The 43,128-nt window shown below is 72.0% G+C and carries 39 protein-coding genes, 1 tRNA gene, 1 pseudogene and 1 CRISPR repeat array; of the genes and pseudogenes, 25 read left to right on the top strand and 16 right to left on the bottom strand.

Going from position 1 to position 43,128, the window contains the following annotated elements; all coding sequences use genetic code 11:
* The first annotated feature begins 97 nt into the window (after positions 1-97).
* Entirely contained in the window at positions 98-1,612 is a 1,515-nt protein-coding gene (locus tag ACFQ11_RS24690; protein ID WP_378302608.1) for a hypothetical protein, read from the top strand.
* A gap of 11 nt (positions 1,613-1,623) precedes the next feature.
* On the opposite strand, the gene ACFQ11_RS24685 is transcribed toward ACFQ11_RS24690, so the two are convergent.
* A complete protein-coding gene (locus ACFQ11_RS24685) occupies positions 1,624-2,247 on the bottom strand; it encodes a DUF6000 family protein (RefSeq protein ID WP_378302606.1) in 624 nt (207 codons plus the stop codon).
* A gap of 110 nt (positions 2,248-2,357) precedes the next feature.
* Here ACFQ11_RS24685 and ACFQ11_RS37855 point away from each other — a divergent pair, with 110 nt between their 5' ends.
* Positions 2,358-3,587: a type IV secretory system conjugative DNA transfer family protein gene (locus tag ACFQ11_RS37855; RefSeq protein ID WP_449193601.1), complete on the top strand. Its 1,230-nt coding sequence runs from the start codon at positions 2,358-2,360 to the stop codon at positions 3,585-3,587.
* A gap of 454 nt (positions 3,588-4,041) precedes the next feature.
* A CRISPR array of direct repeats spans positions 4,042-4,401; the repeat unit is 30 nt; unit sequence GTCCTCATCGCCCCTACGAGGGTTCGCAAC.
* A 542-nt stretch (positions 4,402-4,943) separates the two neighbouring features.
* Here ACFQ11_RS37855 and ACFQ11_RS24675 read toward each other — a convergent pair.
* Positions 4,944-5,017 (bottom strand) — tRNA-Gly (locus tag ACFQ11_RS24675).
* Positions 5,018-5,095: 78 nt separating this feature from the next.
* Here ACFQ11_RS24675 and dcd point away from each other — a divergent pair.
* From dcd to ACFQ11_RS24655, 4 genes and pseudogenes are all read left to right on the top strand, one after another.
* A complete protein-coding gene (dcd, locus tag ACFQ11_RS24670) occupies positions 5,096-5,671 on the top strand; it encodes a dCTP deaminase (RefSeq protein WP_378302604.1) in 576 nt (191 codons plus the stop codon).
* A 199-nt stretch (positions 5,672-5,870) separates the two neighbouring features.
* On the top strand, positions 5,871-7,136 hold the full coding sequence (locus tag ACFQ11_RS24665) for a quaternary amine ABC transporter ATP-binding protein (RefSeq protein ID WP_378302602.1): 1,266 nt from the start codon (positions 5,871-5,873) through the stop codon (positions 7,134-7,136).
* A 73-nt stretch (positions 7,137-7,209) separates the two neighbouring features.
* Positions 7,210-7,995, top strand: a pseudogene (locus ACFQ11_RS24660) (ABC transporter permease); the annotation flags it as partial.
* A 79-nt stretch (positions 7,996-8,074) separates the two neighbouring features.
* Positions 8,075-8,923: a glycine betaine ABC transporter substrate-binding protein gene (locus ACFQ11_RS24655; protein WP_378302600.1), complete on the top strand. Its 849-nt coding sequence runs from the start codon at positions 8,075-8,077 to the stop codon at positions 8,921-8,923.
* A 98-nt stretch (positions 8,924-9,021) separates the two neighbouring features.
* Here ACFQ11_RS24655 and ACFQ11_RS24650 read toward each other — a convergent pair whose 3' ends face one another.
* Together ACFQ11_RS24650 and ACFQ11_RS24645 are read right to left on the bottom strand one after the other, a co-directional pair.
* Positions 9,022-9,804: a ZIP family metal transporter gene (locus ACFQ11_RS24650; RefSeq protein WP_378302598.1), complete on the bottom strand. Its 783-nt coding sequence runs from the start codon at positions 9,802-9,804 to the stop codon at positions 9,022-9,024.
* Positions 9,805-9,934: 130 nt separating this feature from the next.
* Positions 9,935-12,082: a (Fe-S)-binding protein gene (locus tag ACFQ11_RS24645; protein ID WP_378302596.1), complete on the bottom strand. Its 2,148-nt coding sequence runs from the start codon at positions 12,080-12,082 to the stop codon at positions 9,935-9,937.
* Between the two features lie 328 nt (positions 12,083-12,410).
* Here ACFQ11_RS24645 and ACFQ11_RS24640 point away from each other — a divergent pair, with 328 nt between their 5' ends.
* Positions 12,411-13,037: a TIGR03086 family metal-binding protein gene (locus tag ACFQ11_RS24640; protein ID WP_378302594.1), complete on the top strand. Its 627-nt coding sequence runs from the start codon at positions 12,411-12,413 to the stop codon at positions 13,035-13,037.
* 32 nt (positions 13,038-13,069) lie between these two features.
* Here the strand turns inward: ACFQ11_RS24640 and ACFQ11_RS24635 are convergent, their stop codons facing one another.
* The gene (locus ACFQ11_RS24635; RefSeq protein WP_378302592.1) at positions 13,070-14,278 is read right to left on the bottom strand and encodes an acetyl-CoA C-acetyltransferase; all 1,209 of its coding nucleotides are present in this window, start codon (positions 14,276-14,278) and stop codon (positions 13,070-13,072) included.
* A 200-nt stretch (positions 14,279-14,478) separates the two neighbouring features.
* On the opposite strand from ACFQ11_RS24635, the gene ACFQ11_RS24630 reads away from it, so the two are divergent.
* Both ACFQ11_RS24630 and ACFQ11_RS24625 read left to right on the top strand, forming a co-directional pair.
* Entirely contained in the window at positions 14,479-14,706 is a 228-nt protein-coding gene (locus tag ACFQ11_RS24630; protein ID WP_378302590.1) for a hypothetical protein, read from the top strand.
* A gap of 122 nt (positions 14,707-14,828) precedes the next feature.
* Positions 14,829-16,475, top strand: coding sequence for a 3-hydroxyacyl-CoA dehydrogenase (locus tag ACFQ11_RS24625; protein WP_378302588.1), 1,647 nt, complete (start codon positions 14,829-14,831; stop codon positions 16,473-16,475).
* 22 nt (positions 16,476-16,497) lie between these two features.
* On the opposite strand, the gene ACFQ11_RS24620 is transcribed toward ACFQ11_RS24625, so the two are convergent.
* The 3 genes from ACFQ11_RS24620 to ACFQ11_RS24610 all read right to left on the bottom strand — a co-directional run bounded on the left by ACFQ11_RS24620 (position 16,498) and on the right by ACFQ11_RS24610 (position 18,975).
* A complete protein-coding gene (locus ACFQ11_RS24620) occupies positions 16,498-17,691 on the bottom strand; it encodes a hypothetical protein (protein WP_378302586.1) in 1,194 nt (397 codons plus the stop codon).
* A 2-nt stretch (positions 17,692-17,693) separates the two neighbouring features.
* The gene (locus ACFQ11_RS24615; protein WP_378302584.1) at positions 17,694-18,257 is read right to left on the bottom strand and encodes an RNA polymerase sigma factor; all 564 of its coding nucleotides are present in this window, start codon (positions 18,255-18,257) and stop codon (positions 17,694-17,696) included.
* 277 nt (positions 18,258-18,534) lie between these two features.
* A complete protein-coding gene (locus ACFQ11_RS24610) occupies positions 18,535-18,975 on the bottom strand; it encodes a hypothetical protein (RefSeq protein ID WP_378302582.1) in 441 nt (146 codons plus the stop codon).
* A gap of 295 nt (positions 18,976-19,270) precedes the next feature.
* Here ACFQ11_RS24610 and ACFQ11_RS24605 point away from each other — a divergent pair, with 295 nt between their 5' ends.
* Positions 19,271-19,960, top strand: coding sequence for a GNAT family N-acetyltransferase (locus tag ACFQ11_RS24605; protein WP_378302580.1), 690 nt, complete (start codon positions 19,271-19,273; stop codon positions 19,958-19,960).
* A 4-nt stretch (positions 19,961-19,964) separates the two neighbouring features.
* Here the strand turns inward: ACFQ11_RS24605 and ACFQ11_RS24600 are convergent, their stop codons facing one another.
* Positions 19,965-20,378 (bottom strand): VOC family protein, encoded by a 414-nt coding sequence (locus ACFQ11_RS24600; RefSeq protein ID WP_378302578.1) that lies wholly within the window; start codon positions 20,376-20,378, stop codon positions 19,965-19,967.
* A 218-nt stretch (positions 20,379-20,596) separates the two neighbouring features.
* Here ACFQ11_RS24600 and ACFQ11_RS24595 point away from each other — a divergent pair, with 218 nt between their 5' ends.
* Genes ACFQ11_RS24595 through ACFQ11_RS24585 form a run of 3 tightly spaced genes read left to right on the top strand, consistent with a single transcriptional unit; the run spans position 20,597 to position 24,876 of the window.
* Positions 20,597-22,279 carry an AMP-binding protein gene (locus tag ACFQ11_RS24595; protein ID WP_378302576.1) on the top strand — a complete coding sequence of 561 codons (1,683 nt, stop codon included), beginning with the start codon at positions 20,597-20,599 and terminating at the stop codon, positions 22,277-22,279.
* Complete coding sequence (locus ACFQ11_RS24590) at positions 22,276-23,919, top strand: AMP-binding protein (protein ID WP_378302574.1); 1,644 nt, start codon at positions 22,276-22,278, stop codon at positions 23,917-23,919. Before ACFQ11_RS24595 ends, ACFQ11_RS24590 begins: the two co-directional genes overlap by 4 nt.
* Before the next feature lie 54 nt (positions 23,920-23,973).
* Complete coding sequence (locus tag ACFQ11_RS24585; RefSeq protein ID WP_378302572.1) at positions 23,974-24,876, top strand: helix-turn-helix transcriptional regulator; 903 nt, start codon at positions 23,974-23,976, stop codon at positions 24,874-24,876.
* 243 nt (positions 24,877-25,119) lie between these two features.
* On the opposite strand, the gene ACFQ11_RS24580 is transcribed toward ACFQ11_RS24585, so the two are convergent.
* Genes ACFQ11_RS24580 through ACFQ11_RS24570 form a run of 3 tightly spaced genes read right to left on the bottom strand, consistent with a single transcriptional unit; the run spans position 25,120 to position 29,433 of the window.
* Positions 25,120-26,535, bottom strand: coding sequence for a GntP family permease (locus tag ACFQ11_RS24580; RefSeq protein ID WP_378302570.1), 1,416 nt, complete (start codon positions 26,533-26,535; stop codon positions 25,120-25,122).
* A gap of 34 nt (positions 26,536-26,569) precedes the next feature.
* Positions 26,570-28,177, bottom strand: a complete 1,608-nt coding sequence (locus ACFQ11_RS24575; RefSeq protein ID WP_378302568.1) for an N-acyl-D-amino-acid deacylase family protein — start codon at positions 28,175-28,177, stop codon at positions 26,570-26,572.
* On the bottom strand, positions 28,177-29,433 hold the full coding sequence (locus ACFQ11_RS24570; protein WP_378302566.1) for an amino acid deaminase: 1,257 nt from the start codon (positions 29,431-29,433) through the stop codon (positions 28,177-28,179). Before ACFQ11_RS24570 ends, ACFQ11_RS24575 begins: the two co-directional genes overlap by 1 nt.
* A gap of 101 nt (positions 29,434-29,534) precedes the next feature.
* On the opposite strand from ACFQ11_RS24570, the gene ACFQ11_RS24565 reads away from it, so the two are divergent.
* The 4 genes from ACFQ11_RS24565 to ACFQ11_RS24550 all read left to right on the top strand — a co-directional run bounded on the left by ACFQ11_RS24565 (position 29,535) and on the right by ACFQ11_RS24550 (position 32,527).
* Positions 29,535-30,551, top strand: a complete 1,017-nt coding sequence (locus ACFQ11_RS24565) for a sugar kinase (RefSeq protein ID WP_378302564.1) — start codon at positions 29,535-29,537, stop codon at positions 30,549-30,551.
* Positions 30,548-31,318, top strand: coding sequence for an IclR family transcriptional regulator (locus tag ACFQ11_RS24560; RefSeq protein WP_378302562.1), 771 nt, complete (start codon positions 30,548-30,550; stop codon positions 31,316-31,318). Before ACFQ11_RS24565 ends, ACFQ11_RS24560 begins: the two co-directional genes overlap by 4 nt.
* On the top strand, positions 31,315-31,719 hold the full coding sequence (locus tag ACFQ11_RS24555) for a RidA family protein (RefSeq protein WP_378302560.1): 405 nt from the start codon (positions 31,315-31,317) through the stop codon (positions 31,717-31,719). Before ACFQ11_RS24560 ends, ACFQ11_RS24555 begins: the two co-directional genes overlap by 4 nt.
* Before the next feature lie 232 nt (positions 31,720-31,951).
* On the top strand, positions 31,952-32,527 hold the full coding sequence (locus ACFQ11_RS24550; RefSeq protein ID WP_378302558.1) for an NUDIX hydrolase: 576 nt from the start codon (positions 31,952-31,954) through the stop codon (positions 32,525-32,527).
* Here the strand turns inward: ACFQ11_RS24550 and ACFQ11_RS24545 are convergent.
* Positions 32,469-33,860 (bottom strand): hypothetical protein, encoded by a 1,392-nt coding sequence (locus tag ACFQ11_RS24545; RefSeq protein WP_378302556.1) that lies wholly within the window; start codon positions 33,858-33,860, stop codon positions 32,469-32,471. The genes ACFQ11_RS24550 and ACFQ11_RS24545 overlap by 59 nt on opposite strands.
* Positions 33,861-33,992: 132 nt before the next feature.
* On the opposite strand from ACFQ11_RS24545, the gene ACFQ11_RS24540 reads away from it, so the two are divergent.
* From ACFQ11_RS24540 to ACFQ11_RS24525, 4 genes are all read left to right on the top strand, one after another.
* Positions 33,993-34,229 carry a hypothetical protein gene (locus tag ACFQ11_RS24540; RefSeq protein ID WP_378302554.1) on the top strand — a complete coding sequence of 79 codons (237 nt, stop codon included), beginning with the start codon at positions 33,993-33,995 and terminating at the stop codon, positions 34,227-34,229.
* Between the two features lie 55 nt (positions 34,230-34,284).
* Positions 34,285-35,034 (top strand): hypothetical protein, encoded by a 750-nt coding sequence (locus ACFQ11_RS24535; protein WP_378302552.1) that lies wholly within the window; start codon positions 34,285-34,287, stop codon positions 35,032-35,034.
* A 124-nt stretch (positions 35,035-35,158) separates the two neighbouring features.
* Positions 35,159-35,977 carry a phosphotransferase gene (locus tag ACFQ11_RS24530; protein ID WP_378302550.1) on the top strand — a complete coding sequence of 273 codons (819 nt, stop codon included), beginning with the start codon at positions 35,159-35,161 and terminating at the stop codon, positions 35,975-35,977.
* Positions 35,965-36,420: a hypothetical protein gene (locus ACFQ11_RS24525; RefSeq protein WP_378302548.1), complete on the top strand. Its 456-nt coding sequence runs from the start codon at positions 35,965-35,967 to the stop codon at positions 36,418-36,420. The genes ACFQ11_RS24530 and ACFQ11_RS24525 overlap by 13 nt, the downstream gene beginning before the upstream one ends.
* Before the next feature lie 166 nt (positions 36,421-36,586).
* On the opposite strand, the gene ACFQ11_RS24520 is transcribed toward ACFQ11_RS24525, so the two are convergent.
* The gene (locus ACFQ11_RS24520; RefSeq protein WP_378302546.1) at positions 36,587-37,342 is read right to left on the bottom strand and encodes an ABC transporter permease; all 756 of its coding nucleotides are present in this window, start codon (positions 37,340-37,342) and stop codon (positions 36,587-36,589) included.
* A gap of 68 nt (positions 37,343-37,410) precedes the next feature.
* Between ACFQ11_RS24520 and ACFQ11_RS24515 the strand changes: the two genes are divergently transcribed.
* Positions 37,411-38,238, top strand: coding sequence for a polysaccharide deacetylase family protein (locus tag ACFQ11_RS24515; RefSeq protein ID WP_378302544.1), 828 nt, complete (start codon positions 37,411-37,413; stop codon positions 38,236-38,238).
* A gap of 3 nt (positions 38,239-38,241) precedes the next feature.
* On the opposite strand, the gene ACFQ11_RS24510 is transcribed toward ACFQ11_RS24515, so the two are convergent.
* The gene (locus ACFQ11_RS24510) at positions 38,242-39,039 is read right to left on the bottom strand and encodes an aminotransferase class IV family protein (RefSeq protein ID WP_378302542.1); all 798 of its coding nucleotides are present in this window, start codon (positions 39,037-39,039) and stop codon (positions 38,242-38,244) included.
* Between the two features lie 256 nt (positions 39,040-39,295).
* On the opposite strand from ACFQ11_RS24510, the gene ACFQ11_RS24505 reads away from it, so the two are divergent.
* Both ACFQ11_RS24505 and ACFQ11_RS24500 read left to right on the top strand, forming a co-directional pair.
* Positions 39,296-40,612 (top strand): sensor histidine kinase, encoded by a 1,317-nt coding sequence (locus tag ACFQ11_RS24505; RefSeq protein ID WP_378302540.1) that lies wholly within the window; start codon positions 39,296-39,298, stop codon positions 40,610-40,612.
* Positions 40,576-41,220 (top strand): LuxR C-terminal-related transcriptional regulator, encoded by a 645-nt coding sequence (locus tag ACFQ11_RS24500; protein WP_378302538.1) that lies wholly within the window; start codon positions 40,576-40,578, stop codon positions 41,218-41,220. Before ACFQ11_RS24505 ends, ACFQ11_RS24500 begins: the two co-directional genes overlap by 37 nt.
* Here the strand turns inward: ACFQ11_RS24500 and ACFQ11_RS24495 are convergent.
* Positions 41,205-41,966, bottom strand: a complete 762-nt coding sequence (locus ACFQ11_RS24495; RefSeq protein ID WP_378302536.1) for an enoyl-CoA hydratase/isomerase family protein — start codon at positions 41,964-41,966, stop codon at positions 41,205-41,207. The two genes, ACFQ11_RS24500 and ACFQ11_RS24495, sit on opposite strands and share 16 nt — an antisense overlap.
* Positions 41,967-42,152: 186 nt before the next feature.
* Between ACFQ11_RS24495 and ACFQ11_RS24490 the strand changes: the two genes are divergently transcribed.
* Positions 42,153-43,128: PEP/pyruvate-binding domain-containing protein (locus ACFQ11_RS24490; protein WP_378302534.1), on the top strand; the 976-nt coding region annotated here is incomplete at its 3' end.

The raw sequence follows: 43,128 nt of genomic DNA, 5'->3' as shown, positions 1-43,128 counted from the left end.
GCGCGGTCGCGCACGTGGAGACCGCGGCGGACTCGGCCAAGATCCGCCTGCGCCGCATGTGGGGCAGCCAGGCCGCCGGATTCGCCACCACCCTGCCATGCGGCATCTGCCCTCCCACCCTCGCCCGCCGCCTCATCCACTGAACCTGGAGCACCAGTTCCCGATGACTCACCACGTCGAACAGCACGCGATGGCCGAGCCACTCGCCCCCGCCTGGGGCTGGCGCGGGCATGGCGCCGGACGCGCCGCGCACATCCAGGCGGCACCGGAGTACCAAGCCACCACCAGCCAAGCCTGCGGCCTCTACCCCTTCACCGCCGGCTCCGGCACGCCGACCGCCGGCACCCCCGTCGGACGCCACCAACTCTGGGGCGAAGTCGTCTGCCTCGACCCCCTCGCGTGGCTACGCGAAGGGCTCGTCACCAACCCCGGCATGTTCGTCCTCGGCCAACCCGGTACCGGCAAGTCCACGCTGGTGAAACGGCTCGTCACCGGCGCCGTCGCCACCGGAACCACACCGATCGTCCTGGGCGACACCAAGCCCGACTACACGCGCCTCGTCGAATACCTCGGCGGCCAGGTCATCCGAGTCGGACGCGGCGCCGACCGCATCAACCCCCTCGACGCCGGACCGCTGGACGAAGCCCGGCGACGCCTCACCGGCGCCGACGCCGAAACGCTCCGATGGGAAGTGCGATCCCGGCGGCTGTCGCTGCTGCTAGCGCTGGCGACGCTCGTGCGCGAAGCACGCATCACCAACGCCGAGGAAGTCGTGCTCGGGCAGGCCATCGACCTGCTCGACGACCGCCTCGACCACGAACCCACCATCGTCGACGTCCTGCGCATCGTCGAAGAAGGCCCCGCGGAGCTGCGGGCCGCAGCCCGCACCGACACCGACACGTCCTACCGCGCCCAGACTCGCGACCTGGTGTTCACCCTCGATCTACTCATCACCGGCTCCCTCGCCGGAGTGTTTGACTCACCCACCACCCGCCCCCTGAATCTGGATGCGCCCGCCATCAGCGTCGACATCTCCCGCGTCGGAGCCGCAGGCGACAAACTCCTCACCGCCGCGATGCTGTGCACCTGGGCGTACGCGTTCGGCATGGTCGACGCCGCCACCGCCCTGGCCGAACTCGGCGCCGCCCCACGCCGCTCCTACCTCGGCGTCATGGACGAACTCTGGCGCGCCCTACGCGGCGCACCCGGCCTCGTCGAACACGCCGACGCCCTCACCCGCCTCAACCGAGCCAAGGGCATGGCCTCCATCATGATCACGCACTCACTCGCCGACCTCGACGCCCTCGCCACCGAAGAAGACCGCGCGAAGGTCAAAGGATTCGCCGACCGTTCCGCCATCATCGTCCTGGCCGGACTCCCACCCCGCGAGCTGGCCCGCGTCCACGAGATCACCCCGCTCACCGGCCCCGAACAGCATCTCGTCAGCTCCTGGTCGGCGCCCGATTCGTGGCAGCCGGGAGCCCGTCACCCGGGACGCGGCAAGTACCTCATCAAGACCGGCGAGCGGCTCGGCATCCCCGTCGAACTGTCCCTCGTCGGCGCCGAAACCGACCTCTACGACACCGACCAGGCCATCCGAGGAACCGCATGAGCCGCGCAGTATCAAGCGTCCAGGGGGTCCAGCCGTTCCACGTAGCCACAGACCTCGGCCATCCGGCGCCCGTATTCATGCGGATCGAACTTGCCGAAGGCGGACCGGCTCCAAAGCCCGTCGGCTTTGAGGAAACGGCCGCTGTGGTCGGTCCCGAGCCGGTCATCGACATGAAGCAGCGCGCCGATCGCCCAATGCTGGTCGTAGTGGCAATCGGTTCTGGGCAGGTAATGGTCCAGGTAGGCGGTCAGGACGTCGGCGTCCTTGGGTTCTGCGAAACGGGCGAGGGCGAAGCAATAGCCCTGGCCCGCGTACGTGAGCTCGCTGTCCATCAGCAGCCGAGCCAGCGATTCTCGGAACTGGACACGCCGGCTGATGCCGATGAGCCATGCGGCTGTGAGCCGTTCACGCCAGCCGGCAAGCTCGCCCGAATGCAGCAGGAACTCGAGCTCGTCATTGGTTATCTGCCGTGCGTCGCGCCTCAGATCCTGCAGGAAACGACTGCGCTCGTGGTCGGAGAGTCCGGTGAAGTTGCCGTGAAGGAGGTCCAGGTAGCGGCCTACTCCCGGCCTCGGGTTCGCGATGACGTAATGGCGAACAAGTTCTCTGGGATAATCCGGCAGACTGCTGGTCACAGCGGCATTCTCCTCTCCAGTCACTGCCACGCACAACGCTCGCGATCTTCGCGCTCGGTCGCTTCCTTGGTAGGCGCCGCGTGAGCCGGGCGCTCGGGCCACGGGCGTCCATGTTCCATTCCAGTGCGGCCGGTGGATGGCTCGTGCTGGTCGCCTGCTGGGCGCCGATCGTCGGGCTGTGGATCGCGTGGGCTGCGGCCAAGGTCGCCGCGCTGCTCGCCGGTGGACGGGTCATACCGTTCGGTGCCGACTTCGCGTTCGCCATCGCCGAGGGCGACACCGAGATCGCGTGGCCCGGCACGCCGACGCCGCTGGTCCTGCTCGTCCTCGCGCTGTTCGTCACCGCCATCGCGACCGGGATCTGGGTCGGGTGGGGACGTATCTCCGCGCGTTATCCACACCCTGGGGACGCGGTGGCGGCGCTCGCCGACAACCCCGGCCTCGCCGCGCTGCAACCGGACGCGACGGCGAACAAGGCCGTCAGCCTGCGCCGCTCTCTGCGCGACACTGCCCCGGGCGACGTCGCACCCGAAGACGTCGGCCTAGTTCTCGGGGACGTCCTTCTGCCCGGTGACCGTAGCGGCCCGACGTTGTTCACGTCGTGGGAGGACACCGTCGTGGCTTTCATGGCGCCGCGATCGGGCAAGACGACCACGCAGTCGATCCCGCACGTGCTGTCGGCGCCCGGTGCGGTCATCGCCACCAGCAACAAGGCCGACCTGTGGTCGGCGATCGCCGCCGTCCGCGCCGAACGCACCGGCGGGCGCAGCTGGCTGTTCGACCCGCAGCACATCACCTACCAGCCGCAGACCTGGTGGTGGAACCCCCTCAACGGCCTGACCACCGTCGAGGACGCCCACCGGCTCGCCGGGCACTTCGTCCTCACCGTCGACGACGGCCAGAAGAAAGACCTGTGGGGACCCGCCGCCCAAGACCTCCTCTGCGCGCTGTTCCTCGCCGCCGCCACCTCCGGACGATCCCTGCACCACGTCGCGCAATGGCTCGACGAACCCGCCGTCCCCACCCCCATCGAGCTGCTGCAGAAAGCCGGGTTCCAGCTCATGGCGTCCTCGCTCAAAGGAACCCAGAACGGCGCCGTCGAGACCCGCGACGGGATCTACCAGACCGCCCGCACCGCCGCCAAAGCTCCTCATCGCCCCTACGAGGGTTCGCAACTATCGCGTCCGCTGACGATCGGGTCCCGGATCCGCGCGTCCTCATCGCCCCTACGAGGGTTCGCAACAGCCCGCCGGGTGACAGCGGGTCGGGGTAGCCATCCAGTCCTCATCGCCCCTACGAGGGTTCGCAACGCGTTCCGGGGTTCTGAGGCTCCGGGATAAAGGAAGTCCTCATCGCCCCTACGAGGGTTCGCAACACTTGTCCGGCCGGATCGGGCCCGGGTGGGCGCGTCCTCATCGCCCCTACGAGGGTTCGCAACTTGCGGTGCCGGTGGCCGCAGCCGCGCAGGCAGTCGTCCTCATCGCCCCTACGAGGGTTCGCAACGCGTTCCGGGGTTCTGAGGCTCCGGGATAAAGGAAGTCCTCATCGCCCCTACGAGGGTTCGCAACACTTGTCCGGCCGGATCGGGCCCGGGTGGGCGCGTCCTCATCGCCCCTACGAGGGTTCGCAACTTGCGGTGCCGGTGGCCGCAGCCGCGCAGGCAGTCGTCCTCATCGCCCCTACGAGGGTTCGCAACGTGAACGGGGGGCGTTCGCTGTCGTGGGGATCGGGTCCTCATCGCCCCTACGAGGTTCGCAACGTCATCACTGCGGCTGATGGGCTCCCGGACGCCGGGGTCCTCATCGGCCCTACGAGGATTCGCAACCTTACGGACCTCGAAAACGAGGGCCGATGGCCGAAGTCCTCATCGGCCCTACGAGGGTTCGCAACCCCGAGGGCGGGCAGGTCCCGGCCGGGGCCCGGCCGTCCTCATCGCCCCTACGAGGGTTCGCAACGCTTGCTCGACGATCAGGCCCATCTGGTGATCGCGTCCTCATCGGCCCTACGAGGGTTCGCAACTAGTTGACCTCCAGGGTGACTTCCCCGCCGTCCTTGAGTCCTCATCGCCCCTACAAGGGTTCGCAACACGGCCAGGGCGACGGCGTGGACGCTCAATCGGTCTCCGTCCTCATCGCCCCTACGAGCGTTCGCAACTAGAGGACCCGGTCCGCCGTGCCGTCGTACCCGGGTCCTCATCGCCTACGAGGGTTCGCAACATCGCGGCGTCCTCGGTTTTCGGTTTCCGGAAGCAGGTCGTCCTCATCCGCCCGTACGAGGGTTCGCAATGCCTTGATCACCGGTTCCACCGCGGGCTTGAACTCCAGCTGTCATCGTCCCTGAGGGGGTTCGCAACGTGACGTCGAAGCGCCGCTGGTAGGCCGTCGTCTTGTATCCTCGTCGCCCATACAAGAGATCACAACGCGTCGAGCGGGGACGGGTGCACGCGCCGTTTGTGCCTCAGCGGCCCTGTGATGTGCCGCGTTCATTTGGGATCCGGCTGGGCTCGAGACCTCGTTGAGAAGGCTTGTGGGGCCTGCGCCGCTGTTCAGCGCCGGGTCGCTGCACATGTCGCGAGGTGGTGTGGCGTGGGTCACAGTCTCGCGTGGTCACACGGAGACTGATTGACATCTGGTTGACATACGATCTTGAAGGCGCGATCGCTGCGCGTGCTGCAGGGCTCTGACCTGCGGAGACTGTGGAGCGGGTGACGGGAATCGAACCCGCGCTGTCAGCTTGGGAAGCTGAAGTTCTACCATTGAACTACACCCGCGTGGGACGGGGTCGCCGTCCGCGCTTGCGCCATCGTACCGGATCGGCGGGGGGCGTGTGGACCGGGTAGCGTTTCCGCGTGCTGCTCTCCGATCGCGATATCAGGTCCGAGCTCGAGTCCGGGCGGGTCAAGATCGACCCGTACGAGCCGAGCATGGTCCAGCCGTCCAGTGTGGACGTGCGGCTGGACCGGTACTTCCGGGTGTTCGAGAACCACAAGTACCCGCACATCGACCCCTCGATGGAGCAACCGGACCTGACGCGGCCGGTGGACGTGGAGGCGGACGAGGCGTTCGTGCTCCACCCGGGGGAGTTCGTGCTCGCGTCGACGTTCGAGGTGTTCGGGCTGCCGGACGATCTGGCGGCGCGGCTGGAGGGCAAGAGCTCGCTCGGACGGCTGGGGCTGCTGACGCACTCGACGGCGGGGTGGATCGACCCGGGGTTCAACGGTCATGTGACGTTGGAGCTGTCGAACGTGGCGACGTTGCCGATCAAGCTGTGGCCGGGCATGAAGATCGGGCAGATGTGCCTGTTCCGGACGAGCTCGCCGGCCGAGCACCCGTACGGGTCGCGCGAGTACGGGTCGCGCTACCAGGGGCAACGGGGGCCGACGCCGTCGCGGTCGTACCTGAACTTCCACCGGACAAAGGTGTGAACGTGTCTGATTTGTGACCTTAACGTGACGGAACTCACCAAAAGATGAAACATGTTCCCTCAGCAGGTAGTTTCGAGCGACGCAGAGTGTTGGCGTTCGCTTGACAGTCTCTTTACGTGAGTCTCGTCGAGTCCGGGCGCCTGGACGTGTAGGCGACCCGTTTCCGCGCCGTTTGGACGTGGGAACCCGGAAGGAGATCGTGTCCATACTCCGCGCGGAAGGCGTCACAAAGCTGTTCGGCCGTAAGACGACCGAGGCACAACGGAGGATCAAAAACGGCGCGGACCTTGAGGAGATCCGCAAGATCGGCGTCACGCCCGCCGTGGTGGACGCCACGTTCGAGGTGAAGCAGGGCGAGATCTTCGTGGTCATGGGGCTGTCGGGCTCCGGGAAGTCCACGTTGATCCGGATGCTGAACGGGCTCCTGCCGGCGACGGCGGGCAGCATCGAGATCGAAGGCCAGGACATCGCCAAACTGCCGCCGAAGGCCCTGCGGGCCGCGCGGCAGAACAAGGTCAGCATGGTCTTCCAGCACTTCGCGCTCTTCCCTCACCGAACGGTTCTGGCTAACGCCGCGTACGGGCTCGAAGTACGCGGTGTCACGAAAGAAGAACGAGAGAAGACCGCCCGTGAGTTCCTCAAGTTGGTGGGACTCGAGGGGTGGGAGAGCAAGCTTCCCGGGCAGTTGTCGGGCGGCATGAAGCAGCGTGTCGGGCTCGCCCGGGCGCTGGCTTCGGGCACCGACATCATTCTGATGGACGAGGCGTTCAGCGCCCTCGACCCCCTGATCCGCCGGGAAGTGCAGGATCTGCTGCTGGACCTGCAGGCCAGGTTCGGCAAGACGATCGTGTTCATCACGCACGACCTGAACGAGGCCATGCGCATCGGCGACCGGATCGCCGTGATGCGCGAGGGGCGGATCGTCCAGATCGGCACCGCCGAGGAGATCCTGACCGATCCGGCGAACGACTACGTCGCGCAGTTCGTCGCGGACGTGGACCGTACCAGGGTGCTGACCGCGTCGTCGGTCATGGAGAAGCCGCTGGTCACGGTGCTCGCGACGACGGGCCCGCGGACGGCGTTGCGGACGATGCGCGAGCATCAGACGTCCGCGGCGTTCGTGGTGTCGCGGGACCGCAAGCTGCGGGGCCGGGTGCGGGCGACGAAGGTCGCCGACGCGGTGCAGGACGGCGTGGACAAGCTCGACGGGCTGATCGACGCGGAGGATCCCGAGCCGGTGGCCCCGGACACCCCGGTGGCGGAGCTGTTCGCGCGGTGCGCGGAGAGCGACCTGCCGGTCCCGGTGACCGACGAGGACGGGACGCTGCTCGGCGTGATCCCGCGGGTGACGCTGCTGGCCGCGCTGGGCGCGATCAACACGCAGGTGGACGACGCCGTGGTGCAGGACGTCGTGGCCCCGGAGCTGGCGCTGACGAAGGAGGGCGGCAAGAGTGACACCGACTAGGGCGGTGGAACTGCCGCGCATCGAGGTCGGCGAGTGGTTCTCCACGATGGTGGGCTGGTGCAACGACCACCTGGGGTGGTTGTTCGACGCGATCGTGACGGCCGGCGAGACGACCGTGGACGGTCTCGCGGAGGGGCTGCTGTCGGTGCCGCCGCTGGTGCTGGTGGCGATTCTCGCGCTGCTCGGCCTGCTCGTGGCGGGCTGGAAGGTGGGCCTGTTCGCGCTGCTCGGGTTCGGGCTGATCGACAGCATCGAGCTGTGGGAGCCGGCGATGGACACCCTGGCGCTGGTGCTGGTGTCGGCGGTGGTCGCGGTGGTGATCTCGATCCCGCTGGGCATCGCGGCGGCGCGCAACGAGATGGTGAGCCGGGGGCTGCGGCCGGTGCTGGACCTGATGCAGACGATGCCGGCGTTCGTCTACCTGATCCCGGCGATCTTCTTCTTCAGCATCGGGCCGGTGCCGGGCATGGTGGCCACGGTGGTCTTCGCGATGCCGCCGGGGGTCCGGCTCACCGAGCTCGGCATCCGCGGCGTCGACCCGGAGATGGTCGAGGCCGGTGAGGCGTTCGGGACGCCGCCGGGCAGGATCCTCACCCGCATCCAGATTCCGCTCGCGATGCCGTCGATCATGGCGGGCGTCAACCAGTTGATCATGCTTTCGCTGTCCATGGTCGTGATCGCGGGCATGGTCGGCGCGGGCGGCCTCGGCGAGGTGGTGCTCGGTGGCATCCAGCGCGTCGACGTCGCCGCCGGGTTCGAGGGCGGCATCGCCGTCGTCGTGCTCGCCATTTTCCTGGACCGGCTCACCGGAGCCCTGGGCGACCGCTCGAGCGTCTCGCGCGCGACCGCGGTCGGCTGACCAGGGCCGTCGGCCAGGTACGCAACACAAGGAAAGGACGGGCATGCGCCTGAAATTCAAGGGTCTTGCGATCGGGGCCATGGCTCTGACGCTGGCGTTCGGCACCGCGGCGTGCGGGTCGGAGGACTCCGGCGGCGACGCCGACAAGAGCATCACGATCGGCATGGTCTCGGGCTGGGCCGAGGGTGAGGCGGCCACGCACCTGTGGGACAAGCTGCTCACCGACAAGGGCTACGACGTCGAGATCAAGACGCTCGACACGGGGCCGCTGTACACCGGCATGGCGCAGGGCGACGTGGACCTGTTCCTCGACGCCTGGCTGCCGGGCACGCACGAGGACTACTGGAAGCAGTTCGGCGACAAGCTGGAGAAGGTCGGGTCCTGGTACGACTCGGCGCCGCTGACGATCGCCGTGCCGGAGTACTCGCCGCTGCAGTCCCTCGAGGACCTGAAGGGCAAGCACGGGGAGTACGACGGGACGATCGTCGGCATCGAGCAGAGCTCGGGCCTGTACCGGGTGTCCTCGAAGGAGATGCTCCCGGCGTACGGGCTGGACGACGAGTGGAAGGTGAAGACGTCGTCGACGCCGGCGATGCTCACCGAGCTGCAGAAGGCCATCGAGGCCAAGGAGGACATCGTCGTCACGCTGTGGCGTCCGCACTGGGCCTACGCGAAGTTCCCCATCCGTGACCTGAAGGACCCGAAGGGCGCCATGGGCAAGCCCGACACGATCTTCACGGTCGCGCGTGAGGGCTTCAGCGAGGAGCAGGCGGAGGTCGCCGGCTGGCTGAAGAAGTTCAAGATGGACGACAAGCAGCTGGGGACCCTCGAGGACCTCATGGAGAACAAGTACAAGGGCAAGCCCGAGCAGGCCGTGGACGAGTGGCTGAAGGCGAACCCGAACTTCGCGACGTCCATGACGGGCTGATCGCGCGCCGCTGAACGTCCCGCCCGACCTGGGACGTTACGCAGGGTGTCAGAGGGCCGTCCGGTGCGAACCGGACGGCCCTCTGCCGTTGCCGGGGGTCAGTGCGCGAGTCCGACGGCGACCAGGACGGCGAGGAGGCCGAGGCCGGTCGCGCAGAGGGTGAGGACGCGGGGGTGGCGGCTGTGGGCCTCGGGGAGGATCTCGGCGGCGGCGAGGTAGAGCAGGACCCCGGCGAACATCCCGAGGTAGGGGCCGAGGACGGCGTCGGGGACGCTGACGAGGGTGGTGAGGGCGGCGCCCGCGACGGGGGCGAGGGCGGCGGCGAACAGCAGGGCGAGGGCGGGCCGGCGGTCGGTGCGGTCGAGGGACGCGGCGGTGAAGGTGTTGAAGCCGTCGGCGAAGCCGTGCGTGACGACGGCGAGGGTGACGACGACGCCGACGTCGGTCCCGGACTGGAAGCCGAGCCCGATGCTGATGCCGTCGACGAGGCTGTGCAGGACGAGCGCTAGCGCGGCGAGGAGGCCCGCCTGGGAGCCGCCGGGGTGACCGTGGCCGTGCCCGGTGCGGTGCCCGCCGGGTTCGCCGTGGGCGTGGACGTGCGGGGCGTACTCGTCCTCGTGGGCGCGGTGGATCGCGACGGCCTGCTCGACGACGTGCAGCAGCAGGAACCCGGCGGCGAACGTGATCATGGGGAGGGGGACGCCGAGGACGTGCGTGCCCGCGAGTTCGAGGGACTCGGGGATGAGGTCGAACGCGACGACGCCGAGCATCAGGCCGCCGGCGAAGCCGAGGACGAGGTGCCGGCGGTCGCGGACGCGCATGGCGGCGAAGCCGCCCGCGAGCGTCATGAAGAACGCGAGCGCGGACACGAGGACGGCCATGAGCCGATCCCTACCCGCGTGGATCTTCCTACCCGTCCTTGGCGGGCTACAGAACGCTTGACCGTCCGGCACATGCGAACGGCCCCGCCCCCGGACGAACCGGGGACGGGGCCGCGCGCGCGTGCGTCGGTTACTCGGCCGCGACGGGCTCCTTCTCGGGGGTGGTGCCTTCGCCCTTGATGGAGCGGATCAGGAGCTGGGAGACGTCCACGACTTCCAGGGACTCCTTGGCCGCGCCCTCGTTCTTCTTCTCGTTGATCGCGTCGCCCAGCATGACCAGGCAGAACGGGCACGCGGTGGAGACGGTGTCGGGGTTCGTCTCCAGCGCCTCGTCGACGCGCTCGGTGTTGATGCGCTTGCCGATGCGCTCTTCCATCCACATCCGGGCGCCGCCGGCGCCGCAGCAGAAGCCGCGGTCCTTGTGCCGGTGCATCTCCTGGGTCTTGACGCCGGGGACGGTCGCCATGATGTCGCGCGGCTGCTTGTAGACCTTGTTGTGGCGGCCCAGGAAGCAGGGGTCGTGGTAGGTGATGTTCTCCTCGATCGGGGTGACCGGGGTGAGCTTGCCCTCCTCGACCAGGTGCGCGAGCAGCTGGGTGTGGTGGACGACCTCGTAGTTCCCGCCGATCTGCGGGTACTCGTTGGCCAGCGTGTTGAAGCAGTGCGGGCACGTCGCGACGATCTTCTTGACGCCCGCGTCGTTGAGCGTCTCGACGTTCTGCTGGCCGAGCATCTGGAAGACGAACTCCATGCCCAGGCGGCGGGCCGGGTCACCGGTGCAGGCCTCCATCGGGCCGAGCACGGCGAACTTGACGCCCGCGATGTGCAGCAGCTCGGCGACGGCCTTGGTGGTCTTCTTGGCCCGGTCCTCCAGGGCGCCGGCGCAGCCGACCCAGAACAGGTACTCGGTGTCCTCGGAGACCTTGTCGTCGACGACCTCGACCTCGAAGTCGAGCTCCTCGATCCACTCGAGGCGCTTCATCTCGGACATGCCCCACGGGTTGCCCTTGTTCTCGAGGTTCTTCAGCATGACGCCGGCCTCGGACGGGAACGAGGACTCGATCATCACCTGGAAGCGGCGCATGTCCAGGATGTGGTCGATGTGCTCGATGTCGACCGGGCACTGCTCGACGCACGCACCGCAGTTGGTGCAGGACCACAGGACGTCCGGGTGGATGACGCCGTCGTCGGCGACCAGCTCCTTGTCCACCTGCATGGCGAGCTTCTGCTCGTCGGTGAACTTCTCGCGCTCCTCCTCGGAGGCGAGCATGTAGGGCGCCTTGGCCAGGGCGTGGTCGCGCAGCTCCAGGATGACCATCTTGGGCGAGAGCGGCTTGCCGGTGTTCCAGGCGGGGCACTGCGACTGGCAGCGACCGCACTCGGTGCAGGTCGCCATGTCGAGGAAGCCCTTCCAGGTGAAGTCCTCGATCTTGCCGCGGCCGAAGACGTCCTCGTCCGGGTCGGCCTCCTCGAAGTCGAGGGGCTTGCCGCCCGACATCATCGGCTGCGCGGCGCCCAGCCCGTCCGGGCGGCGCTTGAACATGACGTTCAGCGGGGCCAGGAAGATGTGCAGGTGCTTGGAGTTGACGACGAACACCAGGAACACGAACGCGACGCCGAGGTGCGCGAGGAGACCGACGGCCTCCAGCACGTGGAGGGTGTCGTCGGACATGCCCTCGAACAGGTTCCCCGTCAGGTGGGAGAAGTACGCGGCGCCGTTGTAGCCGAAGTTGCCGCGCGCGACCTCCACGCCCCGGAAGAAGAACATCGTCCAGATCACGTTGAAGATCATGAACAGCGTGATCCACGCGCCCGACAGGTGCGAGCCCTTGAACCGGGACTGCCGGCCGATGCGCTTGGGGGAGTTCTTGATGCGGATGGCGGTGAACACCGCCAGGCCCGCGAAGCACGCCAGGGCGATGGTGTCCTGGACGAACCCGATCGGGCCCCAGGTCTGCAGGCCCGGGATGTGCGCGTCGAGCCCGAACAGCAGCTGCACCGCCGCCTCGAGGTAGACGGTCGCGAGCAGGAAGAACGCCCACATCACCGCGAAGTGCGCGGCGCCGGCGATCGTCCACTTCAGCAGCTTGCGCTGCCCCAGCACCTCGACCGCCTGGCCTTCGACGGCCTTCTTGGGCTCCCGCTTGACCTGAAGCGTCCGCTCCGGGTCGGGCTGCCCGACCATGGCGGTCTTGTACAGGAACAGCACCCGCCGCCCCGCGAGCGCCAGCGTGACCGCCAGTCCGGCGAGCCCGATGATCAACGTGATCCAGTACACTGTTCCGTCCTCCTGGGTACGGGCGATGGCAGTCAGCGTAGGGCTCGTGACAGACTGCACCTCATCCGGGTCCCGAATACTACTCGGTAGTAGCTTATGCGTCACCCACCCGGGCCGGCACCGTCGCAGACCAGGACGGAGCGTACCCGGCGGCCCCTCCCCCGGTATACGGCGCCGTCGGCGAAGCGATTTCCTCCGATTCCCCTCCGACTATCGATGAGTTCCGCGCCGGCCGGGAGTCCGCATCCTGAAGACCGGGACAGGACCGGGCACGGTCCGCTCGCCGTCCAGCTCGCCGTCCATGCTCACCGTCCATGGAGGATGCACGATGACGCCGACCACCGACCACGGCCCCGCGACCCGCCGCCTGGCGGGGCTGCTCGCCGCCATCCCCGACTCCGCGCTGGCCATGCCGACGCCGTGCGCGGACATGAACCTCGCCGCGCTCCTCGACCACGTCCACGGCCTGTCCATCGCGTTCACCGAGGCCGCGGCCAAGAAGTGGCCCGAGGGCGGCTCGCGGCGACCGGACGTCGACGCGGCCAACCTCGCGCCCGGCTGGCGCGTGGAGATCCCCGAGGCACTGGACGGGCTCGCCGCGGCGTGGCGCGACCCGGCGGCCTGGGAGGGGATGACGGAGGCCGGGGGCGTGCAGATGCCGGGCGAGGTCGCCGCGAACGTCGCGCTGAACGAGATCGTCGTCCACGGCTGGGACGTCGCGCGCGCCACCGGGCAGTCCTACGAGGCCGGGGCGGACGAGATCGAGGCGTGCCTCGCGTTCGTCGGGCCGTCGGTCGAGGAGAGCGGCGGCGCGGGCATCGAGGGCCTGTTCGGCCCGGCCGTCGCGGTGCCGGCGGACGCCGAGCCGCTCGACCGGTTGATCGCGCTCACCGGGCGGGACCCGGGCTGGGCCCCGCCGAACCAGTCCCCCGTGCGGCGGACCCCGGCGCCCTGACCGGAGGCGCCGGGGTCCGGACGGCCGCGGGGTCAGACCCGCTCGAAGACGGCGGCGAGGCCCTGGCCGCCGCCGATGCACATGGTCTCCAGCCCGTAGCGGGCCTCCCGGCGGTCCATCTCGCGGGCGAGCGTGGCCAGGATGCGGGCGCCGGTCGCGCCGACGGGGTGGCCGAGCGAGATGCCGGACCCGTTGACGTTGACGCGGTCCCAGTCGCCGTCCGCGAGCCTCCACTCGCGGGCGACGGCGAGGACCTGCGCGGCGAACGCCTCGTTCAGCTCGATGAGGTCCATGTCGGCGAGGGTCAGCCCGGCGGCGGCGAGCGCCTTCGCGGTGGCCGGAACCGGCCCGATGCCCATGGTGCGGGGCGGCACGCCCGCGCGCCCCCAGGACACGAGGCGGACGAGCGGGCGCAGGCCGAGCTCGGCGGCGCGTTCGGGCGTCGTGACGACGCACGCGGCCGCCGCGTCGTTCTGCCCGCTGGCGTTCCCGGCCGTCACGGTGGCCTCGGGGTCGTTCTTCCCGAGGACCGGACGCAGCTTCGCGAGGCCCTCCATGGACGTGTCGGGGCGCGGGTGCTCGTCGGTGTCGACGACCGTGTCGCCCTTCCGCCCCTTGATCGTGACGGGGACGATCTCGTCGGCGAACCGTCCGTCCCGCTGGGCCGCGACGGCCCGCGCGTGCGACCGCACGGCCAGTTCGTCCTGTTCCTCCCGGCCGATGCCGTACTCGCGCCGCAGGTTCTCGGCGGTCTCCAGCATCCCGCCGGGCACGGGGTGGTTGACGCCGCCCGCGGTGACGCGGCCCTGGGCGAGCGCGTCGTGCAGGTCGATGGACGGGCCGCGCACGCCCCACCGCGCCTTCGTCGTGTAGAAGGGGGCGTTGCTCATGCTCTCGGTGCCGCCCGCGATGACGACGTCGCTGACGCCGGTCTGGATCTGCATGGCGGCGTCGAGGACGGCCTGCAGGCCGGAGCCGCAGCGGCGGTCGAGCTGGGTGCCGCCGACCTCGACGGGCAGCCCGGCGTCGAGCGCGGCGACGCGGCCGATCGCGGGCGCGTCGGCGTTGGGGTTGCACTGCCCGAGGATCACCTCGTCGACGGCGTCGCCGGGCAGGCCGGTGCGCGCCAGGAGGGCCCGGATGACGGTGGCGGCCAGCTCGGCCGGCGAGACCGGCTTCAGCACCCCGCCGAACCGGCCGATGGGGGTCCGCAGCGGCTCGCAGATGACCGCTTCGCGCATGGGCATGCTCCTCAGCTCGACGACTGGCGACGCACTCCGCAGGTTATGGGGTCGTTCCGGCCGGATGCCCGCCGGGCTTCCGCCCAGTGGAGGGTCTGCGCGGCCGTCCACGGGCGGGCGGGTGAGACCGGCGGCGCCCGGGGTAGCACCCCCGTGGCGCGTCCGGTCCGGGACGCGCCCGCACGGGACTGGGAGGTTCGATGGCCGGGGTGCCGATGAAACTGCTCAAGACGCTGCTCGCCGTGGTGACGGCGGTGACGCCGGCGTCGCTTCCGGCGGTCGCGGTGGCGGGGGTCCTGGGCGCCACGGCGGCCGTGACGGCCGGGTGCGGCGGCGGCGAGGACGGCGACAACGAGCAGGAGCGGGACGAGAACGAGCGGGACGATCAGCGGCAGAACGAGGACGACGAAGACGGCGGCGGCTACTGACGCGTGAACGCCGGCCCGTGAACGCCCGCCCGTGAACGCCGGCCCCTGAAAGCACCGGGACGGACCCGGCGCGGAGCGCACCCGTAGCATCGTCCCGACGGACGGGTGCGAGGAGACGGCTGGTGCAGGACGCGGGCATGGTGCAGGACGCGGGCATGGTGCAGGGCGGCGCGGAACGGGACGGCTCGGCGGTGCGGGACGCGGAGCGGTGGGCGCGGGACGTGCGGACGCTCCGGGTGATCGGCGCCGGGGCGATGGGGCGCGGCATCGCGCAGCTCGCGGCGGCGGGCGGCGTGACCGTCGAGCTCGCGGACGTCCGGCCGGAGGCGGTGCGGGACGCCGTCGAGTACGTCTCCGGGATGTTCGACAAGCTCGTCGCGAAGGGCCGGATGTCCGCGGAGGACGCGGCGGCCGCGAAGGGCCGGCTGCGGCCGGTGGGCGAGCCGCTGACGCCGTTCGGCGAGTGCGACCTCGTCGTGGAGGCCGTCCGCGAGGACATGGAGACCAAGCGCGAGCTGTTCGCCGCGCTGGAGAAGGCGTGCCCGCCGGGGACGGTCCTGGCGACCAACACCAGCTCGCTGCCGGTGACGGCGATCGCGGCGGCCCTCGCGGACCCGTCGCGGCTCGCCGGCCTGCACTTCTTCAACCCGGTGCCGCTGATGCGGCTGGTCGAGGTGATCCCGGGCGCGCGGACGGCCGGGTGGATCCCGGACGCGCTCGCCGCGCTCGTCCGCCGGCTGGGCCACGAGCCGGTGCGGGCGCCGGACGCGCCCGGCTTCCTCGTGAACCACGCGGGGCGCGGGCTGGTGACCGAGGCGCTGCAGATCCTGTCGGAGGGCGTCGCCGAACCGGTGGACGTCGACCGGATCGCCCGGGACGTCCTCGGCCTCAAGATGGGCCCCTGCGAGCTCCTCGACCTGACCGGTATGGACGTTTCGCACCCCGTGATGGAGTCGGTGTGGACGGGCTTCTACACCGAGCCGCGGCTGCGCCCGTCGCGGTTGGGGCGGGCGCGGCTGGAGGCGGGGCTGCTCGGCCGCAAGACCGGCGCGGGCTTCTACGCGTACGCGGACGGCGTGAAGCGGGAGCCCGCGGAGGTCGCGGCGCCCGCGGACGCCGAGCGGCGGCCCGTGTGGATCCACGAGGACGCCGGCGCGGGCGGCGGCGAGCCGGGCGCGCGGGAGACGCTGGGCGCGCTGCTGTCGGCGGCGGGCGTCGAGGTCGAGTCCGGGGACGAACCGTCCGGGCGGGCGATCGTGCTGGTGACGCCGTACGGGGAGCCGGGCGGCGCGATCGCCGTCCAGGACGGCCTGCCGGTCGAGCGGACGCTGGGCGTCGACCCCCTCGGCGGGTTCTTCACGCGGCTCACCCTCGGCGTGCACCCGGCCGTCGACCGGGCCGCGGGACGGTCGGCCGTCGCGGCGCTCGCGGCGACCGGGCGTCCGGTGAGCGTCGTGCGGGACGGCCCGGCGCCGGTCGCGCAGCGGCTGCTCGCGTCGATCGTGAACGTCGCGTGCGGGATCGCCGAACAGGACCTCGCGCGTCCCGCGGACATCGACACGGCCGTCCGGCTCGGCCTCGGCTACCCGCGCGGGCCGCTGGAGTGGGGGGACCACGTGGGCGCGGAGGTCGTCCTCGACATCCTGGAGGGGCTGTCGGCCGGCACGGGCGACCCGCGGTACCGGCCGTCCACCTGGCTGACCGAGCGGGCCGGCCTCGGCCTCCCCCTGACCGAGACCGGCACCCGCCCGGCCGACCTGCTCTCCTGACGGGCCGGACGGCACGGTCGGTTCAGGACCCGGGGACCTTCCGCGGCGGGGTCGGCCTGCCGTCGCTCCAGCCCATCTCGGGGACGGCCTCGAAGTCGATGATGAAGCCGGGCTCGCGGTCCTTGTAGGGGCCGCCGGGCTTGGTCAGCACGTTCTGCATGGCCAGGACGTTGCCGGTCGCCCTGTCGAAGACGATCTCCTGGCGGCTGGTGTAGGTGCCCTGCCGCTCGGGCGGCGTGCCGAACTCACCGGTGACCTCGACGGTCCGGTCACCGGACGTCAGCGCGACGCCCTTGCGGCCGAGCGGGTCCGTCGTCTCGCCGACGGCCCGCACCCCGGGCTCGGCCATCAGCGCCTTCATCAGCGCGGCCCGCACCTTCGGCGGGATCGGCAGCCCGCCGAGCCGCCACCCGACCGCGCGGATCTTCGTCGCGGCGGCGAACTCCGGCGTCTTGAAGCGGGCGGGGACGTCCTTGCCCCCCCGCCCGCCGAACATCTCGTTCACCAGTTCCTCGTCGTCGAAGAACCGTTCGGCGAGCGCCTCCGGGTCGGCCGGCAGGTTCTGGAGCTCTTCGATGGTGAACTCCCCGAGCTGGTCCTTGATCGGGCCGGTGCCGCTCAGGTCCCACTTCGCCTGCTCCGTCATGTCGAACGTGAGGGCCTTGTCGCCCGACCACACCTCGACCTTCGCAGGTGAACCGGCCTTCGCGTACGCCGCCTCGTCCGCCGCCGTCCAGAGCCGGGGGGCGGGTTCGCGCCCGTAGTACGTCACCTTCATGCCCGGTTCCAACCCGGTCACGACGAACATCTCGCTGCGCGCGCCGACGAGCGCGTAGGCGCCCGTCCGTGCCGGGACGACGTACGACTGGCCGCTGGTGTGGTGGATGTAGAAGTACTTGCCGGTCCGCTGCTTCGCGGCGTTCTCGGCCGCGGCCAGAACGGCCTGCTTCCCGAGGTCCACCGGGGCGGCCTGCGTACCGCCCGGGGCCGGGGGTGCGGCGCCCGGCCCGAGGACCGACACCGCGACGGCCGCCGCGGCGCCCGCCGCGACGAGGCCGAGGCCGGTCTTCAGCGGCCACCCGAACCGTGCCCGCGTCCGGCCGCGCCCGCCGGAGGGGTTCGCGATCTCGCGCCGCAGCCGGCGGCGGCCCTCGTCCTCGGCCGTCCGGGTGGGGGGTTCGTCCAGCATGTCGGCGATCGCCTTCAACTCGTCCATGGTCAGTCTCCTTGCATCGGGGCGAGGGCCGCCCGCAGCTTCCGGCGCGCCCGGTTCAGCCGGGACCCGACCGTGCCGAACGGGATGCCGAGCACGGCCGCGATCTCCTGGTGGGAAAGCTCCGCGAGCGCGACGAGCAGCACCACGTCGCGTTCCTTGCGGGACAGCCCGGCCAGTGCGCGCGCGAGGCCCGGCCGCATCCGCGCGGCCGCCACGGCGGTCGCGACGCGGTCCTCGTGGCCGGGCGCGTCCGGTTCGGCGCCGAGCCGGGCCAGCGCCCGGTACCGGCGGGTCTCGGCCCGCCGGTGCTGCGCGACGAGGTTCGTCGCGATGCCGAACAGCCAGGGCCGGACGTCGCCCTTCGCGGGGTCGAACGTGGCGCGGCGGCGGAACGCGGCCAGGAACGTCTCGGCGACGACGTCCTCGGCCGCCTGCGCGCCGAGCCGCCCGGCCACGTACCGGTGGATCACCGGGAAGTGCCGGTCGTAGACGTCGGTGAACCGGTCGGGGTCGTCCAGTGACGCGGTGACGAGCGCGGCGTCGTCGATCTCGGGCGCGGCGGTCACGGGGCCGTCCGCGGGCCGGGGTCGTCGGGCATGTCAGTCCTCCGGGGGGATGGTCGTCACCGGGTACTCCACCGGTGCCGCGACCCGCTTTCGCTTTCCGCCGCCGCCGGACGGGCGGAGCACGAGCGGCGGAGGACGAGCGGCGGCGAAAAGCGCGGTGAACAGCGCGGCGGCCAGCATCGCACCCGCCGCCGGCGAGCCGGCGGCGGCGGGCGTCCCGGACGCGGAAGGCCCGCCGCCCCCGGTGCGGGGACGGCGGGCCCGAGCGGCGCCCGGCTCAGAAGGGCGGCTTCGCGGGCGGCCGCGGCCTGCTGTCGGTCCAGCCGGAGTCCCGGATGACGGAGTAGCTGATCACGAATCCGGGCGCACGGTCCCGGTACGCGCCGCCGGGCTCGGTCAGGACCCGCTGCACCGCCAGCACCTCGCCGGTCTCCCGGTCGAAGACGATCTCCTCGCGGCTGGCGAACGTCCCCTGCTCCTCGGGCGGCGTGCCGAACTCGGCGGTGACCGTCCGCGTCGTGCTCGCGGACGCCAGCGCGACGCCCCGGCGGCCGAGCGGGTCGACGGCCTCGCCGATCGCCGTGATCCCCGGCTGCTCGGCCAGCGCCCGCATGAGCCCGGCCCGGACGTCCGACGGGAGCGGCGCGTCCTGGAGGACCCGCCCCGCCCTCAGGACCTTGTGGCGCGGCTGGTTCGTCTCGGCGCGCTTGCGCTCCATCGCCTTCCGGACGGCGGGGTCCTCGTGCGCCTGCGGCTCGCCCTGGGTGCCTTCCCCGAACCCGCGCGCCCCTTTCCCGCTTTGTGCCGCACCCGGTATGGCCGGGCGGGCGCTGCACGAACTCGACGAGCCAACGCGCCCGTCCGCATGGCCGCCCACCGCGCCCGCCGCGCCGCCGGAGCCCGGTGACCGGCACCGTTCCCGGACGGCCGGGGCGGTGGCCGCCGCGCCGTGCCGGCGGCGCCGGCGGCGCGGGTAGCCTCCTGGGCGGGCGGACGACTCGGGGAGGCGAGGCATGCTGGCGGATCGGAACGTCGTCGGGCTCGATGAGCCGGTGGGAACGTCGCTGCGGGGGCCCCACGCGCACTTCGCGCGGACGGTGGGGCGGGCGGCCGCCTACGTGCCGGACGTCGCGAGGTTCGCCACCGTGTCCCCGGACCCGGACGGGGCGGAGTGGGACGACCTCGCGCGGCTGCTGGGGCGCGGGAGGCTCGCCGACATGTTCAGCCTTCCGGTGGTTCCGCCGTCGAGCTGGGAGCCGGTCTTCGTCCTCGACCGGCTGCAGATGGTGTGGTGCGGCGGTCCCGTCGAGGACGGCACCGGCGTGGTGGAGCTGGGCGCGGACGACGTGCCCGAGATGCTCGATCTCGCCGCGCGGACGCGGCCGGGGCCGTTCTGCCCGCGCACCCGCGAGCTCGGCACCTACGTCGGCGTCCGCGAGAACGGCGCGCTGGTGGCGATGGCGGGCGAGCGGCTGCGGCCGCCGGGGTGGACGGAGGTCAGCGCCGTCTGCACCGCGCCGGACGCGCGCGGGCGAGGCCACGCGGCGCGGCTCGTGCGGGCGCTCGTCACGCGGATCGCGGCGCGCGGCGAGCGCCCGTTCCTGCACGTCGCCAAGGCGAACGCCGCGGCGATCGCGCTCTACGAGCGGCTCGGCTTCGAGACCCGGACCCCCGTGACGTTCCGGGGGTTCCGCGTTCCGTGACCGGCTATTCGGCGTACGGCTGGTCCTCGCCCTCGGCGCTGTAGCCGAGGCTCCAGATGTAGCCGTCCGGGTCGGCGAAGGTGCCGCCGTACCCGCCCCACGGCAGCGCGCCCGCGGGCTTGAGGACGGTGGCGCCGGCCTTCTCGGCCTCCGCCATCACCTCGTCGACGCGGGCCTCGCTGCGGACGACGTAGGTGAGGACGAGCCCGCTGAAGCCGGTGCCCTCGGGGGTCGTGCCGACCTGCTCGGCGAGCCCCTCGCGGCTGTAGAAGCCGACGGGCGAGGCCCCGTCGGACTCGAAGAACACCGAGACGCCCCAGTCGTTCTTGATCTTCCAGCCGAGGCCCTCGGTGTAGAACCGCTTGGCCCGGTCCATGTCCTGGACGCCGAGGAGGATCGAGCTCACATGCGCCTTCATGTTCGTCTCCCTGTTCGTGAGGTCGGGGCGGTCGCTGCCCGCCCGGTGAGATCACGCTATGTACGGGTCGTGGGCGGGCGCTTCTCGATTCCTGACCGATCCGATGACCCGTGCGGGCGCGGGAGGGGTAGGACTACCCCCGTTCGGGGGTGGCGTGGGTCACGCTGGTTGGCCAACGATGCTCCGGAGGTGTTCGTCCGGCCACGAGGAGAGACCACATGCCGGCAGTCGAGTTCCGTGGGGCGCGCGACTTCCTGCTCAGGAACCGTGAGAACTACGCGGTGGCGTACGAGCGGTTCCGCTGGCCGGTGCTGACCGGCTTCAACTGGGCCCTCGACTGGTTCGACCGGATCGCGGAGGGGAACGACCGGCCCGCGCTGTGGATCGTCGAGGAGGACGGGACGGAGGCGAAGTTCTCGTTCGCCGAGCTGTCGCGGCGGTCGAACCAGGTCGCGAACCTGCTGCGGGAGAACGGGGTGCGGCGGGGCGACCGGGTCATCCTGATGCTCGGCAACCGGGTCGAGCTGTGGGAGACGGTGCTCGCGGCGATGAAGCTCGGCGCGGTGATGATCCCGTGCACGCCGCTGCTCGGGCCCGCGGACCTGCAGGACAGGCTGACGCGCGGCGCGGCGAAGCACGTGGTGACGGACGCCGAGCACGCCGGGAAGTTCGAGGGCCTGGCGGGCGACTTCACGCGGATCGCGGTGGGCGGCCCCGCCGAGGGGTGGGTGCCGTACGCCGACGCGTACGGGCTCGCGGAGGAGTTCGTCCCGTACGGGCAGACGATGTCGGGCGACACGCTCCTGCTGTACTTCACGTCGGGGACGACCGCGAAGCCGAAGCTCGTCGAGCACACGCACGCGTCGTATCCGGCGGGGCACCTGTCGACGATGTACTGGATCGGGCTCCGGCCGGGCGACGTCCACCTGAACATCTCGTCGCCCGGGTGGGCGAAGCACGCGTGGAGCAACATCTTCGCGCCGTGGGACGCCGAGGCGTGCGTGTTCATCTTCAACTACACGCGGTTCGACGCGGACCGGCTGCTCGACACGATCGAGCGGTGCGGCGTCACGAGCTTCTGCGCGCCGCCGACCGTGTGGCGGATGCTGATCCAGGCGGACCTGGGCCGGCTGAGCGCCCCGCCGCGCGAGGTGGTGGCGGCGGGCGAGCCGCTGAACCCCGAGGTGATCGAGCGGGTGAAGGAGGCGTGGGGCCGTACGATCCGGGACGGCTTCGGGCAGACCGAGACGACCGTGCAGATCGCGAACACGCCGGGGCAGCCGGTGAAGCCGGGGTCGATGGGACGGCCGGTGCCGGGCTACCGGGTGGCGCTGATCGACCCGGTGACGGGCAAGCCCGGCGACGAGGGCGAGATCTGCCTGGAGCTGGAGGACCGGCCGCTCGGCCTGATGGTCGGCTACCACGGCGACGAGGCCCGGACGGCCGAGGCGATGGCGGACGGCTACTACCACACGGGCGACATCGGCTCCCGCGACGAGGACGGGTACATCACCTACGTCGGGCGGGCCGACGACGTGTTCAAGGCGTCCGACTACAAGATCTCCCCGTTCGAGCTGGAGAGCGTGCTGATCGAGCACGAGGCCGTCGCGGAGGCCGCGGTGGTGCCGTCCCCGGACCCGGTGCGGCTCGCGGTGCCGAAGGCGTACGTGACGCTCGCGGCGGGCTGGGAGCCGGACGCCGCGACCGCGAAGGCGATCTTCGAGCACAGCCGGGCGCAGCTTTCCCCGTACAAGCGGGTGCGGCGGCTCGAATTCGGTGAGCTCCCGAAGACGATCTCCGGCAAGATCCGTCGGGTGGAACTGCGGACGAGCGAGATCGGCAAGCACCCCGGCGCCGACGACCGGCCCGAAGGCGAGTTCCGTGAGGAGGACCTGCGATGACGCTCTCGTACGCCTCGGGCGTGTCGAAGGCGCCGCTGCTCGGCGACACCATCGGCGCGAACCTGGACAAGACCGTCGCCCTGTATCCCGACCGGGACGCGGTGGTCGAGTACGCGACCGACCGCCGCTGGACGTACGCGCGGTTCGCCGCCGACGTCGACGCGCTCGCGCTCGGCCTGCACGGGCGCGGGATCCGCAAGGGCGACCGCGTCGGGATCTGGGCGCCGAACTGCGCCGAGTGGATGCTGGTGCAGTACGCGACGGCGAAGCTCGGCGCGATCCTCGTGAACATCAACCCGTCCTACCGGGTGCACGAGCTGGAGTTCGTCCTGAACCAGGCGGGCGTCCGGACGCTGGTGGCGACGCCGGTGTTCAAGACGTCCGACTACGCCGGGATGATCGAGGAGGTCCGGCCGCGCTGCAAGCGGCTGACGGACGTGCTGCTGATCGGCACCCCGGAGTGGGACGGGCTGCTCGAGACCGGGCGGGCGGGCGACGCCGGGGTGCTCGCGGAGATCGGGGCGACGCTGAGCGCCGACGACCCGATCAACATCCAGTACACGTCGGGGACTACCGGGTTCCCGAAGGGCGCGACGCTGTCGCACCACAACATCCTGAACAACGGGTTCTTCGTCGGCGAGCTGTGCGGCTACGACGAGGAGGACCGCGTCTGCGTGCCGGTGCCCTTCTACCACTGCTTCGGCATGGTGATGGGGAACCTGGCGGCGACGAGCCACGGCGCGTGCGTGGTGATCCCGGCGCCGGCGTTCGACCCGCGCGCGACCCTGCAGGCGGCGGCGTCCGAGCGGTGCACGTCCCTGTACGGGGTGCCGACGATGTTCATCGCGGTGCTGAACGAGCCGTCGCTGGACTCGGCGGACCTGTCGAACCTGCGCACCGGGATCATGGCGGGGTCGCCGTGCCCGGTGGAGGTGATGAAGCAGGTCATCGAGCGGCTCGGGATGGCGGAGGTCGCGATCTGCTACGGGATGACGGAGACGTCGCCGGTGTCCACGCAGACGCGGGCGGACGACACGCTGGACCGCCGCGTGTCCACGGTCGGGACCGTCCACCCGCACCTGGAGGTCAAGGTCGTCGACCCGGCGACGGGCGTGACGGTCCCGCGCGGGACGCCCGGGGAGCTGTGCACGCGCGGCTACTCGGTCATGCTCGGCTACTGGGAGGAGCCGGAGAAGACGGCCGAGGTGATCGACGCGGCGCGCTGGATGCACACCGGCGACCTCGCGGTGATGGACGAGGAGGGGTACGTCAACATCACCGGCCGGATCAAGGACATGGTGATCCGGGGCGGCGAGAACGTGTACCCGAGGGAGATCGAGGAGTTCCTCTACACCCATCCCGACATCGTGGACGCGCAGGTCATCGGCGTCCCCGACGAGCGGTACGGGGAGGAGCTGATGGCGTGGGTGCGGCTGCGGGACGGCGCGGAGCCGCTGACGGCGGAGGCGCTGCGGGAGTTCTGCGACGGGAAGCTCGCCCGCTACAAGATCCCCCGGTACGTGCACGTCGTCGACGAGTTCCCCATGACGGTCACCGGGAAAGTCCGGAAGGTCCAGATGCGGGCGGAGGCCGTGGACATCCTGGGCCTCGCCGAGGCGGCGACCGTGCGGCACGCCTGAACGATCAGCGTCATCAGGGTTACGGGGCGGCCCCTTCCGGTGCATGCTCGACACATGGACGCGCGGTCATCGGAAGGGCGTCCCCCGGGCCCGGCCCAGGCGCCGGAGCCGGGGCGGGGCGGCGACGCGGGGGCGATGCGGTCGGCGGTGCTGGCGCTGCACCGCGCCACGGGGCTGCCGATGGTGTTCGGCGGTGCGCTGGCCGGCCGGGACCGGCTGCGCATCACCGAACTGGTCGGCGGCCGCACCGACTCGCTGAACGGGCTCGTCGTGCGGCACGGCAACGGGCTGGGCGGCAAGGCGATGGCGCTGGGCCGCCCGGTGTGGGTGACCGACTACCCGCGCGCGGCGACGATCAGCCACGACTACGACGGCCCGGTCGGGCGCGAGGGGCTGCTGTCGATCGTGGCGGTGCCGATCGTGGTGCGGCGCCGCGTCCGGGGCGTCCTGTACGGGGCGCTGCGGGAGCCGCTGGGGCTGGCCGACCGGGTGGTGGGCGCGGCGATGCAGACCGCCCGCGACGTCGAGCAGGACCTCGCCGTCCGGGACCGGGCGGACGAGGCGCTGACGCGGCTGCGCCCGGGGGCGGAGGAGTCGGCGGCGCGCTGGGAGGAGGTCCGCGCGGTGCACGCCGAGCTGCGGGCGCTGGCCGAGCGGGTCGACGATCCGGTGACCCGCGACCGGCTGCGGGAGGCGACGCTGCGGCTCGCCGCGGCGAGCCTGCCCGACCCGCGGGACGAGCAGGACGGACGGGCGCCGCGGCCGGTGCTGTCGCCACGCGAACTGGACGTCCTGTCGTACGTGGCGATGGGCTGCACGAACGCGGAGGCGGCGACGCGGCTCGGGCTGGTGCCGGAGACGGTGAAGAGCTACCTGCGGTCGGCGATGCGCAAGCTCGACAGCCACACCCGCATGGAGGCGGTGGCGGCGGCGCGGCGCGCGGGGCTGCTGCCGTGACGGTGCCCGATCGGGCCCGGCGACGGGGTCAGGACGCGCGGGCGCTCGTCCGCCGCCGCGGTGCGGCCCCCGCGGTCGTCCCGCTCGGCGGATCGGCGCCGCGCGGCTGCGCCGGGCCGTGATCGCTCGGCCGTCCCGCCGCGCGCGGCGCGGGCGTCCGGCCCCCGATGGCGTTCGCCACGGTAACACCGGCATGACCGGGCGTGTCCGGGAAACGCACCGATTCGGAGGCCGGCGAGCCCGCTAGACGAACGCGCTGACGAGCACGGCCATCGCGAAGCCGACGACGGACAGGATCGTCTCCAGCACCGTCCACGTCTTCAGGGTGTCGCGCACCGACATGTTGAAGTACCGGGAGATGATCCAGAAGCCGCCGTCGTTGACGTGCGACGCGATGATGGAACCCGCGGAGATCGCGATCGCGATCAGCGCGATGGCGGCCTGCGAGTGGCCGCCGCTCTCCACGAGGGGCGCGACGATGCCGCCGGTGGTGACGATCGCGACGGTCGCCGAGCCCTGTGCGACGCGGAGCCCGCACGCGATGAGGTAGGCGAGGACGATCGTGGGCAGCCCCGCGTCCGACAGCGTCCCGGCGAGGGCCGCGCCGACGCCCGTCTCCGACACGACCTTCCCGAAGAACGCGCCGCCGCCGATGACCAGCAGGATCATGCCGACCGGGCGGAGCGACGCGGTGGCGACGTCGCGCAGTTCGGCGCCGGGGATGCCGCGCCGGACGCCGAGCAGGTACATCGCGAGGAGCACGGCGATGGTGAGCGCGACGACGGGGTTGCCGAGGAAGGTGAGGACGGGCAGGACGGACGCGTCCTCCCACCACACGGTGCCGAACGTGGCGAGCAGGATCAGCACGAGCGGGACGGCGATGATGAACAGCACGGCGCCGAGCGGCGGTTCCGCCTGCGACTTGCCGGGCGTCCCGTCCACCGTGTCGGCCTTCGCGCCCTCCCGCTCGCCGACGATGAACTCGTCCGGGACCTCGACGAGGACGCGCTTGCCGATCCAGGCGCCCCACGCGACGCCCGCGACCAGGAAGGCGGGGACGCCGCAGATCAGGCCGAAGACGATCAGCCAGCCGAGCGGGACGCCGAGGAGCCCGCCGGCGGCGACCGGGCCGGGGTGCGGCGGCAGGAACGCGTGGGTCATCGACAGGCCGGCGAGCAGCGGCATCGCGTACAGGACGAGCGACCGGCCGCCCCGCCTGGCCGTGATGTAGATCAACGGCGCCAGGACGAAAATGCCCACGTCGAAGAAGACCGGGATGCCGAAGATGAGGCCCGCGAGGCCCATGGCGAGGGGGGCGAAGCGTTCGCCGACGAGTCCGAGGAGCCGCCGGGTGAGGACGTCCGCGCCGCCGGAGCGTTCCAGGACGGCGCCGAGGATCGTGCCGAGCCCGACGATCGGCGCGATATGGCCGAGCAGCCCGCCGAACCCGGTCTCCAGGATCGAGTCGCCGGACTTGAGCGCCGTCCCGACGATCTGCTCGACGCTCAGCCCGGCGACGAGCGCGAGCGCGAGCCCGGACACGACGAGGGCGATGAACGGTTCCAGCTTGACCTTGATGATCAGGAAGAGCAGGACCGCGATGGCCAGGGCGCACAGCAGCAGCAGCCCGCCCGTCTCATGTTGCAGCCAATGGACCATGAGGACCTTCCGGGGGGTGGTGGGGGGCGGGAGTTCAGCGGGTCGTGCCGTCGGGGGCGCGGCGCAGCGAACGTCCGGGGAGCGCGCCGGTGCGGGCGCCGTCGTCGATGACGGCCGTGCCGCCGACGAACACGTACGGGATCCCGTCGGGACGCCGCCGCGGGTCGCCGAACGTGGCGGTGTCGCGGACGGTGTCCGGGTCGAACAGCACGAGGTCGGCGTGGTACCCGGGACGGACGAACCCGCGTCCGGCCAGCTTCAGCCGCCGGGCGGCGCGGCCGGTGAGGTGCGCGACGCACTCCTCCAGCGACAGGACGCCCAGCTCCCGGACGTAGCGCCCGAGGTAGCGGGGGAACGTTCCCCACGCGCGCGGGTGCGGCTTCGCGGCGGCGCCGGCCTCTGTCATCGGGGGGAGCAGCCCGTCCGACCCGCCGGTGTGGCACGGATGCCGCATGATCGCCCGGACGTTCTCCTCGTGCCCGACGTGCTGCAGGATCGTCGTCGCGAAGTCGTCCGCGAGGAGCCGCTCGACGTAGACGTCGAACGGCGCGCGTCCGGTCTCGGCGGCGAGGCCGGCGATCGTCCGGCCGACCACGGCCGGGTCGGGGGAGCCGGAGATCTCGATCGTCTCCCATTCGGCCGGGACGCCGTGGCAGCCGTCGGAGCCCTCGACCTCCATCGTGTACCGGATCCGGGCGCGTTCGGCCGGGTCGGTGAGCCGGGCGCGCAGCGCGTCGGGGCCGCCCGCGGACGCGCGGCTGGGCAGCAGCGCGGCGAGGGTGGTGGAGCCGGGGAGGTACGGGTAGGTGTCGAGGGTGACGTCGCAGCCGTCGGCGATCGCGGCGTCGAGGAGGGCGAGCAGCTCCGGCGCGCGGCCCCTGTTCACACCGAAGTTCATGGTGGCGTGGGCCAGGTGCAGGGCGCAGCCTGTGCGGCGCGACAGTTCCACCATCTCGGCGTACGCCTCCAGCGCGCCCGCCCCGTACGAGCGGTGGTGCGGGGCGTGGAACCCGCCGAGGGACGCCACGACGCGGAGCAGCTCGGCGAGTTCGTCGCCGTCCGCGTACATGCCGGGCGTGTAGGTGAGGCCGCTGGACATGCCGACGGCGCCCTCCCGCATCCCGGCCGCGACCAGCTCGCGCTGCCGGTCGAGCTCGGCGGGCGTGGGCGCGCGGTCGTCCCAGCCCATCGCGAGCATCCGGACGGCGCCCTGCGGGACGAGGTAGCAGGCGTTGACGGCGATGCCGTCGTCGAGCCGGTCGAGGTACTCGCCGACGCTCCGCCACGACCAGTCGAACCCGTCCGGGTCGCCGTTCCAGCCCGCGATGGTGCGGCGGATCTGCGGGAGCGTCGTGTCGTCGGCGGGCGCGTACGACAGGCCGTCCTGCCCGAGGACCTCGAGGGTCACGCCCTGGCCGGCCTTGGCGACATGGTCCGGGTCGGTGAGCAGCGCCAGGTCCGAGTGGGCGTGCATGTCGATGAAGCCGGGCGCGAGGACCAGCCCGGCGGCGTCGATCGTCCGGCCCGGGCCGGTCAGGCCGTCGCCGATCTCGGCGATGCGGCCGTCCGCGAGCCGCACGTCGGCGACGCGTCCGGGCGCCCCGGTGCCGTCGACGACCGTCGCGCCCTTCACGACCGTCATCAGAACCACGTCCGGACGAGGTCGACGACGCGCGGGGACTCGGCGTCCGCGTCGTCCACGACGGGGATCAGCGTCCACTTGTCGAACGCGGTGCACGGGTGCGAGAGGCCGAACCGGACGACGTCGCCGACCTCGACCGCCGCGTCCCGCAGGAAACCGTGCTGGTCGTTGACGGCGGTGACGGACGCGCCCTCCAGGGGCGCGGCGCCCTTGCCGCGGACGAGCTGCGGTTCGGGCATGCCCTCGTCGTACGGGACGTCGCGCTTGCCCGCGTCGACGAGCGCGAGCGCGGGTTCGGGACGCGACACGACGCGCGCCCAGCCGTGCATCGCGGACCGCAGCCGGGCCCCGGACGTCCCCCGCGCGAACGGCGAGATGCCCCGGTAGAAGCCGTCGTCGTGGATCACGTACGCGCCCGAACGCAGGACCGTCCGTCCCGGGAGGGGGCCGAGGACCTCGACGACCTGGTCGAAGTAGGCGCTGCCGCCCGCCGTCACGACCGGCTCGTCCGTCTCGTAGTCGAGGACGCGGTGCAGGTCGGCGACGCGGCGCAGGTAGGCGTCCACGGCGGCGCGGCTCTCCCCGGACGCGTCGTGCGCGAACGCCCCCTCGTAACCGCCCGTCCCCGCGAGCCGCAGGGTGGGCGCGCGGCGGACGGCCCCGGCGATCGTCCTCGCCTCGGCGTCGTCGCGGACGCCGGTGCGTCCGTGCGGGCCGCCGAGCTCGACGCACACGTCCACCGGACGGGTGACGCGCGCGGCGCGCAGGGCCTCGTCCATCAGCTCGACCGTCCGGACCGAGTCGACCCACGACAGGAACGCGAACCCGGGGTCGGTGTCGAGCTGCGCGCCGAGCCACGCGAGCCCGGCCGGGTCGACGAGCGTGTTCGCGAGGATCAGCCGCCGGACGCCGAACGCGCGCGCCACCCGGAGCTGCGGGAGGTTCGCGAGCGTGATGCCCCACGCGCCCGCGTCGAGCTGCCGCCGCCACAGCGCCGGGGCCATCGTCGTCTTGCCGTGCGGCGCGAGGTCCACCCCGGCGTCGCGCGTCCAGGCCGCCATCGCGGCGATGTTGTGGTCGAGGGCGCCGGCGTCGAGGGTCAGCAGCGGTGTGCCGAACGCGTCGAGCGGGAGGGGGTCGGCGCGCACGTCCGCGACGGACATGCCGTCCGCGGACGCGGGTATCGCCTTGAAGCGCCAGTCGAGCCGTTCGTCCCCGAGCGCGTCCACCGCCGCGCCGTCGATGCTCTCCACCATTGCCGACCTCCCTTATTGCACCATATGCAACGCGCATTGCATTATGTGCTCCAGTGGTTGTAACATCACCGCCCGGAACCGGTCAACAGTGGAGAGGGCGCATGAAGGGGACACCGGACGGGACACCGGCGGCCGTCTGCGTGGGCGAGGCGATGGCGGTCCTGCTGCCCGAGCGGCCCGTCCCCCTCGAGGACGTCCCGTCCTTCCGGCAGTCGTGCGGCGGCGCCGAGGCCAACGTCGCGCGCGGGCTCGCCGCCCTCGGCGTGCCCGCCGCCTGGGCCGGGCGCGTCGGCGACGACGGGTTCGGCCGCCGCGTCGTCCGCGAACTCGCCGCCGGCGGCGTCGACGTCCGCGGCGTCACCGTCGACCCCCAACGCCCCACCGGCCTGTACGTCAAGGAGGCCGGGCCGTCCGGGAGCGTCCTGCACTACTATCGGGACGGTTCCGCGGGCTCGGCGATCGGCCCCGGCATGCTCGACGACCCCGCCGCCGGGCCGCTGCTCGCCGCCGCGCGCCTCGTCCACCTGTCCGGCATCACCGCCGCGCTGTCGGACACCGCGCTCGCCCTCGCCCGCGCCCTCCTCGCCCGCCCCCGCGGCCACCTGGTCAGCTTCGACCTGAACTGGCGGCCCGCGCTGTGGCGGCGCCGCGACCCGTCCGTCCTGCGCGCACTGCTGGACGGCGCCGACATCGTCCTGCTCGGCGCCGACGAGGCCGCCGCCGTCCTCGGCACCGCCGACCCGGACGCGCTCCGCGCGCTGCTGCCCGGGCCGTCCACGCTCGTCGTCAAGGACGACGCGCACCGGGCGACCGCCGTCGCCCGCGACGGCGCCGTCACCGAGCCCGCGCTGCGCGTCGAGGTCGTCGAGCCGATCGGCGCCGGCGACGCCTTCGCCGCCGGCTACCTGGCCGGTACGCTGCGCGGGTACGGCCCGCGGCGCCGCCTCCGGCTCGGCCACCTCGCCGCCGCCGCCACGCTCGTCGTACCCGGCGACCACGGACCCCCGCCCCCGCCGGACCTGGTGGAGGCCCTCCTCGCCGCGTCCCCGGACGCGTGGGCGGGCACCACCGTGCGCGCCTCGGGCATCACCCGCCCGGTGGAGGAGACGACCCCATGAGCCAGAGCCTCGCGCGCGCGCTCGGCATCCTGATCGAACTCGGCGACGGCCCCCGCAACCTGGACGAACTCGCCGCGAAAGCGGGCGTGCACAAGACGACCGTCCTGCGGCTCCTGCGCACCCTCGAAGCGGAACGGTTCGTCCACCGCGACGGCGACCACCGCTTCCACCTCGGCTCCCGCATGTTCGCGCTCGCCCGCGCGTCCCTCGAACAGCACGGCATCCGCGACGTCGCCGCGCCGCACCTCGCGAAGCTCAACGAGTCCACCGGGCAGACGATCCACCTCGGCGTCCTCGAAGGCGACCCCGAGACCAGCCACACCGTCATCTACCTCGCCAAGTACGACTCCCGGCACGCGATCCGCATGTACTCGCGCGTCGGACTGCCGATGCCGCTGCACGCCACCGCGATCGCGAAGGTCCTCCTCGCCGACCTCCCCGCCCCCCGCCGCCGCCGCGTCGCCGAATCCATCGAGTACACGCGCTTCACCGAGAACACGATCACGTCCCCGGACGGGCTGCTCGCCGAACTCGACCGCGTCGCCGAGCAGGGCCACGCGATGGACGACGCCGAACACGAGACGTTCATCCGCTGCCTCGGCGCCCCCGTCCGCGACGCGTCCGGCCGCGTCGTCGCCGCCGTCTCGATCTCCGTGCCCGAGGTCGTCCTCGACCGGGACGGCGTCCTCGCCCTGCTCCCCGACCTCCTCGCCACCGCCCGCGCCGTCTCCGCCGACTACGGATACACGGAAGGAAACCCGGAATGAGCGACAAGACGCAGATCAGCACGACGGGCGCCCCGGCCGCCGCCTGGGCGTTCTCGCAGGGCGTCCGCAAGGGCCCGCTGCTCCAGGTCTCCGGCCAGGGCCCCCAGGACCCCGAGACCGGCGAGTACGTCCACGCGGGCGACGTGAAGGCCCAGACCACGCGCGTCCTGGAGAACCTCAAGGCGATCCTCGAAGCCGGCGGCGCGACCGTCGAGGACGTCCTGATGCTCCGCGTCTACCTCGCGACCCGCGACGACTTCCCCGCGATGAACGAGGCGTACGGCGAGTTCGTCAAGGCGAACTGCCCGAGCGGCGTCCTGCCCTGCCGCACCACCGTCGCCGTCGAACTCCCCCACCCGTCCATGCTGGTGGAGATCGACGCCCTCGCCTGCATCGGCTAGCGGCGCAGGTGACGCCCGGTCGGCCGACATTGGACGCGGCCGACCTTGTGATGCCCATGTCGTCAGCGTGCGACGCGCGAGTCCCACGAGCGGGTCGCTCCAGGGCACCGACGCCGGAGTGCCGGCGAACGGGGGGCCCCGCCCACCGGGCGCGTCGGCCGAAGGCAGGAAAGCGGTGCGGGCCGGACGGCGCCGCCCGCGCCCGGCATCGGCGGTTGCTAGCGTCGGTGCGGTGAGGCGTGATGAGGCTGTGGAACGGACCCGGTGGACGATCCACGGGGAGCGGATGGTCGATGAGAACCGCCACATCCGCATATCGATCGCCAATGTCGAACTGCCCAACGGGGTCGTGTTCGATCAGTACGTCTTCCGCGTGCCCCGATGCGTGATGACGGCGGTGCTGGACGAGGACGGCGCGAAGATCCTGCTGATCTACCGGCATCGGTTCATCCTCGACCAGTGGGACTGGGAGGTGCCCGGGGGTTACGTCGACCCGGGTGAGGAGCCGCTGGCCGCGGCGGCGCGCGAGGCCGAGGAGGAGACCGGGTGGCGGCCGCGGAACCTGGAGTTCGTATGTTCGTTCCAGCCGATGGTGGGGTCGGCTGACGCGCCTCAGGATCTGTATGTGGCGCATGGCGCCGACCTGGTGGGGGAGCCTCACGTCGACGAAGCCGAGCTGGTTCGGTGGGTTCCGCTGGACGAGGCTCAACGGTTGATGCAGCAGGGGGAGATCGTGGGCGCGGCCACGGTCATGGCCGTTCTGCATGCGATCGCAGCGCGGGCAACCGCTCCGCCGCGTACTCCCTGAGGTCGCGGACGATCGGCTCGTCGGCGTGAGATTCCAGTGAACGGTTCACGTTGCGGATGTAGCGGTACACGCGGGCGGAGGTGAGCCCTGCGGCCAGGTCGATGGCCGACCGGCCTCGTGAGCAGGCTTCGTCGATGCGCCCCTGGGCTGCGAGCGCCATCGACAGGACGGCGGTGTTGAACGCCTTGCCGCGCTGGTAGGTCGGGTCCATGCGGAGCGACCGGGTCGCGTACTCCTCGGCCTTCTCCGGGCTGTCGAGGTCGCGGAAGCAGTGGGCGAGCTTGGCGGCGAAGTACGCCTCGTCGAAATAGTGGAGCCAGGCGGGCGTGGCGGCGTCCGCGGCTCGATCGAACGTCCTTTCAGCTCTGGTCAGTGCATGCGTGCAGGCGCGGGATTCGTTCTGAGCCGCGTATCCGCGCGCCTCCATGACATGGCATTCGGTCATGAGGACGGGGATTGCGACGCGCTGGGCGGCTGACTGCGCCGCTCGTGCGAGGTCGACGGCCCGGGCGGGCTGAGCGACATAGAGGCTTTGCTGGCTCATCGCGGCGAGGATCTCGGCGCCGAGCGGGAGATCACCGGCGAACTTCGCCATGGCGAGAGCCTGGATGAGGTAGCGCTGCGCGAGGCCCTGCTTATCGAGGTCGTGGTAGAGCCACGCGGCGACCTTCGTCAGGTCGGCGGCTGCGCTGAAGAGCTGCCGCCGCACCTCCTCGGTGCACCGCCCTTCACGCAGCATCGGACCGACGTGCGTGTGGAGGTACTCCACTACGGGGACACGGACGTGACCGCCACCGAGCCGGTTGTCGAGGACACGGAAGGCGTGCGTCACCTCCCGTACCTCCTCGACATCAGCCGTGCCGATGCGGCGACCGGCGCCCTGGACGGGCGTCGGGTCCCAGGGGCCGACAAGCCAGCGCAGCGCTGCGGCGGTGAAGGCCGCCTGATCGAAGCCTGAATCGACCAGCCGGCGCTCCTGCTCGTTGTCCGCTTTCCAGAGCATTCCGGTGATCCGGGCACTCCCCGGTTGGGTCGTCGGCAGTTCCAATCCAACGTCGGCCGGTACTTTGTGCGCCTTCATGCCGATCTCGGTCACGTCTATAGGACGCCCGAGCTCGATGGCGAACACCTCGGCGATGACCTGAGGGACAGGATTCCGAGGGTGCTCACCGCGGAGCCACCTGGTCACCGAGCTGTGGTTATAGCGCAAATCGGGCGCGCCGCGGTGCTTGCCAAGTCGATTGACCCGGTCCGCCAGTCCCTTGTTGGAGAAACCGGCCTCAGTGATCAATCTGCCGAGCGCGTGATTGAGCCGCTTGTCCTTGCGTGGCATGACCGTCCTTCCCGGGCTACCGGTGACTTGCAGTTTCGCAGGCGGAACCGAAGGCGGCCAGGAGCCCGCCCCGGCGCACGCCCCCCAGTTCACGCACCCGCCCCCGCCGCACGCCTTATTAGGGATCGGGTGATGCAGTTCGCTTACGCCCGGGAGGTGAAAACAATGTCCATCAAGGCGGAGATCAAGGCGTCGTTGGAGACGGAATTCCCGGGCTGGCGTGTCATGCAGACCGACCGGGGACGTTGGTGGGGGCTGTGCGGTCCGTTGCCCGCCGACCGGCGGAAGGAGCAAGACGTGGTGGAGGCCGACACGCCCGAGGACCTTCGCCACAAGTTGCGGCAGCTCACCAGCCAGATCGGGCAGTGAGCGGAGAAACGATCGCCCGAGAAGGCTCGATCCATCGAATCCATCTGGAGGAAAAATGACCACACTGAAGGGTTCTCCGACTCTTATCCGGGCGGTGTTCCCCGAACCGTTCCACCCGGGCTGGAACCGCATCTCCGGCGTCACCATCGCGGGCGAAGAGCTCACCATCGACCCCCTCGCCTACTTCTTCCGGTACGACAACCCGACCTGGATCATCTGCGACTGGGACGGTGTCCGGGCGAACCTCCTCGAGGCCCGGGAAACCGCCGAGACGACCGTCGAACAGATGGCACTCGAGTACGTCAAGACACAGGGCCGGGTCACCGACGACCCCGGCGAAGTGCTGGTGATCGCGTGGCAGGCCACGGCCCACATCTTCCGGGACGAGTACCTGAACGAGCCCGGCCTCGTGGCGCTGGGCGTAGAGCCGAAGCACCTGCGGATGCTGCGGGAGGTCGGCACGGTCATGGCGCTCAATCGCGTCGAGCAGAACGGTGCCATCTCCAACGTCGGTCCGGCGTGGATGTTCCCCATCGCCTGCAAGGTCATCTACGACTTGGACGACGACGAAGCGCGACTCGTCGACGAGCTGTATCACGGCACGTGGTTCGACGAGGCTCGGCGGGTGGAGGCGGCCAAGGCCAACGCCGCGCTCGGCGGCCGCCTGGTGCACGGCTGCCAGTCGCAGGCGGACATGCGGGGCGGCTGCATCGTGCCGTTCGGCGTGGATCTCACCGAGTTCCGGCGCGAGCTGCGACGGTTCGGGGATGACTGGATCGAGCGAGTGGAAGCCTGTGGCCGGTAACGCCCATGGCCCGGAGGGGGCGGGCTCGGAGTCCGCCCCCGTCCCGGCCCTGTCCGCACTCTTGCAGTCGAGCCCGCTGAGCGGGAGGCGCCCCGTTCGCCGCGAGCCCATTCACGTCTGGGACATGTCAGCGGTCGAACGTCTCCACCTGGACGACGGCGGGACCGTCATCCTCAAGACAGCGGTCGACCCATTCACCGCCGAAGCCCGAATCCTGGAGCACGCAGCACGTCACAAGGTCCCGGTGCCGGAGGTCCTGGCCGCCACCGTCACCGATAACCGGCTCATGATGCTGTTGGAGGATCTGGGCGAGCCGCCCGAGCAGGACCCGCCGGTGGACGCGGGGGCGCACGCAGCGACGCTCGTCCATGCCTGCCCGCCGCTGTCGGGGCTGCCGCTCATGGACGCACCCGCCCTCGCCGCTCTGCCCCGGCAAGCCCTCGCAACGTTGACCAGCCTCCAGGAGGCCGGACGTTGGGACGGAACCGAGGACGTCGCGCACCTACTGGAACGTCTCTCCGAGACATCGGAGAGACGAGCCGCCGGAACGGACACGCCTCCCTTCGGAATGTGCCACAGCGAGTTCCATCCCACCTCGCTGCACACCGGCCCTGCCGGTACCCGCGTTCTGGACTGGGCCCGCGCATTCACCGGCCCAGGACTGCTGGACCTGGCGTCTTGGCGGGACACTCCGCTGCCTCTGGACATCGGTGCGATAGCAGGGATGATCGAGGCGTACATCGCCGCCGGGGGCACCCGGGACGCCGGTTCGCGCCGCGGCGGCGTGCCGGCGGAGGTGTGGGCCGGTGGATGGCACCGCGTGTGGATCTGTGACTGGTACCTGCAGCAGTGTCAGCGCTGGATGCCCGACCCCGGACGGGACGAGGCCACCCAACGCACCGTTCGCCGGCACCTCGCGGAGGCGGTCGAATGCCTGACGTAGAGAACACCCACCCATCTCGGCGACTCACCACGCCCGACGGCGTCACCGCTGACATCGACCTGGACATGGTGCCGCTCGTCAAAGCACTATGGGCCCTCCACCTCCGCACGGCCGGATGTTGCCAGGACCTCGGCGAATCCATCGCCAGCGGGCCCGGCTGGGCACAGGGACCGGGGCGGCAACGACACGCCGCCTACTACACAGGGCAGGCATGGCTGAAGATGCCCGTCACCGACGCGCAGACCATGCTCGGTCTACTCCTGAGCCACCCGGACATGGAACAGCGCCTCAACCGCTGGACCAGACCCGGCGCCTGGGAAGTGTTCAGCTACCTCGTCGCCGATGAGGGAAGGATCGTCCAGTCTGGCTGGGCGCAGATTCACTTCCCCAAGGCTCAAATACCCGAAGTGATCGAACACCTGCGGGCGGCCACTGCCGCCTGACCCATTTCATGGAGGCAAGAGGTCCATGCCGCGGTCGCTGACCGATGAGGAGATCGCCGCGCGCATGGCCGGGTTTCCGGCTGGCGGCGTGAGGGGGATGTCAACACGCGGATCATATCGACGCGATCGCGGCCGGGCATGGGGCCGAGCCGGTTTAGTGGGCCATCTACTCGGTGGGGCGGCGCAGGCGGCCGGTGGCGACCAGTTCCAGGGTGATCAGGACGGCGATCGCCTCGACGGCCAGGAGGCCGATGAGGACGAGGAGCTGGATCGCCCCGGCCTCGATCGGGTCGGCGCCGCCGAGGAGGACGCCGACGAACGCGCCCGGGAGCGTCACCAGGCCGACCGTCCGCGTCTGGTCCAGGACGGGGAAGAGGGCCAGGGCGGCGGCCGGGCGGGCCACTTCGAGGGCAGCGTCGCGGGGGAGCAGGCCGAGCGCGAGGCCGCCCTCGTACTCGCCGCGCCGGGTGTCCAGTTCGTCCAGCGCGCGCCGGCCGGTCAGGCCCGTGGACGTCATCGCGCCGCCGATCATGATCCCGGCGATCGGGAGCACCGCCACCGGGCGGGACGGGACGACGCCGGAGCCGACGAGCAGCCCCAGGACCGGGCCCACCCCGGCGGCGATCGGCACCGCCGTCCACCAGCCGGGGCCGCGCGTGCGGCCGGTGATGCGGCGGCCCGCCGTCGCGACGGCCACCAGGACCATGCCGACGATGAACAGCGCCGTCCAGCCCGCGCTCTCCAGGACCGCGGCGATCAGCAGCGACACCGCCGCGAGCTGCACCACCGCGCGGGCGGACGCCACCACCACGTCGCGGCTCACGCCCAGCCCGCCGAACCGGGCCAGCAGCGCGGCCGCCGCCGCGAGCGCCAGCAGCACCAGCCCGAGCACGGGTCCGATCTCCGGTGCCGCGTTCGTCACGGGGTTCATCTTCCCCTTTCGCGGCGAATGTGATCACAGCGGGCCCGTCCGCCGATACCGTTGGACACGTGGTGGACGACGAGACGACCGGGACGTCCCGCCGTCGGGCCCTCTGGCTGCTGGGGGCCGTCGCGGGGCTCGCCCTCGCGGCCGACGAGGCGCGCCCCCCGAACGGGTACCGGACGGCGGAGGCGGAGATCGTCCCGGCGAGCCCGGCCGGGAACCCGACGCCGCCCCCGCCGCCGCGCCCGGCGCTGCGTCCCGCGAGCTGGACGCCCGGACGGCTCGCGGCGCTCGAGGAACCGGTCCGCGAGCTGAAGCAGCTCGCCCCGGCCCCGCCCGCGAAGACGATCGCGCTCACCATCGACGACGGCCCGCACCCCGAGTGGACGCCGCAGATGCTCGACCTGCTCGCCGAGCACGACGTCCGCGCCACGTTCTTCATCATCGGCGAGCAGGTGAAGGAGCACCGGGCGCTCACCCGGCGGATCGCCGACGCGGGCCACCAGATCTGCAACCACACCATGCACCACCCGCTGCGCCTCGCGGACATGCCGACCGGCGGAGTCCGCGACGAGGTCGTCGAGGCGCACGACCGAATCGCCGACGCCACGGGCGTCCTTCCCGGCTTCTTCCGCGCGCCCGGCGGCAACTGGTCCGAGCGCGTCATGGACGTGATCGCCGAGTACGGGATGCTTCCCATCGACTGGTCGATCGACCCCCGCGACTGGGCGCGCCCCGGCACCGGCCGCGTCCGCGACCGCCTCCTGGAGGCCGGCGACGGCGACATCCTGCTGTGCCACGACGGCGGCGGCGACCGCTCGCAGACGATCAAGGGGCTGCGCAAGGCGATCCCGGAGCTGAAGCGGCGCGGCCTGACCTTCGCGACCCTCTGACCGTCACGGGGCGACGAGCGGTTCGTCCCCGTACGCCCGGTGCAGGACGTCGAGGAGGCGGGGCGCCGCGGGCAGGTCCGCGTCCCCGATCCGGTGCACCGCGACGCCCGGCGTCCACGAGTTCATCACCACGGCCCCCGCGAGCCCCGGCACGTCGTCGAGGGTCACCTCGGCGTCCCGCTGCGGCACGCCGAGCGCGTCGAGCCGGCGGCGGACGATGCCCATCGTCGTCCCGCCCAGCATCGCGGCCCGCGGCCACACGACGGCCGAGCCGTCCCAGAAGGCCAGGTTCCAGATCGTCGCCTCGCCGAGCCGGCCCCGGCGGTCGACGAACGCGGCGTCGTCGAAGCCCCGCGCCACGGCCCGCCTCAGGTGGTACGTCTTGCCGACCTCGCCGACGTGCTTCACCGCCGGGAGATCACGCTCGTGCCCGACCGCCGCCAGTGCCAGCGGCCCCTCCGGACCGGACGACGGCGGGCCCGTCCGGACGAGCACCCGGGGCTCCGCGTCGGCCGCCGTGAACTCGCCCGCCGCACCGAACACGGTCGCCGTCAGCGACACGTCGTCCGGGCCGCCCCGCAGCGCCGTCCGAAGGTGCGCGCGGATCCGTTCGTCCGGTATCGCCCGTCCGAACATCTCGGCCGACGCTGTCCGGAGCCGCTCCAGGTGCAGGTCGAGGCCCCGCACCCGGCCGCCGCGGACCTGCATCGCGGTGAAGTGCGCGTACCCGGCGAACGCCAGCGGGGCCAGCTCCGCCGCGGTCGCCGTCCGTCCGTCCAGTTGCGCGACGAACTCGCTCATGTCGATCCCCCCATGTCGTTGTGCGCTGTCAGGAGCGACCCTGCCGCCTTCGGACGGACGTCACCAGACCTCGCCTATCGTGTGACTGCCGGACCCACCATCGGCAGGCTCAGGGACACGTGCGCGCGACCGGAGGAGACCTGGTCGCGGGTGTACCTGGGTACACCCCCGGTTCGGGGTGCGGGCACACTGTGGCGCGGGGCGTTACGCCGGAGACTTGACTCGGTGACGATGGCCGAGGAAAACGGAGGACCCGGTGGACGGTCGGCTGGTTGAAGAGACGCGGTGGCAGGCCCACACGCGGGCTCCGTGGCGGGGGTTCCGGCTGGGGCTGCTGAGCATCCCCGCCATGTGCGCGGGCGCCTGGTTCCTCACGGTCTTCTCGATGATCACGGGCCTGATCGGGGTGCTGCTGTTCCCCGCCGCGTCCGACCTGATGCGCCGGACGACGGACGTGTACCGGCGGCTCGTCGCACGGTGGACGGGCGTCCGCATCGACCGTCCGTACCTGCCCGACCCGGAGCCGGTCGAGGACGGGATCATGGGGCGGATGCGGCTGTTCGTCGCCCGGTTCCAGGACCCCGCGACGTGGCGCGACTACCTGTGGCTGGCCGCCGACCCGATCGTCGTGATGTTCACGGCCGCGCTCCCCGGCTGGCTGATCCTGTACGGCATCTGGGGCTACCTCCTCGCCGGGTTCGCGGGCGGGCTCATCGCGGACGCGGGCGGCAGCGACTGGTACGCGTGGGTGCACGTCGGCCCCCACTACCCCGCCGACGAGAACGCCCGCATCGCCACCGTGGTCCTCGCGACCGTGTTCATCGCCGCCGGGTTCCTCCTCGGCCCGCGGATGCTCGCCGTGTACGGGCGGTGGGGACGGACACTGCTCGGGCCCACGGAGAAGTCGCGGCTGGCGCTGCGGGTGCGGCACCTGACCGAGTCCCGGTCGGAGGCCGTGGACGCGTCCGCGGCGGAGCTGCGGCGGATCGAGCGGGACCTGCACGACGGGGCGCAGGCGCGCCTCATCGCGATGGGGATGAGCCTCGGCGCGATCGAGCACCTCCTCGACAGGGACCCGGAGAAGGCGCGGATCCTGCTGGCGCAGACGCGCGAGTCGTCCGCGAAGGCCCTGCACGAGCTGCGGGACCTGGTGCGCGGCATCCACCCGCCCGTCCTCGCCGACCGCGGCCTCGGCGACGCGATCCGGGCCCTCGCCCTCGACCACCCGATGCGGGCCGAGGTCACCGTGGAGCTCGCCGGGCGGCCCGAGCCGCCGGTGGAGTCCGCCGCGTACTTCGCGGTGTCGGAGATCCTCGCGAACGCCGCGAAGCACTCGGGCGGGACGCGGCTGTGGATCGACGTGCGGCACGAGCAGGGGATGCTGCGGATCTCCGTCACCGACGACGGGCGCGGCGGCGCGTCTCTCGACGGCGGGACCGGGCTCCGCGGCGTCGAGCGCCGCATCGGTACATTCGACGGCGTGCTCGCCCTCAACTCCCCCGCGGGCGGCCCGACGATCGTGACCCTGGAGCTGCCGTGCGCGTTGTCCTCGCCGAAGACCTCGCCCTCCTGAGGGAGGGCCTGGTCAGCCTGTTGGAGGCGCACGACTTCGCGATCGCGGCCGCCGTCGGCGACGGCCCGTCGCTGCGGCGGGCGCTGCTCGACCACCGCCCGGACGTGGCGGTGGTCGACGTGCGGCTGCCGCCGTCGTTCACCGACGAGGGCCTGCAGGCGGCGCTGGAGGCCCGCCGGCACGTCCCGGGCCTGCCGGTGCTGGTGCTGTCGCAGTACGTCGAGCCGCTGTACGCGCGGGAGCTGCTCGCGGACGGCGGCGGCGGGATCGGCTACCTGCTGAAGGACCGGGTGTTCGACGCCGCCCAGTTCGTCGACGCGGTCCGGCGGGTCGCGGCGGGCGGCACCGCGATGGACCCGGAGGTCGTGTCGCGGCTCATCGCGGGCGGCTCCCGCGGCACCCCCCTCGCCCGGCTGACGCCCCGCGAGACCGAGGTCCTCGAACTGATGGCGCAGGGACGGTCGAACGCCGCCATCGCCGAACGCCTCGTCGTCACCGAACGGGCCGTCACCAAGCACACCGCGAACATCTTCGCGAAGCTCGACCTGGCCGTCACCGCCGACGACAACCGCCGCGTCCTGGCCGTCCTCGCCTACCTCAACCGCTGAGGCGTCCACGGGAACTCGGGGGCGCGGCGCTCCAGGAAGGCCGCGACGCCCTCGCGGAGCTCGCCGCTGCCGTCCATCTCCGCGAGCCAGCGGGCGGCCCGATCCCGGACGTCGCCGCCCGCGCCGATCGCGTCCACGATGTCCTTCGTCGCGCACTGCGTCAGCAGTGACCGGGACGCGAGCGTCGCGGTGAACTCCGCGACGCGGGCGGGCAGGTCGGGGACGACCTCGTTGAGGAAGCCGATGCGCAGGGCGTCGTCCGCGCCGATCAGCTCCGCCGAGAAGAGCAGGTGCTTGGCCGCCGCGGGCCCCACCAGCCCGACGAGCCGCGCGGTGGCCGCCACCGGGTAGACGATGCCGAGCCGCGCCGGGGTGATCCCGAACCGGGCGCCCGCGGCCGCGAACCGCAGGTCGCACGCCGCCGCGAGCTGGCAGCCGCCGCCGACGCACACGCCCTCGATCGCCGCGATCGTCGGCTTCCCGAACGCGGCGAGCGCCCGCTCCGCGACCGTCGACAGGTGCGTGTCGTCGTCGCGGTGGATGTCGCCGAGCTCGCCGATGTCGGCACCCGCGCAGAAGTTCCCGCCCGCGCCCGTCAGCACCACCACCCGGACGGACGCGTCCGCGGCGAGCCCGTCGAGGATCCGGGGCAGCTCGCGCCACATGCCGGCCGACATCGCGTTCCGCTTGTCCGGACGGTCGATCGTGATCGTCCCGACGCCCCCGGCGACCTCGCAGTGCAGCACCCGAGCAGCGTAATGGGGCCCCGCCCCCGCAGCGGTACCAGGGTCGTCCTCCACCTACAGAAGGACTTCCTTACCCGCCCGCCACCCTCTCCAGGCGGATGCCGAGACACCACCTGTGAGGGAGGAATTCCGCCGCCGTTCAGCGGATTCTTGTTGGTGGGCGGCTTTGAGGAAACGGAGTCCGTGGTGCAGCAGAGCACACGCGCCTTCTGGACGATCGGCCTGGACGATCCGCTGGCGACCGTGCCCGACCGGGCCGGCGCCAAGGCGGCGAACCTCGCGCGTGCGGCGACGCACGACCTGCCCGTCCTCCCCGGGTTCGTGATCCCGGTCCCCATGGACCGGCGCGAACGGTACGCCGACACCCACGACCTGCGGGCGGCGTGGGCGCGGCTGAGCCACGACGGCGAACGCGCGCTGGTGGTGCGGTCGTCGTCCACGCTGGAGGACGGCGACGTCTCCTCGATGGCCGGGCGGTTCACGTCCGTCCTCGGCGTCGCGGGCTGGGCGGACTTCCGGCGCGCGGTCGACGAGGTCGCCGCGTCCGCGGCCGGCCCGGGGACGATGGCGGTGCTCGTGCAGCCGCGGCTCGACGCGGCGTCCGGCGGGGTGATGTTCGGCGCCGACCCGGTGGACGGCCGCACCGACCGGGTGATCGTGTCGGCCGCTCCGGGCGGGCCGCAGGCGCTCGTCGGCGGCGAGATCGACGGCACCCGCTACGACCTCACCCGCCGCGGCCGCCTCGTCGCCGCCGACCGCGACGACGGCCCGCTGACGCCCCTCCAGCTCCGCCGCCTCGCCCACCTGGCCGCCCGGACGGCGCAGGTGTTCGGCGGCCCGCAGGACGTCGAGTTCGCGTTCGGGCGGGACGGCCGCCTGTGGCTGCTGCAGAGCCGCCCGGTGACGGCGCTCGCCCCGCTGCCCCCGCGCGGCGCCGTCCTCCTCGGGCCGGGCCCGGTCGCCGAGACCCTCCCCGACCCGCTGTCGCCCCTCGAAGAGGACCTCTGGCTCGTCCCGCTCGACCGGGGCCTCGGCGAGGCCCTCGCCACCGCGGGCGCCGTCTCCCGGCGCGCGCTGCGCCGTTCCCCGACCGTCCGGGCCGTGGGCGGCCGCGCCGCCGCCGACCTGCGGCGCCTCGGCGCCGAACCGGCCCGCCGCCGGC

Origin of the sequence: Actinomadura sediminis, from assembly GCF_042675525.1 — a bacterium.
Classification (GTDB): Bacteria; Actinomycetota; Actinomycetes; order Streptosporangiales; family Streptosporangiaceae; genus Spirillospora; species Spirillospora sediminis.
The sequence above is the reverse complement of the archived record's forward strand: the minus strand, read 5'-3'. Positions and strand labels throughout refer to the sequence as shown.

What these genes read in the sequence shown, in the direction of transcription:
- ACFQ11_RS24690 (WP_378302608.1), top strand. Translation starts at nt 98, where the DNA reads ATGCGGCATCTGCCCTCCCACCCTCGCCCGCCGCCTCATCCACTGAAC.
- ACFQ11_RS37855 (WP_449193601.1), top strand. Translation starts at nt 2,358, where the DNA reads ATGTTCCATTCCAGTGCGGCCGGTGGATGGCTCGTGCTGGTCGCCTGC.
- ACFQ11_RS24655 (WP_378302600.1), top strand. Translation starts at nt 8,075, where the DNA reads ATGGCTCTGACGCTGGCGTTCGGCACCGCGGCGTGCGGGTCGGAGGAC.
- ACFQ11_RS24650 (WP_378302598.1), bottom strand. Translation starts at nt 9,804, where the DNA reads ATGGCCGTCCTCGTGTCCGCGCTCGCGTTCTTCATGACGCTCGCGGGC.
- ACFQ11_RS24640 (WP_378302594.1), top strand. Translation starts at nt 12,411, where the DNA reads ATGACGCCGACCACCGACCACGGCCCCGCGACCCGCCGCCTGGCGGGG.
- ACFQ11_RS24635 (WP_378302592.1), bottom strand. Translation starts at nt 14,278, where the DNA reads ATGCGCGAAGCGGTCATCTGCGAGCCGCTGCGGACCCCCATCGGCCGG.
- ACFQ11_RS24630 (WP_378302590.1), top strand. Translation starts at nt 14,479, where the DNA reads ATGGCCGGGGTGCCGATGAAACTGCTCAAGACGCTGCTCGCCGTGGTG.
- ACFQ11_RS24620 (WP_378302586.1), bottom strand. Translation starts at nt 17,691, where the DNA reads ATGGACGAGTTGAAGGCGATCGCCGACATGCTGGACGAACCCCCCACC.
- ACFQ11_RS24610 (WP_378302582.1), bottom strand. Translation starts at nt 18,975, where the DNA reads ATGGAGCGCAAGCGCGCCGAGACGAACCAGCCGCGCCACAAGGTCCTG.
- ACFQ11_RS24605 (WP_378302580.1), top strand. Translation starts at nt 19,271, where the DNA reads ATGCTGGCGGATCGGAACGTCGTCGGGCTCGATGAGCCGGTGGGAACG.
- ACFQ11_RS24600 (WP_378302578.1), bottom strand. Translation starts at nt 20,378, where the DNA reads ATGAAGGCGCATGTGAGCTCGATCCTCCTCGGCGTCCAGGACATGGAC.
- ACFQ11_RS24595 (WP_378302576.1), top strand. Translation starts at nt 20,597, where the DNA reads ATGCCGGCAGTCGAGTTCCGTGGGGCGCGCGACTTCCTGCTCAGGAAC.
- ACFQ11_RS24590 (WP_378302574.1), top strand. Translation starts at nt 22,276, where the DNA reads ATGACGCTCTCGTACGCCTCGGGCGTGTCGAAGGCGCCGCTGCTCGGC.
- ACFQ11_RS24585 (WP_378302572.1), top strand. Translation starts at nt 23,974, where the DNA reads ATGGACGCGCGGTCATCGGAAGGGCGTCCCCCGGGCCCGGCCCAGGCG.
- ACFQ11_RS24580 (WP_378302570.1), bottom strand. Translation starts at nt 26,535, where the DNA reads ATGGTCCATTGGCTGCAACATGAGACGGGCGGGCTGCTGCTGCTGTGC.
- ACFQ11_RS24575 (WP_378302568.1), bottom strand. Translation starts at nt 28,177, where the DNA reads ATGACGGTCGTGAAGGGCGCGACGGTCGTCGACGGCACCGGGGCGCCC.
- ACFQ11_RS24570 (WP_378302566.1), bottom strand. Translation starts at nt 29,433, where the DNA reads ATGGTGGAGAGCATCGACGGCGCGGCGGTGGACGCGCTCGGGGACGAA.
- ACFQ11_RS24565 (WP_378302564.1), top strand. Translation starts at nt 29,535, where the DNA reads ATGAAGGGGACACCGGACGGGACACCGGCGGCCGTCTGCGTGGGCGAG.
- ACFQ11_RS24560 (WP_378302562.1), top strand. Translation starts at nt 30,548, where the DNA reads ATGAGCCAGAGCCTCGCGCGCGCGCTCGGCATCCTGATCGAACTCGGC.
- ACFQ11_RS24555 (WP_378302560.1), top strand. Translation starts at nt 31,315, where the DNA reads ATGAGCGACAAGACGCAGATCAGCACGACGGGCGCCCCGGCCGCCGCC.
- ACFQ11_RS24545 (WP_378302556.1), bottom strand. Translation starts at nt 33,860, where the DNA reads ATGCCACGCAAGGACAAGCGGCTCAATCACGCGCTCGGCAGATTGATC.
- ACFQ11_RS24540 (WP_378302554.1), top strand. Translation starts at nt 33,993, where the DNA reads ATGCAGTTCGCTTACGCCCGGGAGGTGAAAACAATGTCCATCAAGGCG.
- ACFQ11_RS24535 (WP_378302552.1), top strand. Translation starts at nt 34,285, where the DNA reads ATGACCACACTGAAGGGTTCTCCGACTCTTATCCGGGCGGTGTTCCCC.
- ACFQ11_RS24530 (WP_378302550.1), top strand. Translation starts at nt 35,159, where the DNA reads ATGTCAGCGGTCGAACGTCTCCACCTGGACGACGGCGGGACCGTCATC.
- ACFQ11_RS24525 (WP_378302548.1), top strand. Translation starts at nt 35,965, where the DNA reads ATGCCTGACGTAGAGAACACCCACCCATCTCGGCGACTCACCACGCCC.
- ACFQ11_RS24510 (WP_378302542.1), bottom strand. Translation starts at nt 39,039, where the DNA reads ATGAGCGAGTTCGTCGCGCAACTGGACGGACGGACGGCGACCGCGGCG.